The organism is Algoriphagus faecimaris (assembly GCF_900101705.1).
Classification (GTDB): Bacteria; Bacteroidota; Bacteroidia; order Cytophagales; family Cyclobacteriaceae; genus Algoriphagus; species Algoriphagus faecimaris.
Genome location: NZ_FNAC01000038.1, coordinates 1 through 50,877, shown reverse-complemented (window position 1 = coordinate 50,877; position 50,877 = coordinate 1). Strand labels below are relative to the sequence as shown.

Below are 50,877 nucleotides of genomic sequence, written 5' to 3'. Positions count from 1 at the left end.
TTTTGAGAAAAAAAGAAAAATCACCCTAAATAGCCTGGAAACCCACTATTTTCCAACTTCAAAAAGTTACTCGGATGACAGTAATTAAAAATTAAATAAAAACAGATTTGGCCAGGGTCTGAAACCACCCTTAACTAGTAAGTTAAATTTTAGTTATTTTAATTTTTTATCCTTCTATATTTATCTAAGCGGGGTTATTTTTTTTTTAATGGTTTTTTTTAACCAAAACCTATAAGGTTTAGTAACACCTATAGTCAAAACGAATACTATTTTTTTACAAAGCATTTTTCCCTACTTTTGCAGCCTCTTTGAAGAGGCAGGAGAATCCATGAAGAAAGTAGATTTTGAACATCTTATTCTGTTTGAAAACGAGGATTACCTGGTAATCAACAAACCGCCGTACCTATCAAGCTTAGACGATAGACACGAAGCGCAGAACATCTTAGACTTAGCCAAGGCACACACCCCCGATTCCCAACTGTGCCACAGATTGGATAAGGAGACTTCAGGATGTCTAGTGATTGCCAAAAATCCAGCGGCCTACAGGCATTTGGCTATGCAGTTTGAAAGCAGAAAAGTAAACAAAGTCTATCATGCCGTCGTCGATGGAATCCGCGAATACGATCAACAGCTCGTAGACCGCAACCTCATCGCATCGGCCAAAGGAGTTGCCAAAGTCGGCAAGGAAGGCAAGCCCGCCCAGACGGTGTTTCACACCATCAAAACCTATCGGGCACATTCGCTGATCGAGTGCAGACCCATTACCGGAAGACTGCATCAGATCCGAATACACTTGGCCTACCTACAGTCGCCGATATGCGGGGATGAACTTTACGGCGGAAAACCGCTCTATCTTTCTTCACTCAAGCGTCGCTTCAATTTGAAAAAAGAGACAGAAGAATTACCCATCATGCAGCGAGTTTCATTGCATGCCTTTTCGATTGGTTTTGAAGGACTGGACGGAAAAGAAATCACCGTACAGGCCCCCTATCCCAAGGATTTTCAGGTTTTGATCCAACAGCTGGAGAAAACAGCCTGATTTTCATCAAAAAAGACAAATGGAAATTTGGGTATTTTGAGGCTAATCCAATGAAAATTAGGAAGTAGTCTTGGAAATATTTTGCATGGAAAATAAAATACTTCTATCTTTGTGTCCCTTTTTGGGGGTCGAACATATTTAACAAGCTAAAAATTAAACAGTTACACAGTGGATACTTTAAGCTATAAGACCGTATCGGCTAACAACTCGACTGTAGAGAAGCAATGGGTGATTGTGGATGCCCAAGCTGCAGTTTTGGGTCGGTTGGCCAGTGAGGTAGCAAAAATCTTAAGGGGGAAAAATAAGCCTAGCTTTACCCCACACGTGGATTGCGGAGACAACGTCATCGTAATCAACGCAGACAAAGTCAGATTGACAGGTGACAAGTGGGACTCCAAAGTCTACGTACGTCATACCGGTTATCCGGGTGGTCAGCGAATTTCTACACCAAGAATATTGAAGCAAAAGTCTTCTTCTATTTTGGTGGAAAAAGCTGTCAGAGGCATGTTGCCTAAGAACAGATTAGGCAGAAAAATGTACGGTAACCTGTACGTATACGAAGGTGCTGAGCATCCTCATGCAGCGCAGCAGCCCAAAACCATCACTCTTTAATCGACATTATTCATGGAAATGATCAACAAAATCGGTAGAAGAAAAACCTCCGTAGCCCGTATTTACATGGCTCCCGGAAAAGGTAATATCACCGTAAACAATCAGGAACTGAACGTGTACTTCCCATTTGATCTACATCAGATCGTCGTGAAGCAACCTCTTGCTCTTGTAGGCGAGGACGGCAACTACGACATCAGCATCAATGTAGACGGAGGAGGTATCAAAGGACAAGCCGAGGCTGCCCGTATGGCGATCTCCAGAGCTTTGTGTGACTTCAACGAAGAGCACAGAGGTCCCCTGAAAAAAGAAGGATTCTTGACTCGTGACCCAAGAATGGTCGAGCGTAAGAAGCCAGGACGTAGAAAAGCAAGAAGAAGATTCCAGTTCTCCAAGCGTTAATCGGATCTATTCTTCAATCAATAGAAAACAATATTATTCATGTCAAAAATCGAATACAAAGACTTACTGGATGCTGGTGTTCACTTCGGACACTTAACGAGAAAGTGGGATCCCCGTATGTCTCCATATATTTTCATGGAGAAAAACGGTATCCACATTATCGACCTTAATAAAACGCTTGCCTGCCTCGATGAAGCATCCGCTGCAGTAAAGCAAATCGTACGCTCCGGCAAAAAAGTGATGTTTGTCGCTACTAAGAAACAAGCGAAAGACTTGGTAGCTGATGAAGCTCGTCGTCTTAACATGCCTTACGTAACCGAAAGATGGTTAGGTGGTATGTTGACCAACTTCGCTACGATCCGCAAATCCTTGAAAAAGATGTCTTCCCTTGAGAAAATGATGAAGGAAGATGCCTACAAGAATATGGCGAAGAAAGAACGATTGATGATCACTCGTCAAAAAGAGAAAATGGAAACTGTACTTGGCGGTATCGCTGACTTGAGCAGACTTCCTGCAGCTCTTTTTATTGTGGACATCAAAAGAGAACACATCGCAATCGCTGAAGCACAAAAGCTTGGTATCCCTGTTTTCGCATTGGTAGATACAAACTCCAACCCAAATGAGGTGGATTTCCCAATCCCAGCCAATGACGATGCATTCAAATCAGTAAACCTATTGGTAAAAGCTTTCGGAGCAGCCATCGAAGAAGGTCTTTCAGAGCGTAAGAAAGATAAAGACGAGGCTAAACTTTCTGAAGAGGAAGAAGCGAAGAGAGCCGTAGATGCTGACACCAAAGAGTAATACGCATCTATTTTAGATTTGAAATATAAAAAAATTGAACATCAGGCTCCGGTCGATGTTCAATTTTTTGTTTTATCTACTCTTCGGCGGACCTTTGAGTTCACCAAATTCAATAAGTACATATCGTTTAATTCAATAAACAGCTCATAAAATGGCAATTACTGCACAAGAAGTAAACAAGCTGCGCCAAATGACAGGTGCGGGAATGATGGATTGTAAAAAAGCATTGACCGAAGCAGAAGGTGATTTCGAAAAAGCAGTCGATATCCTTCGCAAAAAAGGTCAGAAAGTCTCCGCTTCCAGAGCAGACAGAGAAACCAAAGAGGGTGCTGTCGTGACTAAAGTAACCGAAAACGGAGCTAAAGGAACCCTCCTTTCTTTGACTTGCGAGACAGATTTCGTAGCTAAGAACGAAGAGTTTGTAGCGTTCGCAAATACCCTTCTCGATTTGGCAGTAGAAAAAGGAGCATCTTCTATCGAAGAAATTCTTGCTTTGCCTTTCGAAACCATCACCGTAGCAGAGAAAATTATCGAAATGACTGGTAAAATCGGTGAGAAAATCGAAATCTCTCATTACGAGGTAATCAATGCCGAGGCGGTAGTTCCTTACATCCACTCCAATGGCAAATTGGGTGTTTTGGTAGGATTGACCAATACTAGCGGTGCCGACGTAGAGGAAGCAGGAAAAGACGTAGCGATGCAAATCGCAGCGATGAATCCTGTCGCTCTAGACAAAGACGGTGTAGATGCTTCTACTGTAGAAAGAGAAATCGAAGTAGGAAAAGAGCAGGCAAGAGCAGAAGGCAAGCCAGAAGAAATGCTAGAAAAAATTGCTTTGGGTAAATTAAATAAGTTCTACAAGGAAAACACCCTTCTTAGCCAACAATTTGTCAAAGACAGCAGCAAAACGATCGCTCAGTACCTTGACAGCGTGAGCAAAGGATTAACCGCATCTGCATTCAAGAGAGTTTCCATTGGGTAACTGTAATCCCAAAATCATAAAAAAACCTTCCAAGATAATATAGGAAGGTTTTTTTTATGCAATTTTTTCAAATTAGGGCTCCAAGGCTGCTACACCCGGAAGTACTTTGCCTTCCATATGCTCCAGCAAGGCTCCCCCACCAGTAGATACGAAAGAGACCTGATCTCCATAGCCAAACTTATTGACCGCGGCAGCAGAATCTCCACCACCGATTAGGGAGTAAGCCCCGTTTCTTGTAGCCTCAGCCACCGCCTCAGCAATAGCCTTCGTTCCTTTGTCAAAGGATTCCATCTCAAATACACCCATGGGACCATTCCATAAAATTGTTTTGGATTTCAGCACCGTCTCAGCAAAAATGGTTCGGGTCTCAGGTCCGATATCCAAGCCCATCCAACCGTCAGGGATTTCCCCTTTTTTGGCCATTCCTTGCTCGGCATCATTGGCAAAAGCTTTAGAAATCACGGTGTCCACGGGAAGAATCAAGTTGACCCCTTTGGCTTTAGCCTTTTCCATCAATTCCAACACAAAATCTAACTTATCGGCCTCCAACAAGGAATCGCCAATGCTTCCGCCTTGCGCTTTGGCAAAGGTATAAGACATTCCACCACCAATAATTAGGTTATCTACTTTGTCCAAGAGCCTTTCGATAATTAGGATTTTATCAGAAATCTTAGCTCCTCCCATGATTGCGGTATAGGGACGCTCTGGATTGCCCAGCACTTTATCTGCATTTTTCAACTCAGAAAGCATCAAATACCCACAAACCCTAGTATCAAAATACTGCGCTATCACTGCAGTAGAAGCATGCGCTCGATGCGCGGTGCCAAAGGCATCATTCACATAAATATCTCCTAGGCTTGCCAGTTTTTTGGAAAATTCCTCATCACCCTTTTCCTCCTCTTTGTAAAAACGAAGGTTCTCGAGAAGCAAAACCTCGCCTGCCTTCAGGCCTTCAGCCAAGTTCTTTGCCTCACTCCCAATACAATCTGGAGCAAATTTCACTGACTTCCCAAGAGCCTTCTCTAAGGTAAGCACGATATGCTTGAGTGAAAATTTATCCTCCGGACCGGACTTGGGCCTTCCTAGGTGAGACATCAAAATGACTGACCCACCATCATTCAAGATTTTGGTAATCGTAGGAAGTGCCGCCTGAATACGGGTATCATCAGTAACATTAAAATGCTCATCAAGGGGAACATTAAAATCAACCCGGATCAGGGCTTTCATCCCATCAAAACTTAAATTGTCGACGTTTTTGATTCTTGGATTCATAAAATAGGTGTTATATAGATTTCAGAATATTCTAAATGGGACTTCAAGTTATTAAAAATTCAGGCAAAAATCTCCCCTAAAGAAAGGCTTCTGAGCTCTTAGCCAATTATTTTCCAGCAGATGCGCGCTTAAGCCGATCATTGATCGCCCTGCCAAGCCCTTCTTCAGGCATCAGTTCGCTTAGAATCACTTCTACCTTCATTTCATCCAATTCCCGCAAAGCAGAAAACAAATTTTTGGCGGCCTCCTTGAGATTGCCATTGCTGCTGAGTTTGATTTGAAGTCTATCAGAAAGTAGCAAAAAGTCACGCTGCAAACTCAACACGGCAAAGCTCACTCCTCTTGAATTATAATCTGGAATCAGTTTATCCAAGTCTCCTAAAATCAGAGGCTTTCGAGGAGCATAATGAGCCTCCAGAAGACCTGGGGCCGCGGGGTTACTACTGCTGTGAGTTTTGACTCGGACTTCCCCGACGATAGTCTCGATCTCAGCTATCTCCAGACCGCCCAGCCTATACACCACGACCTCTCCATCTTCTATACCCACTATGGTGCTCTCTAGCCCTACCTCACAACTACCCCCATCTAAGATATAGGGGATTTTAGCGCCCAACTGCTTCTCCACGTGCAGCGCTGATGTAGGACTGATGTATCCAAAGGGATTGGCGCTTGGGGCTGCTAGTGGAAAATCCAAATTAGCCAGTAGAGACTGGGTGAGCGAATGGTGTGGAACCCGAACAGCTACCCGCTCCAGCCCTGAGGTTACCAAATCAGGAATAATTGCTTTCCTCGGCAAAAGCAAAGTCAAAGGACCTGGCCAAAAAGCCTGAGCCAATTTTTTCAACTCCTCGGGAAATTCGGCCACAAAATCTCCCACACGATCCACCGAATGGGTATGAATGATCAATGGATCAAAGGAAGGCCTATTTTTGGTTTCAAAAATCGAAGCAACTGCATCCGGGTTCAATGCATTACCAGCCAGACCATATACGGTCTCGGTGGGAATGGCCACCAACTCCCCACGCTCTAGTAGCTCCTTGGCTTTAGCAATATCCTGACCCAGTTCAGCCATTAATCACAAAACTCATCAATCCAAGATTTGGCTTCTGTATACCCCAGATTTAGCGCCATTTTCAGGTCCACACAGCCTTCTTCTTTTTCTCCCAAAGCACTCATTCGGGTTACACCCAAAAGGTAATAGGCAGCGGCATTCTTCCCGTCAAGATTAACAGCATTGGTCAAGGATTCCATGGCTCCCAAAGGGTCATTATTCCCCAATTGGGCTTTTCCCTTGTTGAAGTGTACCAGTGCTTGATTGGGATTCACCTGAAGAGCCATATCAAAGTCCAAAAGCGCATCCTCATACTCTTCCAGTCCTAGTAAGGCAAGTCCTCGATTATAATAGATATCCGTTTGCTGCGGATCAAGGCCATTGGCCATGTTGTAATCTACCACTGCTTGTTTGAAATTTTCCAACTCTAAATTGGCATTTGCCCTATTAAACCAAGGCTTGTAGTTGGTAGAATCAACGGAGATAGCTGATGAAAAAACAGGAATAGCCTCTTGGTAATTTTTTTGTTGAAAAAGCGCCACCCCTTTTGCATTGAGTGCGGTGGATTGATTGGGGTTTTGAGCGATCACTCGATCAAAATAACTGATGGCTTCTTTCCAGTTTTGCTCGTCCATTTTCTGAATGCCCGCTTGCATCAATTCTTCCTCACTGGGACTACAGGCACTTATGATCAGGGTCAAGACCCCTATTATCCAAAGTTTTCTCACGGTAAATTAATTTGCCGCAAAGATAGGCATTCAGGCGGTCTTTTCAGGTATTTCCTCCAATTTAGACCGCTGAGTAGATGGAATGGAAACGGGCTTCATGCTTTTCATATCTACTGAGACCATCACGCATTGACTGCTGGCAAAAATCACTTCTTTCTCCTGCTGAGTATTTCCTACCAATACCTGCTCGAGCACAAAAGAGGAGTTTCCAATTTTAGCCACCTTTACTCCTACCCTGATTTGATCTTCCAGATGAATAGGTCGGATATAATTGATCTCAATCTTGGCTACTACCGTCCCGATCTCCATGATGTTCCATTCGCAGTGCCGGTAGAGAAAGTCTGCTCGGGCATGTTCAAAATAATTGAAATAGATCCCATTATTGACATGCATGTAGCCGTCGATATCAGAAAAGCGGACTTGGACTGGAGTAAAAAAACGATACTCCTTGATATTAATTTGATCCATTTGAAGCGTTAAAGGAGAATTTCTGATTTGCTGGTCTTCTCAAGCATGCGAAGAATGGAGGGATTATATCCTATCATATCCACCACTGAGTCAAAGGTAAACCAGGCCAAAGAAACACTTTCATTGCTTATAACAAGCTTCTCCTGAATATCCGCCTCGATCAAATAGCGTACATCGTAGTGAAAATGCTCCGGCACGTGGGGTCGCTCAGGGATGATATGCTTGTCCAAATCAAAAATAGAGGACTCCACCAAGCGTAAATTCTTCAATCCACTCTCTTCCTCAGCCTCTTTTAAAGCTACTTCAGCCAACTTTTCATTTCCGTCTGCGTGACCACCCAACTGCAGCCATCGGCCCAATTTCCGATGGAGCGTAAGCAAGGTATGTGTTCGCCCAGGATTGACTATCCATGCCGATGCGGTGAAGTGACCAGCCAAGCGCTCTCTTTTGAAAGCCAAATCATCCTCCGTCAACTCGATAAAACCATCAATAAATGCCGCCTCTTCTTCGTAAGGAGTACGGTATTTTTGAAGCTGTGCTTTTAATGTATGTCTGTTCATCATGCTGATTTGAATAAGCTATCCATCAATTGATCAAAAGGCTTGGCATTTTCATACAGCCGATCGGAATAGACAGTAACTACTAATTTGAGGTAACTCGGTTGATTATTAATACTAATTTTCTCTATGCTTACATTTCCAAACAGCTGAGAAATCTTCTGGTTTTCCTGTGGTGCCTGAAGCGGTGGCTTAAGGTAGAACTTTTCCGTGGTTTTCACCTGCTCATTTACTTCCTCTATCTTCCGGTCCAAACTCACCTGTTGATACCCCAAATCTAAAATCCGTCTGGAAAAAGCCAAAAATAGCTTGGAAAAAGTTTCGGGAGTCAGCGGATGATCATAGGTGACTGCAAAACCATTCGCGTAAGGAGATTCCAGCAAATGTACTTGTGGCGCATCATTAATCTGTGATTTTTTGAAATGGTAATTTTTATAAATCAGGTTAAATAGATTCTTGCCCTCGGTGGAATCCATCCATTGATCGATTTCCAAAAGATCAGAAGAACTAAGGCTGAAATTCTCTTTATGATTGACAGGGACCTTTTCCGAGCCTTTAAATACTTTCCCCAATAAGTCCTCTAGAAAATTACCCATGATTGTAGATTTTTACCATTCCCTCCTGATCGACACTTACCATTTCTTCCTCTGTCATTTTCCTCAACACACTCAAGGTAAATTCATTTAGCGGAAGACGCAAACTGTCAAATAATTCACCTTGTCTTAACTCTCCCGAATCGGCTAAAGTTTTTAAAATCCTTTCCCGAAGCTCCTTTTCCCTTTTTGCTGGATCTTTATTTTTCTTGGATTCTACGCACCAATCACATATTCCACAATTTTCATCGCTCTCTTCACCAAAATACTCCTGAATGAATTGTGTCTTACAAATAAGGTCCTGTTGGGCATAAGCCACCATACTTTTTGCCTTTTCTATGGTCAATTCTCTACGCTGTGCGATTCTCCCCGTATTCAGGGGAAGCTTTCCCGCATCGTATCTAGAGGTCAAAAAGGTAATCTGCGGCTTGTCCTTGCGTTTTTCATAGGCCATCACTTCCATTTGGGCGAGCTGCTCCAAAAATCGAATCAACTGACTTTCGGCAATATTCAAACCCTTGGCCAGTTTAGATTCATTGATGACCATGTATTCGGAGAAAAGATTACCCCCGTAGGTGCGTAGCAAGATTTTAATGACGGGATCAAGCTTAGCATGAGCGATCTGAATCTCATACAATTGTTGAGAGCTGACCGTAAAGTGGATTTTTGATGGGCTAAAAAAACTTTCATTCATCCCAATAAACCCCTCCTCTTCCAATACTTTCAAAGCATAAAATGTCTCCAACACTCCCAGATTATAGGTATTGGCAAATTCGCTCCACTCAAAATCAAAACTGCTGAGCATATTACTCCCTACTGCTATTCTGAAGTAGTTGGCGAGGCACTGATACACCTTTCGGACAAATTCTATCGGAGGATACACTAGCTCAGCTCTTCCTAGCACCATCTCAAAATCCTCTTCATTGCAAAGCAAAACTGCGTAGGATTTCATCAAATCTCTTCCTGCTCTTCCTGCTTCTTGGTAATAGTTTTCCAGGTTTTCGGGTAGATCAGAGTGGATGACTACTCTCACATCCGGCTTGTCAATTCCCATCCCAAAAGCATTGGTACTGACCATGACACGCACCTGATTATTCATCCATTCCTCTTGTCTTTTGACACGTTCGGCCATGGATAGCCCCGCATGATAGGCTCCGGATGAGATTCCGAGCTGCCGCAGTGCTTTGGCTATCTGATGGGTGGATTGTCTATTCCGGACATACCAAATCGCCGTGCCGGGTATGCGATCGAGGATTTCTTTCCCTTTTTCCAGCTTGTTTTCAACTATCCTGACACTGTAGCTCAGGTTTTTTCGTGCAAAGCTCTGCCTGAAAATGGCCGGAGACTTCATTTCCAACTTTTCCAAAATATCCCCTTGCACTTGGGGCGTCGCAGAAGCGGTCAGCGCCAGCACGTTGACTTTAGGATGCCATTTTCTGATTTCAGCAATTTCTAAATAGGGAGGACGAAAATCATACCCCCACTGTGAAATACAATGAGCCTCGTCTACCGCAATCAAATTCACATTCATCTGTCGAAAGCGCTCGATGAAGAGGTCTGACTTCAATCGCTCCGGCGAGACAAATAAAAATTTAAAATCCCCATAGACACAATTATCCAGAGTCCGATCAATCTCCCGATAACTCATCCCTGAGTAAATAGCTGCCGCTCTGACTCCTCTGCGACGGAGCTGATCCAGTTGATCCTTCATCAGCGCAATGAGCGGACTCACAACTAAGCAAATTCCTTCCTTGACCAACCCGGGAATCTGATAGCAAAGGGATTTCCCTCCGCCGGTTGGCAATAAGGCAAGGGAGTCTCTGCCTTCTAGTACGGCAGCGATCACATCTTTTTGCACCGGTCTGAAATCATCCCAGCCAAAGACCTGCTTTAAAATTTCCCTTGCTCTATTTTCCACTTACCAGCTGAGTGTTTCCTTGTTAAGAAATGTAGCTATTCCTTTCTTACAATCCTCATGGGAACGCGCTTTTGCGTTCACCGCGGCAGCATGTGCTAAGGCCTCCTTTCGGCGATCGGCGTTAATACTTCTGAGCAAAGCCTTGGTCTCCTTCATGGAGTTGCCCGAATTTTGACTCGCTAATTTGCTGGCAAAATCAAGAACTGACTTTTCTAAAAAATCCGAAGCCACTACTGAGGTGATCAAACCCAACTCGGCCGCCTTGGAGGCAGAAATCAGTTCTCCTGAGAGGAGAAGCTCCTGCGCTTTAGCGGCCCCGATTTGCTCATGCAAAAATACCGAAACCAAAGCCGGTATAAATCCTATCCTAACCTCTGTATAACCAAAAAGTGCCTCAGGAACGGAAAAAGCAAAGTCACATACCGTCACCAAACCACACCCTCCGGCTAAGGCATGCCCTTGAATCTGTGCAATGATTACTTTTGGAAACTGATAAATCCGATCAAACAAGCGCATCAGTTGCTGGCTGTCTTCCAAGTTTTCCTGTGGAGAAAAATCCTGCAAAGACTGCAAGTATCCCAAATCCGCACCTGCACAAAAAGCCTTTCCCTCCGCTCGGATTCGAATAATTTTAACATCCTCATCCAGCTCAAATTCATCTAAGATCTCCAACATGGAAACAACCAGCTCAGGACTCATCGCATTTCGTTTTTCGGGGCGATTGAGGGTGATTGTTCCTATTCGATTTTCAATGGATTTCAAAACAAAGTCTTTCATTTTTTGGGTTTTTTCTGAGCTTTCAAGTTAGCTGTAGAATCAGGTTCTGCCAAAACGTAACCTAAAAAATAATTCGAAAAGCAGCCCCTTGGACTTTCAGGCTATCCCTTGAATTTTCGTCCTGCCAGACTCCATTTTCCCATTTCTGAAGTTTTCCTTTATGAAGCAAAGGACCAAAAAATAAATTTTGATCGGCAAGTACTTCCAAGTCTACTTCAGGAAAGTAAATCTGAGAAGCAGCAGACTGGAACCCAATCAAAGGTTCGGGAAGTACGGCCCATTGATTCTGTATCCGATTAGGTTTGATGATAAAATCCAAGCTTTCATCCTTGACTTGATAGTTCCAGGATCGGAGTTTTTGATTTTCCCAAAAGTCCACAAACCAAGCAGAATCCGTAGCATAAAAAACAGCCTGTCGCGACGGTCGATGGAGTTCCTTCCAAAAATTAATTCCTCCCCAAGCAACTATTAAAATCAGAGCTAAGCGAATGATGACCTTCTTAGAAAATGAATCCCAGGCAGCCCAAAGCAATAGGAAAGCCCATATTAGCAGCATACTGTAAATCGAGATACTCAAAAAATCGATCGCAGTCCATGGCAAGAGCTTGAACCCATCGAGTATCCAAATCTCAAGCTCCAGCAAAAGCCCCAATACAAAGCCTAAAATCTTTCCCAAGGCAGGAATCCAACCTAAAATCATCAAGGGAATACCCAGCTGCATAATCACAAATGTCAAGGGAATCACGAGCATATTCGCCAATAAAAACCAGGTAGGAAAGGTGTGAAAATAAAACACAGATAGAGGAAAAGTGGCTAATTGAGCAGCGATACTCACAGCTGCAAGCTGCCATAAATATTCCAAAACAAGATTAGACGGAATCCAAAGTCTAGCGATCAAAGGCTGAATTAATACTATCCCGGCCACTGCCGTATAGGACAGCTGAAAGCCAACCTCGAAAATCACATCTGGATTAAACACTATCATCAAGATCGCTGAAAAAGCCAAAATATTGAATATGGAGGGCTTGCGCTCCCGAAGCTGTCCTAGGGTCAGCAAAGAAAACATCACTGAGGCACGAATGACCGACGGAGCCATTCCCGTCAACATAGCATAGGCCCATATAATCAGCAATACACCAATCAAATAGCCTTTTTTGGCTCTTTTGCTCAATCGCAGAGGCTTGATCAATAAAAGCAATACCCCCACTAAAATCCCCACATGCAGTCCTGAAACTGCCAAAACATGCATCACACCGGCTTCCGAATAGGCCTTTTTTGTATCTCTATCCAGCTGCTGTTTCTGCCCCAAAAGTAGAGCAAGCGCTATCTGCTGTGCTCTTTCTCCAGGAATAGTTTCTCGAAGCATGGTCGACATCTTTTGACGCCAATGTGCCATCCAAAATCTTAAACTATTACCTGAAGAAGAATCTATTCGCCTAAAGCCATTCCCTATAAATTGACGGTACCTTATATCCTTTTTGGCTAGGTATCCTCTGTAATCAAACTCATAAGGATTGATGGCTGCAGGGATTTCCTCAGGAGGATTCTGGATCCAAATCAGCTCTCCAGGCTCTAGCATGGTGTTAGATTGATGGTAAATAAGCACCTTTCCAGAAGCTGAAAGCCATTGACTGTCTGATTTGACAAATTTGATCTCGAGCAAATTTTCAAAAGAATTGGGCTTGATCAAATCATAGTTCTGCACCTCAGCGATATACTCTTTCTCTACAGGGGATTTAGACCAGTCAGGGCTAGACTGCAAGTGAAGGAGACTACAGAAAAATCCCAAAACCAACATTTGCAGGTAACCCAAACCCGAAAGCAGGGTAGGAGACTTGGATTTCAATGCCAAAAATCCATAAGAAAACATCAAAGCTAGCAGCAGGATAAGGGGCCATTGCCAGGGAATGATCCATCCAGTCTTTGAAAGAAAGACCCCAAGGAGTAAAAAGGGCAAATAGCGCAAAAAAGGAAAATCAGAAAACCGCATAATCAGAAAAAGACTAAACCTTAATTTACAAAATCTTAGACAAAAAAATAGCCCCGAAGCGGGGCTAAAAACTATTTAATCCAGAATCGGCTTTAAAAACGATAGCCTAAAGAAAAGCCTGCGTTGAGTTCTACTCGGGTAAATCGAGCCGTCACTTCATCACTGAAATTTCTGGCGATGCTCAAATGAGGGCCAAAGGCAAAGTTTTGAGACAACTCCCATTTATATCCACCTCCAATACCTATCATAAAGGCATTCATATTAGTAGTAATGATCGCTCCGTCAGATGGCTCCTCAAAATCCCCAAATCGGAGTTTTGCTAAAGGAAAAAGGTAAAAACGTCCATTGGGATTATTTCCAAAATAGAAATTCATGGCCGCTTGCACTGAATTGGTTTTGTAGTTCTTTCCGCTCCCCTGAGAATTGTACCCAAATCGATCATTGATATGAACCTGAAAGTCCAATGAATGATCTTCTGAAAGATATTTTTCATAACCCGCTTCTATTGAACCTAAAGCGATCAGGTTTAAGAAATTAAGCTTTACTTCATTACTGAAATCTCCACGATAGGTAGTCACAGTGCTTCCACTACTCGAAATCACCTGTTGGGCTTGAATCCACCCAAAACTTAAAATCAGGGCAAAAGTAAAAATGATCTTTTTCATAATCAGTTAGTTTATTTCAACGAATAATTTTTTAAAACTTATATACGCTCCATCTTGTAATGCAAGATATTGCACTCTTCAAAAATATCTCCAATTTTTTGAAATCCGAATTTAGAATAAAGCGGTACAGCTTGAAGTTGGGCATGCAGGTATTGCTTTTTTCCCTGAGCTTCAGGGTGCACCATGATATCCCTCAGGACAGCGGTGACAAGCGCCTGACCTACGCCTTTCCTTCTTGCTTCTTTTATAACTGCAAAACGCTCAAGTTTGATTCCATTTTCTGTAAATCTCCATCGTGCAGTACCCACAGGCTTCCCATTTATAGAGGCAAGAAAGTGATTCGACCCATCCTCAAATTGATCGTATTCTGCCTCTGGGTCTACGTTTTGCTCAAAGACAAAAACTTCCTCCCGAATCTTCAGGGCCAAATCAAGACCGGTCTTCCCGGTCACCTTTTCTACTAGAAGGCTCATGTTTTACTTGGGCTTTTTCTGCTTGATTTTTTTCGTAAGCTTCGATGATAGCTTTGACCAGTTTATGGCGAATGACATCCTTGCCACTTAGGTTGACGATGCCTATTCCTTTCACGTCTTTGAGAATTCTCAGTGCTTCAGAAAGCCCCGATCTTTGTCTCACAGGTAGGTCCACCTGAGTCTGATCTCCCGTGATGATCACTTTCGAATTGGGCCCCATACGGGTAAGAAACATTTTGATTTGCTCTGAAGTGGTATTTTGCGCCTCATCTAGCAAAACGAAAGCATCATGAAGCGTTCGTCCTCTCATGTAGGCCAAAGGAGCAATCTCAATCACTCGGGTTTCTTGATAATATTTGAGTTTTTCGGGCGGCACCATATCTTGAAGCGCATCGTAGATAGGCCGGAGATAGGGATCAAGTTTTTCTTGTAAATCCCCCGGTAAAAAACCCAAGTTCTCACCCGCTTCCACTGCAGGTCGAGTGATGATAATTCGCTTTACTTCTCTGTTTTTCAATGCCCGAACAGCCAAGGCAACAGCAATGTAGGTTTTGCCTGTTCCCGCAGGTCCAAGCGCAAAGACCAAGTCATTTTTGGCCGCTGCCTCTACGAGTTTGCGTTGATTGGGAGACTTAGGCTTGATGACTAGTCCTTTGTTTCCAAACACAATGACCTGATCCCGATTGGCTTCTTGAAAAGGAACCCCTTCCACATCAAGATAATCCTTGACATTATCTGGAGTCAGATGACCAAATCGATCCACGTGCTCGAGGAGCAAATTAATCAAATTATTAATCCTTAAAATTTCAGGAGCTCCCCCCTGAATACGAATCTCATTTCCTCGGGAAATGATTTTGCTTTGCGGAAATGCCTGCGCGACTTGTCGGATATTTTCATTGGCCGTACCAAGAAACTCCGTCAAGGGCACATTTTCCAGTGTGATTACTTTTTCTACCAAACTTTTTCTTTAATTAAATATGCTTGAAAGCGTACGGATAAAATTTCTATTTTTGTCCCTAGCCCCTACAAACAAAAGTACATAATTTTAATTGACTTGCTTCTATGGCATTGGTTACATTCCTCTCAGATTTTGGGGAAAAAGATTACTACGTACCTGCAGTGAAAGCCAAAATGTTGGCTATAAATCCGCAGTTGAATATCATCGATATCTCTCATCAAATTGAATCTTTCGATTTGGCGCATGCCGCCTTTATCCTGAGGTCTACCTTCAGAGACTTCCCCAAAGGCACGGTACACCTTGTTGCCATCAATACAACTGGATCCATGACTCAAGGTTATATCGGGGTAAAGCTAGAAGAGCATATTTTTATAGGCCCCAACAATGGAATCCTCAGTTTGCTCGCTGATCAGGAGCCCGGCATCATGGTGCAGTTTGCCGATATTCACCTCAAGGACACCTCATTTCCCACCAAGGATATTCTGGCCCCTATAGCCGCAAAAGTGGCCTCGGGTGCTGCCATACATGATTTTGGAGGTCCTTTGACCAACTTTAGAAAACTGATGCCTCGAAACCCAAAGGCCACTCGAGAGCAAATCATCGGTCATGTGGTACGCGTAGATTGTTATGGTAATCTGATTACCAATATCACCAAAGAATTATTTGAAAAACTAAATCCGGGGAAATTCAGCATTGAATTTGGAAGGGAGACCCTAGACAAACTCCATCAAAATTGCGATCAGGTGGAGCCGGGAGATTGTTTTGCCTTTTTCAACAGCCTAAATCTACTTGAGATAGGCATCAATCACGGTGAAGGGGGGAAATTGCTTGGGCTAAAATTTGATTCAGTCATCTACATCAACTTTACCGCCTAAGTGATGCTGATCAGAATCGTGAGAATGACATTTGTGGAAGAGCGTGTCCCTGATTTTCTGGAAAATTTCGAAGCAAATAAAGCCCACATCCGAAATTTCCCGGGCTGTCGGCATTTGGAACTTTGGCAAGATGAAAATCATAAAAATATTTTCATGACTTATTCGTATTGGGAGAGCGAAGAAGCACTGAATCAATACCGTGATTCTGAGCTTTTTAAAACGGTCTGGGCATTTACAAAGAGTCTTTTTGCTGAAAAACCACAAGCCTTCAGTTCAAAAAAAATACAGGAAGTGAATCCTTGAGTTTGTAGGAAAAAAAATTTGTACTCATATTTGCATCCCGTTCGGCAAGGAATGGGAAAGTTTAAGTTCAAAAACTTGTTAGAAATGCCCAGGTGGCGGAATTGGTAGACGCGTTGGTCTCAAACACCAATGAGGTTACACTCGTGCCGGTTCGACTCCGGCCCTGGGTACAAAGGCTCACAGAAATGTGGGCCTTTTTTTGTGCCCATTGCCGTAGGAGAAGTCTATCCCGATGAAGCGTAGCGGATATCGGGAACTCCGGCCCTACCTTCGGTAGACAGGTCTGTGTACATTATAAAGCTCATTCTCAAAAAGAAGGGCCTTTTTTTGTTTTTACTTATTTTTAAAAATGATTGAATACTTTGTCTACGCTATCAAAAGCCTTGAAAAGAATTATATCTATGTAGGTATGACTGATAATCCAAATAGGCGTTTGCAGCAACATAACTCTGGAAAAGGCAAAGCTACTAAGCCTTTTGCTCCATTTCGGATGATTTATTTAGAAATAATTAGAACTAGAGAACAAGCTAGAAAAAGGAAGACATACCTAAAAAGTGGTGTTGAAAAAGAATTCTTGAAAAAGATTAAATAACACCTAGGGTAGAATTGACAGACGCGTTGGTCTCAAACACCAATGAGGATACACTCGTGCCGGCCTGCATGCCGAAGGCATATTCGACTCCGGCCCTACCTTCGGTAGACAGGCCTGGGTGCAAAGGCTCACAGAAATGTGGGCCTTTTTTTGTGCCCATTGCCGGAGGAGAAGTCTATCCCGATGAAGCGTAGCGAATGGATGAAAACCAAACCTTAGACAGGTATAGGAATATAAATACTCGCTGAAAGGACGGTTTTTTGCCAAAAAATGGCTGAAGAAAATTTTTCCTCCTCCAATCTTTCCGATCACCTATTTTAAAGCTAAAAACCATGCAATTTGAAAGTTAAACTTTCAAATTGCATGGTTTTTGGTTATTTTTTATGTAATTTGAAAGTCATTCCAATATCAATATGATCCGCCGAACACTTGAAAATAAGCTGATACAATCTCTGAAGTCAATACCAGTCGTCGTCATCTTAGGTCCACGACAAGTAGGAAAAACTACCTTAGCGCTCGAATTTGCCAGACCTCTTTTGGAAAAGCCAGTCCACTACTTAGACCTTGAGCTAGATTCAGACCTAGCCAAACTCGATGATCCGGAAAGCTACCTTCAAAGGTTCAACAATCAATTGTTGGTAATCGATGAGGTTCAGCGAAAGGCTGATTTATTCCGAATTATCCGAAGTTTGGTTGATATCCGAAAAAGAAATGGAGAAAAGGCTGGACACTTTCTTTTATTAGGGTCTGCATCAAAAGATCTACTTCAACAATCTTCAGAAACCTTAGCTGGAAGGATTCGCTACTTAGAACTCCCCCCCTTTACTTTTCAAGAGCTTTACCAAGATGACCATTGGGGTTTCAATCCAGAGAAATTGTGGTTTCGAGGAGGTTTCCCTGATAGCTACTTGGCAGAATCCGATCAGGAAAGCTGGAATTGGAGACATGACTTTATCACCACCTATGTGGAAAAAGACATCCCCTTGTTTGGTCCACAAGTATCAGCCACTCGAATGAAGCGATTTTGGACCATGCTGGCGCATTTTCATAGTCAGCAAGCTAATCTTAGCGATATTGGAAAAAGCTTAGAGGTCAGTCATACTACTGCCAGGACTTATCTTGATATCCTTCAGGATTTCTTCATGATTAGGCAGTTGCAGCCTTGGGCCGGTAATACAAAAAAAAGACTCGTCAAATCCCCCAAAATTTATATCCGAGATTCTGGTTTACTACATAATCTACTGCGTATTCACAATTTTGAGCAATTATTTGGTCACCCTATACTAGGGGCGAGCTGGGAAGGCTTTGTGGCGGAAAACATCCTCAACTCGATTTCTAATCAATGGACAGCTAGTTTCTACCGATCCAGCAACCAAACTGAAATCGATTTGATTTTAGAAAAAGGACATCGAGAAGTTTGGGCAATTGAGATTAAAAGATCAATCGCTCCATCAATTTCCTCTGGCTTTCACAAAGCCTGTGAAGATATAGCAGCTACCCGAAAATTTGTCATTTACTCAGGGACAGAAAGGTTTCAAATCAAAGGAATGACAGAGGTGATTGGGCTCAAGGATTTTTTGGCATTGCTTGAAAATGAAAACAACTGATGGTTTTTAAGAAAACACTAGAGTTCCTTCAACTATTCAATGCATGGGCAATACTCCTTAAGTTCACAGCCTTCAGGGTTGCCCGTGCAAAAATCAAAATGTTGGAAGCCATATTTCCCTACTAACACCGACCGATCTAAGATCCCCAACATTAATTCATACGCTCTCTCCGGCGGAAAATTCTTGGGCAAATCTATTTCCAAATTCCAGGATCTCATCATTTGTTGGAATTCAATGTTTACTTTTTGAAGCTCTTTTAGATCATAATAATCCGAGGGGGGAAACATCTCTTTTTTCAACCCACAATAACTTGAAAAATTAGGTTCCGCTTCTAGGTTTAAATACCGGTCCACTTCTGCAAAATGCTCATCTAATTCATCCTCCTCACTTATTACACTTGATTCTGCTTTTTCGAAGTAATCGGCTGGACGATGCGCATTTCTGATGTCATCTAATAAATGTTGTACGTATTTTTTCATTGTGGATAATTTAAGAAGCTCTGTCATCAGAAAAAATCACACTTTCTCCTACCCCACAAAATATTCCTCCAACTCCCGCATCATCTCGGCTTTTTCGCGGAGATCTCGGATGATTTTTCCTTTTTCCAGCAAGACAATCCGGTCGCAGATTTCTGTCACATGATTCAAGTCATGGGAGGAAATCAAAAAGGTGATTTGAGAGCTTTCTTTTTCCCGTAGGATTAATTTTTTCAGACGCACCTGCGAGCTAGGGTCTAAGTTTTCGAAAGGCTCGTCCAGAAATACCACCTCAGGATTTCCCATCAGGGCTGCGGCTATGCCTACTTTCTTTAGGTTCCCTTTTGAGAGGTCACGGATATATTTTTTCTTTCCCACGATCTCATCATTAAACAATTCAGTAAATCGGTCAAGATGTGCCTGCAAATCCGCCTCCGAAAGCCCATAAATTTTGCGAAGCGTCTCAAAATACTCATCTGCTGTCAAATAGCTTAGTAGCATGTGCTCGTCGAGATAAGCTCCGGTGGTCTTCTTCCATTCTTCTGATTTGCTGACATCAGTACCACTGATCTCGACATTGCCGGAAGTAGCCCGAACCAAATCTAACATAATGCGAAAAAGTGTCGTTTTTCCAGCCCCGTTGTTTCCCACCAAACCAAAACATTCTGATTTGGGGATTTCCAAACTCTCCACATCCAACACGACGGTTTCCTTGTATTGCTTTTTTAAATTTTTTACACTGATCATAGCTCCTGTCTAAAAGATGATGAAATTTCGTATTGATTTTTATATACTCGTTCGATATTGATTTTACTGAGCGGTTTGTAAGCCACTATCCCGATAAGGCCTACCACTGACAAGGCAATCAGTCCCGCATAATCACTGATCAAAAGGGAAAATGGCAAATAAATCAGATAAGGCAAAACCATCATCGGGATGACCATCAGCCACTGGGCAGCACCCACTCCTTCATAATTAAACATCGCTCCCTTATCCAAATCCATGGGTTTCGGTTTCCAGAGTGCCAAATAAATAATCACATGAATCAGAAATCCTACATTGAAAAGAAAGGTAGCTAAGTGAACCATCAAAATCTGCCAACCAAAATAAACATAGGGCACGGAAGCCAAGAAGCAAATCACAGAAACTGAAATGAAGAGGAGGTATTTCCCTCTAATCAAAGCTTCCACTCCCCCTTTTTTATTCAGGAAAAAATCAAAACTCGATGAATTCCAACTCAAAAAAAGCTGTCCATACTGAATCATGAAAATCCCGGTAATAAAGACTCCCACAAATATAAAAATCGTAGAAATCCCTGTCTCTGAAGCATAAGCAGGATTGGTGTAAAAGATCAGACCATAAAGCAAAAAGAAAGCGGATAGCATCAAATACGTCCGGCTTTTCTTATGTCGGACGATCAGTTTCCATTCTAAATTTGCCATTTCTCCTGCCAGTCCAAACCGTGCAAAAAAGCCAATCGTCTGACCTGAAGTACGGACTTCCTCCTGCCCTCCAGCCAAATCTTCCAAATAGGCATTTTGCACATGATATTGATAACACAACCAATAGCTCACCCCTAAAAGCACCACCAAGCCAATCAATGGCAGCGGACTTTGAATGGAATAATCAAAAACAGGCTTCATGATCTCCCCAAGATTAAACCAACCCAAATAATTGGATCCCGCTCCTAGCAGCAATACCGCAATCACTACAAGTAGCCCGATAGTACTGTCCTCAAACCGCTGCTTAAACCAAAGCATAAACCAATGCAGAATCCAGCTGCTAAGCACAATCGCTCCTAGCCAGCCCCACATGGCTATTCCGCCAAATTCAGATAAAATCACCTGAACAGCAAAAGGAGTAAATAACAGCAATGCGATCAGGTTAATCGGAGAAATAAAGCTCCTCAGCAATAAGACGTGAATGATACGACGCTTTCCAATCGGCAAATGGAGTAGGCTCTCCAAGTCGACCACAGGCAGGCTCTGAAGAAAATATCGATACATAAACTCCGTGAGGAAGAAAAAAATCAAATAGCCATTTAGGATCTCAAGGGGATCCACCTCACCGGATAATGCTTTGATGATTTCCTGGAGAAAGAGCCCCGCAATCACCACGTAGCTCAACAAGAGAAGGATAATGAAGCCCAAGAAAATATTCGTTAGAATACTTTTTGCCCTGGAGGTGGACCGAAAACTTTTAAGAATTTGCAGCCGGATTAATTCAAAAAACATAGCGCTTTAGTTGATAGAACAAGTTTTTATTTGCGTGAAAATAAGGATAAAGCTTACATTTGACTTTAGCCTATCCAAAAAAAAATCGGATAAATGCAGGAACTGAGACAGGAATTAGGATTTTTTGATGTAGTCGAGCAGCGAAGGTCGGTGAGGATCTTTGATCAGGAGGAGCCTTTTGACCATGATTTGGTAGAAAAATGCCTTCGGTCCGCTATCCTCTCCCCTAACAGCTCCAACCTTCAGCTGTATCAATTGATCCGGATTCCCGAGTCTTCCCCGCTCAAAGATCCCCTCGCACAGCTTTGCATGCGACAGAAGGCAGCGACTACTGCTCGGGAACTCGTCGTGGTCATTACCCGCAGGGACCTCTGGAAATCACGAGCCGAGGCCAACTATCAATACCTTTCCTCAAGCACTCAAAACCAAACCGAGAAAAAAGTCCGTCAGGCCAAAAATTATTACAAAAACCTCATCCCAAAGCTTTATTCTAAGTTTCCCGGCTGGTCTTGGATCAAAAAACTCATTGCCTGGTGGGTGGGACTTCGGAGGCCTATGGTCCGTGAGGTCGGCGAAACGGAGGTTCGGATTTCGGTACATAAAAGTGCATCCCTAGCAGCGATGACATTTATGCTGGGGATGAAAGCTGTAGGTTACGATACCTGCCCCATGGAAGGTTTCGATTCTATAAGGGTCAAAAAACTGCTCGACCTACCCCAAGGGGCAGAAATTGCGATGATTATCGGCTGTGGAAAGGGGCTCCCAGAAGGAATCTATGGGGAGCGTTTTCGGGTAAATTCTTCCGAATTGATCATTCAAAAGTAATCTAACAAAAGAAACTTATGGAAATCCTCCGTCTATCCAAAGGCTATTTGCAGTAATGATGGCTTTTTGTAATTTGTTGACAACATTTACCTCAAACCCAAAAACCTATGAACCAATTTAATCGAAGAGACTTTTTAAAGGGCTCCTCAGCGATGATGACCTTGGCGAGCTTTGGCTTGCTTGGCATGAATTTCAAAGACCAAGAAGGTCCCATTCGCGTAGCGCTAATAGGAGCCGGATGGTATGGAAAATCGGATCTATTTCGTCTGATCCAAGTAGCAGATGTAGAAGTAGTCGGACTGGCTGACCCAGATAAAAATATGCTGGAAGCTGCCGGCCAACTGGTCTCTGAGCGACAAAAATCAGGAAAAGTCCCTGCACTCTATGAAAATTATCAGGACCTCCTAGCCGAAGAAAAGCCGGAATTTGTCTTAATCGGTTCCCCGGATCACTGGCATGCTTTGCAGGCGATAGATGCGCTAAAGGCTGGTGCTCATGTCTACCTGCAAAAGCCCATTTCTGTAGATGTAGTCGAAGGAGAAGCGATTTTGGCAGCAGCCAGAAAATACGATCGTGTGGTACAAATAGGAACCCAGCGCAAGTCAACTCCGCACTTGATCACAGCCAAAAAGGAAATCATTGACACCGGACTTTTGGGTAAAATCTCCCATGCAGAACTCTGCTGCTATTTTCACATGCGCGCCAATGGTACTCCTCCTGTGGAGCCCGTTCCAGACTTCTTCAATTACGAACTATGGACAGGGCCTGCCCCTCTAAGACCTTATGACGGATTGCCCCATACTCGCTGGTGGCGGACATTTATGGAATATGGTAACGGCATCACAGGGGATATGTGTGTGCACATGCTCGATACCGTGCGATGGATGCTCAAATTAGGATGGCCTACACAAGTCACAGCTACAGGTGGGATTTTTGTGCAGAAGGAAGGCAAATCCAATATCGCAGATACACAGACTGCGATTTTCGAATTTCCCGAACTCAATGTCGTCTGGCAGCACAGAACTTGGGGAAATCCTACCGATCCCGAATACCCATGGGCATTTAAAATCTATGGAGAAAATGGAATGCTCGCGGGCAGCACCATGCAAGCCGATTTTTTTCCTTATGAGGAAAGCGCAGAGCCCAAGCATTACGATGTGGTCTATGAGCGAGAAGAATATCCGGAAGACCTCACAGAAGATCGAATTGAGCTGAATGCCGCTCCGGCCACTAGACTTCACATGAAGGATTGGCTAAAAGCAGTCGATAAAAACTCCCGACCGATTGCAGATATTGAAGAAGGTCATATTTCGACAGCATCTTGCATTTTAGCCAATATCTCTATGGAACTCGGAGGAAGACCACTCAAATATGATCCCAAGACCATGACAGTAATTGGAGACTTGGAAGCCACCGCCAAACTGAGAAGGCCCTATAGAGCTCCTTATCAGCATCCGGAGCCTGATCAAGTATAATTAAAGAAAAACAGGGCTGTCCAAGTTGAAAAATGGACAGCTCTTTTTTATTCAGCAGGTACTTGGTTAATTACCCCTTTGGTAAGCTGAACAGGATTACCCTGAGCATCTACTCCCGATAGGGAAAATGTCCCGCTCACCGTAGGTCCAATAGCTGTGATTTTAAGCGTTCCACTTGAGGCGCTAGCACCACCCGTTCCACTTGCTCGGAAATACTGAAAACTAGCATCTCCGGCGGCCCAGTTTTGATCAACAAAGGGATAATCCCCCGTACTGCTACCATAAAAGTCTATCTCAATGTTTTCGTAGGCGGTCCCCGAGCCATTTTCATAATAGATGCGTGTACGCTGTCCATTGATATCGTACCAAACTGCATCTACCTCCACTTCGGAGCCATTTAGCTCAAAACAAACTTTACCCACAGGGCATCCGTCGGCAGAAGGATTCTGATCATCCTCCTCTTGGCAGGAAAAAAACAACAATGAGAGCATCCCTACAACTAGTAGATAATTAAGCTTTTCCATTTCTTTTTTCTTCAAAAATGGCTTGAAAACAAGAGCTTTTCTATGCGACAAATGCCCTAAAATCAAGACAACATTTCCTAAATATTAACAGAATTCTGCTTGAGACCGATAGAATTAAAACAAGCTTAACGCCTTAATCCCTGTCACAGAAAGGCTTTTGCCTAATTTTGAATCGTACAGCAAAACTTTTTAACTCCTTGCATTACATTTTTAGCCCCGACTTTTGTCGGGGCCATTTTGCAAGAAAATATCACTTGTGTTTTTCTTGGCTTCTCGTACCTTAGTTGGGAAATTTTACTGCTATGCACCAAGTCAATTCTGAGCCCAAAAGCCTTCACTTTGATCGAAAAAATTTATCAGATGCCACCTTGCTTCGACTCTATGAGTCGCTCCTTCTCCCTCGTCGGATAGAAGAGAAAATGCTCATCCTCCTTCGACAGGGCCGCATCTCCAAGTGGTTTAGCGGATGGGGGCAAGAAGCCATATCCATCGGCGCAGTAGAAGCCTTGGAAGCAGATGAATTTATCCTGCCCATGCATAGAAATTTGGGGATTTTCACCGGAAGAAATATCCCTCTGGAAAAACTTTTTGCTCAGTTTCAAGGGAAAAAGTCAGGCTTTACCAAAGGTCGCGACCGCTCCTTTCACTTCGGGTCCATAGCACATCATATCGTGGGGATGATTTCTCACCTCGGCCCTCAGCTCGCTATTGCTGATGGTATTGCTTTAGCCCATAAGCTTGCCCAAGAAGAAAAAGTGAGCTTGGTCTTTTCGGGTGATGGTGCTAGTTCTGAAGGGGATTTTCATGAGGGACTCAATGTGGCCGCAGTGTGGAAGCTTCCGGTGATTTTTGTTATCGAGCACAATGGCTACGGACTTTCTACGCCAAGTGAGGAGCAGTTTGCCTTCAAAAACTTCACGGAAAAAGGCCCGGGATACGGAATGGAAACCCTGCGAATCCAAGGAAACAATGTCCTGGAAGTCTATCAGGCCATTTTAGAATTGGCAGCAGATATTCGAAAAAACCCGAGACCTGTCCTTGTAGAAGCCATCACTTTCAGAATGCGGGGTCATGAAGAGGCTTCAGGAACTAAGTACGTACCTAAGCAACTCATGGAAGATTGGGCGAAGCTTGACCCTGTGGATAACTACGAAGTTTACCTGGAGTCGATTGGTCTTTTGGACGAAAAAACCAAATCTCAGATCAATACTAAAATTAAAAAAGCAATCAATGAGGGATTGGAAAAAGCCTTTGCCGAAGAGTCCATTTCTCCAGATACTGAGGAAGAATTAAGGGATGTTTATTTTCCTTTTGAGCAAGAAATCGTATCACCAAAATCAGAAAAATCCACAGAAAAGCGCATGGTCGATGCCATCAGTGATGGCCTGAGGCAATCCATGGAAAAATTCCCAAACCTCGTGCTGATGGGACAGGACATCGGCGAATATGGAGGCGTTTTTAAAGTGACTGACGGGTTCAAAAAGACCTTTGGTGGAGATCGGGTAAGGAACACCCCCCTTTGCGAAAGCGCCATCATCGGTGCTGGGCTGGGACTGTCTATCAAAGGTTACAAAGCCATGGTGGAAATGCAATTTGCAGACTTTGTCTCGGTAGGCTTCAATCAAATTGTCAACAATCTGGCGAAAATCCATTATCGATGGGGGCAAAAGGCCGATGTGGTGGTGCGTATGCCCACCGGTGCGGGAATGGCTGCTGGTCCCTTTCACTCTCAATCCAATGAAGCCTGGTTTTTCCACACCCCTGGGCTGAAAATAGTCTATCCTTCTAACCCTTACGATGCCAAAGGCCTATTAAATGCAGCTTTGGAAGATCCGAATCCTTACCTCTATTTTGAACATAAAGGGCTCTACCGATCTATCAGCTCCGAGATTCCTGATGAGTACTATACCCTAGAGATTGGAAAAGCCAAGTTAGTAGAGGAAGGAGAACAGGTGTCCATTATTACTTATGGGATGGGGGTTCATTGGGCTAAAAAGGCTGTGAAAGAATTGGGGATTTCAGCCGATATTTTGGATTTGCGGACACTCTTACCTTGGGACAAAGAAGCCGTCCGGGCAACCGTCAAGAAAACCGGAAGAGTGATTTTTCTTCAAGAGGACTGCTTGACAGGTGGAATCGGAGCAGAAATCTGCGCTTGGATTTCCGAGCATTGCTTCGAATACCTAGATGCGCCCGTGATGCGGGAGGGTAGCTTGGATACGCCGGTGCCTTTTGCGCCGAATTTGGAGAAGCAGTTTTTGCCTGAAAACAGATTTAAAATTAAACTACAAAACCTAATCGAATATTAAACTCTTATTTTTATGAAAAAAATTACATTTGGGCTATCTATTTTACTGCTTTGCCTTGTAGGTAAAATGAACGCTCAAAGTTTTGTAGGAGGTAAAATCAGTGAATACTCTGGGATTTTTGGTGTGATAGAAAATCCTGCTTTAGCAAGGGATAATGCCTATAATCTGGACATCAATTTGTTTTCAGTCAGCGGCTTTACAGGAAACGATTATGTTGGGGTCAATTTAAATGATATAAGTCAAATACGAGACGGGTTTAATTTTGATACCGATGCCTCCCGAAATCCAAATCCGCAAAACAAGTTTTTTGGAAATGTAGATATCTTGGGCCCATCCGCCCTTTTTCAATTAAACCCAAAGAGTGGTTTAGCCATCACTACCAGATTTAGAACTTTTTTCAACCTCTACAACCTTGATGGAGAGGTTTATGACCTCGCATCCTCGGTCGATATTAACTCGGACTTTGGCGTCAGAATGGAGGAGCTTTCCGGAACAGGTCATGCTTGGGGAGAAATTGGACTTAGCTACGCTAGAAGCCTGATCAATTCCGATAAATTAGAGTTGACTGGAGGTGTGACGGTGAAATACTTACTTGGTGCAGGTGGTGTCTTTGGTTACAGTCAAAGCCTACAGGCTAATTATGCTTCTTTCAATAAGTCTTTGGCAACAACAGGTTCATTGGATTATGCCTACACCGAAGGCTTTGCGAATGAATCTTTCAACCTATCATCCTCAGGCATAGGTGCTGACCTGGGTATTTCTTTCAAAATTCCTACTCCAAGTAATTCCCCTCTCCCTTATAAAATGAGAGGCGGGGTTTCCATAACAGACCTAGGAAAAGTCTCTTATGACAACAGCTCATATTTCAATTATGACTTGAATGCGACTTTAAACTCAGAGGAGTTTCAGAATAAAAGCCTAGATGAAGTTTTGGCAGACAACTATCCGGGAACAGAGGGGCTAAGAACCTTAGATTTCCAGTTACCGACAGCACTCAGGGCGTTTGTAGATGTCCCTGTGACTTCAGGGCTTTTTGTCAGCCTTCAAACCGCCGTGAGTTTACGGGAATCTGGTGAAAATCCAAGCTCGAATTTAATCAATACCTTCACCGTCAATCCCCGTTACGAAAAAAGGTGGTTCGCCATCTATTCCCCGCTCAGTTTTAGACAATACCAAGACGGTGTGGCCTGGGGACTGGGATTCAGAGCCGGCCCTTTACTCTTTGGTTCAGGATCGATTTTGACTAACCTTTTATCAGACGAATCTTACTCCACCGACGTCTATTTAGGCCTGAGAGTACCTATCTTCAAAAAGTAATTCGATATATCCTGAACTTTAGGTCTACCTAGAAAAACCAAAGTGTTTCGTTTTCGTAGCATGTTTAAAAGCAGAGAAATGAAAAAAATATTTTTTGTTTTAGGTTTAATTTTAGTGTCCACCTCGGCCTCTTGCCAATTCTTCCTAGCAGGTGGCCACTTCAACGGATCTGTTCCGGTAGGACAACTCAAGCAGGAAACAGGCTCCCTATTTTTCCCTACACTCTCAGGGATTCTACTCTATGAATTTCGAACTGCCCCTCTTCAAGTAGGTTTAGAATTAGGATATGGGATTTACGGTTCTAAGCTCGAAAAAAGAACGGATCTCTATCCGGGCTTTACCGATGAGCTCCGACTCAGAAGAAACAACAACTTGGGTACCGGTATGGTAGTGATCCGCTATTTGCCTGCGGTAAATACTAAGTTGACTCCATTTATAGAAGCACAAATGGGAGCTAACTTCCTCTACACCCGATATAAAATACGGGAAACCATTCTCTCCGAGGAAGCCATAGAAACTGGAATGGATTACAGTGATTGGACCATAGGCTATCGTATTGGAGCGGGACTTCAAATACCTCTAGGACTCAATGACAATTTGAGATTAGAATTCAGGGGTACTTTCCAAGACGGAAACAGTGCCCGATTCCTTCAAAAAGGAGATGTGAGTTACCTGCCGGACGAGGGTATTTTTGATTACAATTTCCGACGAAGTCCGCTTCAGTACATGACTTTTTCGGTCGGGATCATCGGCTATGATGTTTTTCGTTAGGTCACTCCATCCAACCTTTTAAAAAAACTTCATACTCCTCACCAAAACTCGGGTTCAACATACTGATTACTTTTCCATCTTGGACATTGAGTACTATTCCGCTCATATTCCCCTCCAAGTTTCTCTTCCGAAAAGAATCCTCCGGATCAAAGACCACAGGAAAAGAAAATTCTTTTTCTTTCATCCATTCTATCAGTTTCGACTCGCTTTTACCTCCATAGTAAAAAGTAATGTCAATTTGGGGAAATTTCTCAGAAACCTCCTTCCAATCCAAATTAAAGGTAGCCAGATCCCAAGTCAAATTACGGCTATAAACGATCACTTGAAACTCTCCATCCTCAGCCAAATAAGGTGCACTTGCAGCCGAATCTAAAGACAACCATTTACAGTCCAAGCAATGCTGAATGACTTTACCTGTATTCCCCTGTTTTTCCTTTTTATTGACCCAAAAAATCAATCCGGCAATTAAAATCAGCAAGGCGATCAAGGCACTATTTCTCCAGCCTGCCATATAAAATCACCGGGTTAGAATCTTCTTCCAAAACTTTTAACTGCTCACGGACTTCCTCGGTCACGTTCAGTTGATCTAGTCGCTGAATCAGCGCAGGGGCATAAGCCACAAATAAAACACGATCTCCTTCTAAGGCAAAAGGGGAGTAATACTCTGGGAAGTGTTCTTGGGTAATTTCTATTTTTCGGCTTTCTCGATTTATCCGATCAAGGATTAAAAGCTCCTTTTTATAATCCCGCTCACGCTGCAAAACCAAATCAGCGATAAAATATTTCTCATTTTCATAAAATGAATAGACATCCGCAAACCCGTTTTTATTCAGCCGCTCAAAAAGCTCAAAAGGGTCTTCTATCTCCCAGATTTCATCAGGGATAGAATAACTCCCAAAATCAACTCTGTAGGCCAACTTTAAAGTATCTGCTAGCACCTCGTAAATCTCCGGAAATAGCGGCTCTCGAAACAAAAGCCTACCTTCTCCTCTAAAAAATGACTTTTCAGTAAAAGGAATCAAGGCATCACTGAAGTCATTAAACAGTCTTTTTTCAAGAATTTTACCGTCCGGATCGACACGCTGAAGCCGATAATCCCCCACTGCTTTGTTTAGCCCTGAATACAACCAAAAGCTTCCATCCTCATTGGGATAAAAAGAAAAGGCAGAAGCCTCTGTTTCTATGGTCTTGATGAGGGTATGATCAGGAATGGAAAAGAAATTCAAATCGATATGATCTCCCTTCCCTGTATTCAAAATCAAGGTATCTCCTTTGACCCAAAACTCCTCGAAGCGCAAAACCTGCCCTGGGGCTTCTCCTACATCCACGATTCGTCCGAGATGCTCCCCCTCGAGAGAAAAGTGATGTATCGCCTTTGGCCCGTTGTAATTGGAGACAAAAAATCCATGTTTTGAAAATACTGTCCTCAATTCACTTCCCAGCAATTCTAGACTATCCGAACCCAGCAAAATCGCCTGATCGATCAGCAGTTTGTTTTTTTGAATGGGTATTTCATCCAAAACAATTAATTCAGCTTCCTCAGCATCGTTCTTCTCGGAAGTGCAGGCAAAAAACCCAAGAACTAAAAGCAAAGAATTAAAATACCTCATCATTTTTTTGAATTCATATTTACCGATAAAAAGGGAGGGGGATTACTCCACCTTTTTCCTTTTCCAAAACTTCCAGCTTCTACTCCCGCGCACCTTCTTTTCCTTGACTTCGACTTCAGTAGCTACAGCTACTTTTTCTTTCTTCCATAGAAAAACAGGTAAAGCCCAAAATACCCCGACCATACTAAAAATCAAACCTCCGATAGTACCGATAGCTAAAGAGAACCAGAAAATTTCATTTTGACCTTCCATGATGAAAGGGATCAAACCAAAACAGGTAGACAGAATAGTTAGCAATATTGGAATAGCTTTACCGGCTACTGATTTCAGTACATTTCTATTATAGGCTCCTGTACTGCGATTGTTCAAGTCGTTGACTATAAAAATCCCGGCATTCACTGCCAATCCGCCCAGCATGACAAAGGCGGCATAGCCTCCCTGATCGAAGTAGAAATCAAACAGGGAAAAGATCAGAAACAGCCCAATGAAACTAATCGGAATGATGGCAATGATGTAAACAGGCTGCTTGAGATTCTCAAAGAGTACCGCACAAATCATAAAAATCCCTAAGATCAAAAATGCCAAAAGGGAGTATTGCCGTTTGGCTTTTTCATAGCTGAAAGACCGGGATTGCTTATCCGCTGTATAGCCTATCGGCATGATTTGCTTCATTTCATCCAGGACCTCATTCAGGTATTCATTTCCGAATTTGGCCGAACCCATGTACTCGAAAGCCACTGCTCGAATATATTGTCGGTCCTCTTTATTCAGGGCATTGGTAGTCGTCTCTTTGGTCAAGGTGCCAAAGTCAGAGATTTTAAATATCCGCTCTGATCCTCCAACTAGACCTTTCTGTTCGAGATCAAACTTGCTAAAATCATTAGAACGCGCCTCTCGAATGACCATGCCGTAGTTTTTCTCTTCCAATGTGAGCGAGCCTGTCGCTCCTTGAGGCTTGCTGAGGTCCAGCATGGTATTGATCAGCTGAAACTGATTGGTCTGACCCAGTGCAATTTGATTTTGATCCAAGCGTAGGACGTACTCCTCTGTTTTTTGCTCATTCCAGTTCAGTCGCTCATTGGTATTGACCTCCTGTATTCGCTTATGCTTCAAAAGCTTCTCTGCCAAAATCTCCGACTGACGCTCCAATTCGTCAAAATTGTAACCCTTCATCGTCACCCTGAAAGAGGGTATTCCTTCTCCTCCTGCCCCGGTATAAAATCCCTGCCCCACACCGTAAATATTCCATTGAGCACCACTCCAGTCAGTGGATTTTACAGAAAGCTTTCCTTTGAGCTGATAGGGCAAAGCCGAGTTTTCATAAGCTTCTTTAAAAGTAATCTCTATCTGAGCCCGCTGTCCGGAAATCACATTAGTCACAAACTTATCAATCCCCTCCACATCCTTTAGGTAGGACTCAAATTCCCGCATGATAAAATCCATCTGATCCAGCGTATTGCCAAAAGGTAAACGGGCAGAAACATAAAGCCTCGTTTTTGCTGCCTCTCTATACGAACTTTTCTCAAATACACCCCTCACAAACATCCGCAAGGACCCGCCAAGCGCCTTGTCTAAATAGGGCCGAACTTCCTCTTGATAGAAGGTATTGCCTACGGTTTTATTGTACCATTCCTGCCCTTCCCACTTCGCCGGTAGGTAGAAAATCGGAATGCCAAAAAGCAAAATAATCAGGGTAACAAAGACTTTGCGATAGCGAGCGGTCCAAGCTACTGCGCCTTCATAGCGACGCAGAGAATTGGCTCTTTTTCTTAATTGTGGAATGCTGAGTTTACGCCCCTTTTTGGCAGATTCTTTGAATAAAACCTCATAAAATGCCGGGGTAAAAAACAAGGCAATAATCAAAGAAATACCCAACATCACAGAGACCACGATAGAAAATTCCGTTAGGTTCTTTTGATCCTCCTCAGGGAGAAAGAAAACAATCATCAAGGCTGCAATAGTCGTCATTGAAGCTGCTAAGAGTGCTAAAAACACCCTACGATTCCGATGCTTGTGCAGGTGGTCAATCATGATGATGGCATTGTCCACGATCAGCCCAAAACTAATGGTCAAGCCTGCCAAGGAATACAAGTGAATGTCTACCTTGAGGAAATAAAGCACGATGGCACAGAGGCTGAGATTGATCAAAATCCCAAGAAAAAGTACCGAAAGGTATTTCAAATTACGATTGATCAAAAAGATAAATACGATCAAAATCAAAATAGAAAGTCCTGATCGCTTGTAGATTTTATTCAGTTCTTTATCGAGGAATTCGGTATCATCCCGTTCCATCCGCACTTCAAAACCGGCCGGAAGCAAAACTTTGGTCCCTTCTACAGCAGCCTTTAGATTTTGCGCCAAGAGGACCTTATTCACTCCATCTCGATTGTAAATACTCAGCGTAACCGAATTATTACCATTGATGCGGTAGTAGCTGGAAGGCTCGGCTTCTTCCAAGGTCAATTTGGCCACGTCCCGTAGCAGGACATCCTGACCTCGGATTTGGGCGACGCGGAGGTTTTCGAGCTGATCCATATCCCGAAGGGATCGATCCACCTGCACAAAAATTGTTTTTCCTTCATTATTCAACACCGAACCCGGAAAATTCCGACCAAAAGCCTCATTGATCCGATTATTGAGTAGGGAGCGAGTCAGCCCGTAGGCTTGAAGTTTTTGGATGTCAAAGGTGATGTAAAGCTGTAAATCAGTAGCTCCGCGTACCGACACTTCCTCTACCTCAGCATAGCGAGTCAAGGCAGGCTTGATGATGTCCTCGGCGATTTTTTTGATCTCAAAAGCTGCAAAAGGACCATTGACCGAATAGGTCAAAATCGGTGTCTTGACATCTGTCCTCGCCTGATCGCTTTGGGATACCGTAGGATAGGAAAGTCTGGAGTCCAACTGAGGGTAAATCTGCCTTATGAGCGACAAAACCTCAAATCGCTTCAGTTCCATATCGGATTTTTTATCGAAGCGAAGGGTAACCTGCCCCCTGTCATAATTGGAGATGGAAGTGATTTTTTTCAGCTCTGAGATTTGAGAAAAAGCACCTTCCAAGGGGGAAGTGGCTAGTTTTTCGATAATCTCTGGAGAGCTCCTAGGGATTCCATACCCTACTGTCAGGACGGGCTCTTTTTCCCTTGGATTGAGATCTACCGATAACAAAGGGATAGCTGCAATCCCCAAAATGGCCAATACTACAAATGCAACTAATACCCGAAATGGTGTCATCTTATCCCTCCTTCAATTTTTTCTTTGACACAAAAAACCAATACGCCAAAGGCACGAAGTACAAGGCCGTCAAGGTACCGATAGTCAGACCTCCTAGCACCGAGTACACCAAGGGACGCTGCAAATCCGCTCCCAATCCCGAACTGAAAATAATGGGAATCAAGGCCAAAATCGTCGTGATCGAAGTCATCAAAATCGGCTTCAGACGAATCTGACCAGCCCGATGAATCGCCATTTCCAAGGCTTCATTGGCAGAAACTTCTGGACTCTCCACATATTCCTTACGAAGGCGATTGATCGTGTCGATTTTCAGAATCGCATCATTCACCATGATCCCTAACATAACGACCAAACCTATGGCAGACATCACATTAAGCGAGGAACCGGCCAATAGCAGCACCAAAAATGCGCCTCCAATCCCCAAGGGCAAAGTCAAAACCACGATCAGCGGCTGAATAAAGCTCTCAAACTGCGCTGCCAGAATAAAATAAAGCAATAGAATAGAGATCAACAGAATCCCGATCAACTGCCGGATATTTTCCTGATCTTTAAAGTACTGTCCCACCATGCTCACCCCAAGGTTGCGATCGGCACCCCACCGGATAAAATCGGCATTATACTGATCTGGATTAAGCGTGGTGACGAAGACAGATTGGAAAATCCCTCCCTTGTCAGCAGTGACATATTTATAGTGGTCCTCGTAGCGATAATCCACAAACTCACCCAAAGTATAATAAGTGGAATCTGAAGTCCCTATCTGCGTAGTACGCAGCAAATCCTCAAACCGGCTATCTGATTCCTTCAAGCGAATCGGTGTCACCTCCCCAAATCGCCGGATATCCGAAATCGTAAAGGTGCCAAAAAGTCGAGAAAGTTGTTCTTGGACTTGATCAACAGCGATCTGATAGGTAGCCAATCGATCCGCACGGAGGCTAAATACCACCGAGGCCTCCTTCTGCAATCCTGGCCCTCGCTCCCAGTCAGGGACAGGAAACTGACTGAGCCAAGGGTCCATTTTCTCTTCCGATACGGGTTCTTTTGAGGTGAGATCTTTCCATCGAACCTCATAATAGGGCAAGGCAGAGTTAAATAATTGATCGAAAGCATTGGGTGCATCCCCCAAGGTGTAATTGGCCTCAGGATAATTTTCATCCAGATAGCTTCCCAAATTGGCCAGCATTTGATCTTTCTCCTCCACAGTCGCGAAAAGAAAATAAAGCAAAGATTGCTGAATGGAATTTTCACCATCAAAGAGTAAAAATTGTCTGACGCCTACATCCGCTTCTGCTTTTTGATACTGTCCGCTGAGCGCTTTCATCAAGACCGTGACACGATCTCTGTTTTCGGTTGCTGAGATGGGCTCATTCCAATCCACCTCCAAGGTGGCATCTAATTTTTCGATTTGCGGTAAGCCTTCTGAGTCCAAAATCAAACTAATACCCAATCCCAAAGGAATCAAAATTGCAAAAATCCCTATGGCTAGTTTCCGATGACCAAAAATGAGTGCATAACCTTTCTCGTAGAGGCCCATAATCTTTTGGAAGAATGCCCCCTCCTGACCATCATCGACCTTTTTGCTTCTGCTGAAGAAAATAAAATAAAGCATCGGCAGCAGAATAAAAGCTACCGCCAAAGAAACCGAGAGAATGGCTGCCACTGCCACCGCCTGATCGAAAAACAAAGCCCCGGATATTCCGCTCAAAAATACCAAAGGCACAAATACCGATAATGTAGTCAACACCGAGCTAATCAATGCACTCATCACCTCATCTACTCCAGCCACGCAGGACTCGAAGAGCGAAAGTCCTGCTTCACGTTTACGGGTAATATTGTCCAAGACGATAATGGAATTATCAATCAACATTCCTATGCCCAAGGCCAATCCTGAAAGGGAAATGATATTGATAGAAATATCGAAAAAGTAAAAGACCAAGAAAGAAATCAATAAGGAAGAAGGCAAACTCACCCCGATGATCAGCGGCAAGCGGTAATTTTTCATAAATAAAAAGAGCACTCCAAAGGCGAAGATTCCTCCGAAGAGAAGGGAAGTTTGCAAATTGGAAATGGCTGCATTGAGTAAGTTGGACTGATCCTGTGTCAGGTCAAAATCTACTTGCGGATAATCCTCCCGGAAAAGCTCGATCGCTGCCTTCAATTCAGGGATAAGCTCGTTCATTTTAGCCGCAGCTTGCTTGTGTACTGTGATGACCAAGGCCTCGTTTTCACCAAACAAATGATAGCCAAGCATCTCTTTGGCCTGATAGGAAACTTTCGCCAATCTTCCCAAAGGAACTATCGCTCCGGAAGGGGCTGATACAGGAAGGGATTCGATATCCCTAGGGGTATCCACTCGAGTGGCCAAGCGCAGGTAATAGCGAAATTGACCGTCTTTCACAGAGACTCCCGGAAGTTCGGAATTACCTGCCTGAATCGCAGCGATTACATTCTGCTGACTCATTCCAAGGGCTCGGATGGCGGATTCATTAGGCTCCACTGTGATGATCCGCTCTTTTTTCCCATTGATATCGACTAGCGAAACCCCTGGTAATTGCTCAATTCTTTTCTTCAGTACATTTTCCGCGAGAAGGCTCACTTCGATCTCATCTACCCCTTCTTTTGGGATGACCTGCACGCGGGCCACGGGAATGTCCGAGGTATTGATCCGGATCACTTCTGGGCGAGTGAGTCCTTCGGGTAGGGAATTGGTGATGCGGTCGATTTTCTCATTGACATCGATGTATGCAAGTTCCATCTGGGTAGCGTAGTCAAAAGTGAGTCGAATCGTCCCGACTTCCGAACCAGCCTTAGAGTCCATTTCCTCCAGTCCGTTGAGGGTAATTAGTTCTTCTCTGATATTACTTAGCACATTTTGTTCGATGGCCTCAGGGGAAGCGTTGGGGTAGTTGACTTTAACTACAATCTGCGGCACATCGATAGGAGGAAGCAGAGAAATCGGCAACATCCGCAAAACGATGAAGGAAAAGACCATCAAGGCCAAAAAAGTCATAAATACCGCAATGGGACGGGCTAGTAAAAATCGAACCATAATTTATTCTGTTACGATTTGTACCGGTGCTTGATGGGCGAGCTGTAGGTTATTGGTCGTAATGACCGTACTGCCTGCAGTAATCCCATCCAAAATCTCAATCTCCTCCCCATTGTCCTTACCTACTTCCACATAATTCCAGCGGGACTCGTTGTTTTCTATGGTAAAGACCACTGCCCTTCCGGAACGGTAGACTACAGCGTCCTTGGGCACGACGAGGGAATTGGACTGTGGTGCTCGAATGATCGCCCGAGCATTCATTCCTGGGAGTAAGTTTGCACTGGAAGTAAGACGAATCACTACCTCTACTAAGCCGCCTTCATCTACTCTAGGATTGATCCCTAGGACTCTCCCCTCCAGAGCAGTTTGAGAGTTGGACACGGGATAAACTTCCGCCTTCTGATTGATAGAAATCAGACCGATATCGGATTCGAGCACTTTGACCCGGAGCTCGAGGCTATTCGTACTCAGAATCTCACAGAGTTCTGCATTGCTGCTGATCAAGCTTCCTTGCTTAAATTTCAAATCGGCGATTTTTCCTGAAATCGGGGCCTTGACCTCGGTTCGGTCCAGATTAAATTCTGCTTCCTTGAGCTCGATTTCGGCTAAAAACACCCCATTCCTAGCTTTGAGCTGCTCTTCGAGAAATTTCTTTCGCTCCTCATCGCCCGATTCAAAATCTTTGGAAAAACCCAACTTATCATTTTCATAAGCTGCCAGCGCATTTCGTAAGGCGATTTTGGCCTTCTCCAATCGAATCTCAGCCTCCTCAGGATTCAATCGTGCAATCACCTGCCCTTTGCTGACGGTCTGCCCCTCTCTAATCGGCAAGTCAATTAAGTAGCCTGCCTGCTCGATCACAGCCTTGACCTGTGAGGCAGCTTCAAGCTTCCCGGTAGCATTGATCAGGTAGTCAAAACTTTTGTTCTCGGCAGTTGCCACTCTAACTTCAGTGGACGCGACTTCATTACGAAAGGATTCGGCGGGAATTTCTTCCTGTTTTTCGCTGTCTTCCTGACAAGAAAAACTCAAACCCATCAAAAAGATCAGGGCAAAATATAGGCTATGTTTCATCTAAATAATCGTTAGAACCCTAATAAACTAATTTATTGAATTGAATCAAAAAAAGCCTAAAAAAAAGCTGTTAAAAAAAGTGAAATTTAAATATTAGAAAGATTTTGTATCAAATATCCACGGGAAAAACTGCAGTAGTGAATTTCGAGAAGTCTTTATTCATTAAAGAAAGGCCTCATCTCCTCATGGATTTCTTCTCGGAGAGTTTTGAGCTTTTTGGCGTATTCCTGCAATTTAATTTCCTGAGGAGTCTGAGGAATCCAAGGCTTAACTTTTTGGGGATCTCCCTGTTCATCGACAGAGACAAAGATGATAATGCAGTGGGTCTTTTTTTGAAATTCCTTTTGAGAAAAATCCCTCGAGTACACCTCCACCATGATGTGGATGCTAGAGTGTCCGGTATAAATCACCGCCGCATCGATCTTGACCACTTCACCGATATTGATGGGCTTATAAAATCGGATTCCCCCTACATAGACGGTCACACAGTAGGTTTCCGACCAAGTGCGGGCGCAGGTGTAGGCCGCCTGATCGATCCACTTCATCACGACACCTCCATGAACTTTCCCTCCAAAATTCACATCGGAAGGTTCACTGATAAACTGAAAGGAGGTTTTATGTAGAGTGGTCATAGGAAAGATAGATGGGCAATATAGTCAATAGTCAAAACGGAACCTTATGAATAGCTTCAAAATTTTCTTAAAAAGCAATCAGTTAATCCAACTATCAAAATATCCACACGAACAATTAGAGTTCACTAGATAAAATTGAAAATGTATAAGGACTCACTTAACCGAGGTCAATTCATCAACACTCATTACTTTCATTTGAGTTTTTCCTGATTCATTAGAATTAAGAATATCATAGAGCCAAACCTGATCTTGCAAAGCACCTAAAAATTGAAATTCATTATAATCAAAGGAAAAAGTTTTCAATTCTTCGGTACTTAAATCGATTAAAGAAAGAAAATAATGGGAAGAAAATGGCGCTTCATTTGGATCATCATAGATTAAATCTTTGGATGGCTGGTACAGAATAAACACATATTTTTCTGATGATTTAATGAATTGTAACTCAAAATTATAATCTAAAGCCTTACTAATTTCAGAAGATCCAAAATTATTCTTAACAAAATACTCAATTACTTGGTCACTTTTCGGAAGAGTTAAGTCCCATAAATTAGTTAAGGTAAATTCCTTTTTTTTTAAATCGAATTTATACTCATACAAATATTTAAAAGGATTAAACATGACATAATATCTGTCATTCGCTTCATTATATGTGAAGTGAAACTTAAATCGTTCATATGTTTTATTCAAACTTAAATTTTCTGGAAATTTAAGCGAATAATCATAATCCTCATTATTTATGGATTTTATTCTTACAAAATATTTCTGACTTAAATCATCTGGATTAATTGAATTACCTAACTCCTTCAATGGAAAGCAAGGATTTCCGTTTTGAGAAATAATTACGCTATCTTTTCCAGACACTTTAAAAAAAATCTCATAAAACATGGCATCAAAAGAATCACAATTTTCAAAAGTATCATCTATTTTTTCATTAAAGGAGTTAGTTTTAAAATTAAACTTTTTTATAATGGAGTTTGATGCTATAAATAATTCATCGCTGGTAGAAGCCAACCCCACTCCTTCAACAATCTGTCCTTGAATTTTATTCGGGCCATCACCAAGAGGATCAATTGTTCTTTCGTCACCCTTAAAAAACTGTTTGATTTTTCTATCTCCAAAATCAAAAATAACAATTGATGAATCTCTCGAAAAAACTGAAATAGGTAAAATCAGGGGAGTATCAAAATCTATTGAGTTTCCAAATGATTTGGTTTTATCTAGTGTTATTTCTGAAAATTCTATGTTAGGTACTACTTTATTTCTAAAAATAAATTCTTTCTCATTTTCACTACAAGCAAATAGAATTATAACAAAAATAATAAAATTAATTAGGCTTTCTCTCATCTTATTTATTGAAAAAGAACCTGCCATTTGTATCTAAAGGGCAGGAAAAATAAAATTAATTAAATCATTATTGTTCAGGACATGGATCAACAATTGCATAACATTCACGTGAAGCATTGTCCAGAACACAAACTTTTGTCCCATTAATTTTAATATTATAGCCAGATTGGATATAACCACAATTCTGAGCATTTAAGAGTAAAGGGGAAACACTCAATGCCAAGAAGGACACCCCATATAAAACGAATTGAATCTTTTTCATTTTTTTTAAAATTTAAGTTGATGAGCCCTAAAACCCGGCAGGGCTGCTTAACCGGTTGAAAAATACATTCGATTGGCCAATACCTTGATCTTTTGTCGATGAAACTAGGACTTGATTACTAAACATGCAAGTGAATTTCAAAAAAAAAAAAAAACGATTTTTCTATAAACTATTGATTATCAGAGATAAAAAATTAATCAGAAGAAGAGTAAATAGTTAGTAAAACTTACTACCCTTTCACTATCAAGCACTTACCAAGTCGACCAAGACCAGGAAATGGCTCTTTTCTTCGGTAAATTAGCCTCTTCGTAGCGCCAGATGCGCATTGTACCAGGGGCATTTCCTTCCATCTGATCATAGAGGCTGTTCATCTCCTGAATAGTCCCAAGCTCCAGTTCCACCCGAGCGACCCCGACCGTCCGCATATTCAAAACGGTAGCTGCACTACGGGGAAAGATCGATGATCCTTAGCGAACTCATAGGCAAGCGATCATTGATCCGTACCCAACCCGTATTCTAGCCTTACCAGAATGAGGTCCTCTTTTGTAGGGTGGTTAGAAACAAGAGTCAGAAAGTTGACTATATCCCAGATAAATAATCGTTAGAACCTTAACAGCCTAATAATTGACGTGAAATAAAAAAGTAATTTTTTCTGTACTCTCATTTTTCAGGAGATATTACCTTCATCTCACCGTATCAGTTCCAGAATTGGGTCACTTCATGGAATTTGAATTGATCAGTTTGACTATCAAAGGTATAGACTTTTTTATTCGCTAGATCAAAATCGAAGGAAGTGAAAAAATCTTTAAATACCAGTTTAGAAATAGGATTCCCATCCCAATCAAAAATAAGGATTTCAGGAAGAGACTTTCGCTCGGTAGCAAAATCCTGCTCCAGTTCATTTAGGTGCAAAAGCGCAAAGAAATCGTCATATACCCTTACATCTGAAAATCGATAATTTCGCTCAGGTTGAGGTACTTTTTCAAGTAAATTCAGATCATCAAGCGTAGGTTCTATGGCAATCGTTTTCTTCAATGAACCATCCAAAGAGTATAGATTGAAATAATTCAGCCTAAAATACATCTCCAAGATTTTATCACGATCAGGACTAATCCTTGTCATGGATGCCATCAAAGACATATTCAGCATTCCATTGGAGACTTCAGCCCGGTTTAGCTGATCAAGAAGAGAGTTACTGGACAATTGACCTTGAAAGAGTAAATACCGGTTTTGTTTTGTCTCTTGATTTTCCGGCTGTCTTAGATAATAATGATCTTGCCCCAGAATCAAAAAATCAAAAAGGAATGGAGGCAAATCATCCTCAACTTGTTCAAGGCTATCTTGTCCTAATTTAATAGACTGATTTAGATTAAATTTAATAAGTTCACCTTTTGTAAATTCATAAATCAAGGCAGTTATATCATTCCCTTCAGATCGAAAAAGAACCTTATCACCCACACTTGGAGATTTAAAAAATTGTTTTGGGCCCTCACCCAGAGATAAAAAACTTCCTAAATGATCAAAATCCGGAAGATTATAAACCTGCCATAAACCTCGGCTATTCATAGTAGCTGTAACAATTAAACTATCTATAATTTCAAAATTCCATAATCCAATTATTTCAATTTTAACATCTTGACCTTTTTCAACAGCATGGAATTTTGGAAACCTATTGACCACATGAATAGAGTCGAAGGTCATGTAATTGGAGGTTTGAGGTACAGCCTGCACAAAAACCTTTTCATCGGGTTTTTGGGAACATGCTATGAGCATAGTCCATGTTAAAAATAATAATTGGTTGAGTGTGTATTTAATTTTCATTCATTTAGTTTTTGATAGGCACACCTTCCAAGGAAAGTGTGCCCTGCTTTTAATTTTAACCTATACCCGGACATTGGTAACAAAGGCCTGTATCTGTTCCTAACCCATACTGTCATCGATGTAGGTACAAGTTCCACAGTACATGGCCGGCCATCCATACCTTACAGTAATAGTTTTCCAACATCCCGCAGGCGTGCAGTCATTTGGGGGTTCCACAGAAGTTTGAGCATTTGCTTTTGGAGGAATTGCATAAAACGAAATCGAGAGAAATATTCCTAAAATTCCAAATTTTAAAATTGTCTTCCTCATTTTCTAAGAATTTAATTTGTCAAGCCCTAAAATCCGGCAGGGCTGCTTAACCGGTTGAAAAATTCATTCGATTGGCCAATACCTTGATCTCTCTTCGATGAAACTAGGACTCGATTACTAAACATGCAAGTGAATTTCGAAAAAAAAAAAAACGATTTTTACATAAACTATTGATTATCGGAGATAAAAAATTAATCAGAAGAAGAGTAAATAGTTAGTAAAACTTACTGCCCTTTCACTATCAAGTACTTACCAAATCGACCAAGACTAGGAAATGGCTCTTCTCTTCGGCAAAATGGCCTCTTCGTAGCGCCGAATTCGGATCCAGCAAAAGATACCTAGTTCCTTGTTGTCCAAAATTTATTCCTTTTATCAGTTAATGTCTCCTAACAGATCACTTAAACCACTTATTCCTGCTTAGAATAGTTGAAGCGCTATGTGCTAGATTCCTAATACAATAAAAAGAAAAACTGAAAGATGATTTGGACTAAGTTTCGGATAAATACATTCTAATCAGAAATCTCCTCAAAAATGGAAACAAACTTTTCCACCTCCTCTTTTTCCTTATCAAACAACCAATAATAAAGCTTTCCTTCTTTCTCCAAGACCAAGCCATCACCTATTCCTTTTGAAAGGGGAGATCCAGAATAGTCGTAACTTTCAGTCTTTTTGGTCAAAGGTGAATATTTAAGAATCTCAAATCGTAAGTTTTCCAATGCCAGAAAATATTCATTTAGATTTTTTACCGGAATAGAATTCGATTCCGATAAATATGAAACAGTTCTATATAAATGTCCCTCTGATTCAAGGAGCGATGAATATTCACCACCCATCTTGGAATTTATCATATTCAGAATTTGATCATTCTCCACTCCTGGATTTGATGTATCTACATTTTGGGACTGAAAAGGAAATATTTCCTGTAAATTTAAGGCCAAATCATATTTATAGATTTCGTGGGATTTGGCTAGGTTCAGATAAATGTAATTATCAGCAACCAAAAAAGTCTTGGATAAGAAATTCGAACTATACGTGTCTCCATGGAACTTTTCCGGGAAGTTCAACAGCGAGGAAAAATCAGAAGCAGCGAGATCAAAAACACCATAAATTGGCACCTGAGACACATAATCCTCATCTGAAGTACTCTTAAAATATGAAAGTGGGAAACGAATGGACTCCCCATCAAAATGCACGGATTTATCCGTGATATTTCCAAAACCAAAGCGACCATCGGGAAATTTAAAGCGTTTTACTTGACCATTTTGATAGTTTATTAGTTGAAAAGACGCCAAACCAGCCAAAGGATGAAAGGCAATAGAATCATTTAAAATCACGAAGCCACCCTGTTTTAATAACCCTTCGGGGCCTTCCATGGGAAAGAAATTACTCGTCCAATCTCGGGAATCTAGATCATTAAAATATAACCCCATGGAATCTCTAAAAAAATACGTGTAGTAAAACTTATCCTGATAATTTCCGGATGAACTATATTCATTAGGAAGGGGTAAGCCTCCGAAGTCTACAGTAAGCGTATCCAAAAAAGTAGATTCCGCTGAATTTTCAATTTTTATCTGTTCAGAATTACATCCAAACCAGAAAACTATTATTAAAACTAGAATTACATGTGTTTTCATTTGTAGAAAAGTAATCTGAGCCAACGAAAGTTGACCCAGATTTAATTAAACCGTTTTTAAGGCTGAATAAGTGATAAAATTGACGATATATCAGACCTATGTACCGAACCAGGCATATTACATGCTGAGCCAGGTATATTAGAACATTTTGTCACAAGATAAAGGCCTGAACTAGTTACCTGAGTTGAATCTTCAATCTCATACCAAATTTATGGTGATGTCTGAGCTTTCGCTGTCAATCCACCTAAAGATGATGATCCAAGTATACACAAACCAGCCACTCCAAGTTTTAAAATTGTCTTCCTCATTTTCTAAGAATTTAATTTGTCAAGCCTTAAAATCCGGCAGGGCTGCTTAACCGGTTGAAAAATACATTCGATTGGCCAATACCTTGATCTTTCGTCGATTAAACTAGGACTTGATTACTAAACATGCAAGTCAATTTCGAAAAAAAAAAAAAACGATTTTTATATAAACTATTGATTTTCAGAGATAAAAAATTAATCAGAAGAAGAGTAAATAGTTAGTAAAACTTACTGCCCTTTCACTATCAAGCACTTACCAAATCGACCAAGACCAGGAAATGGTTCTTTTCTTTGGCAAAATGGCCTCTTCATAGCGCCGAATTCGGATCGTTCCCGGTGCTTGACCATCAAACTTTTCATAAAGACGATTCATCTCACTAATCTTCTCCAGCTCCAGCTTCACCCGGGAGATTCCCACAGTCCGCATATCCAATTCGGTAGCAGCTCGCCGGGACAAATCGATGATACGAAGCGAACTTTTCGGCAAGCGATCATTGATCCGCACCCAAACCGTATCTCCTGTATCCAGTCGAGTCACCTTGACCCGCGTATCAAAAGGCAAATATTTATGCGCCGCCGTCAGACTGTCCATGTGAAAAATCTCCCCATTGGCAGTCCGTCGCAAATGAAAGCGCTTGCCATAAAAACTTGCCCACCCCGTCTGAATCTGTACCGAATCCGCTCCCTGAGCCCTGCTACCTTGGCACAGCCCAAAAATCAAAAACAGCAGAAAAAGAAATGAGATTTTTTTCATCAGCAGGGCAAAGTCAACAAAAATGCCAATTCCTGTCGGAAACCAAAAATGGTTTGGACATCGCAGCATCAGAAAGTATCTTCGGTAATTAAGAACAAAACAATCTTTAACCAAACCCTCCGCTTTTAAATCTACCTTTTTACCCCATGCTCAAAATCCTTCATACCGCAGACTGGCACTTGGGAAAACGACTGCAGGAATTTCCCCGAATCGAAGAACAAAAACTGGTGCTAGATGAAATCTGCCAAATCGCAGACCAAAAGGCAGTCGATTTGGTGCTGCTGGCAGGAGATATTTTTGACAGCTTCAATCCCTCACATGAAGCTATCGAACTGCTCTACAAGACACTTCACCGACTTTCAAAAAACGGTCAACGTCCGATTATTGCCATCTCCGGCAATCACGACAGCAGCCAGTTCGTTGAAGCACCAGATCCCCTCGCCCGGGAAATGGGTATATTTTTTTACAGCCGCTATGACAGCCAAATCGTAACAGGCAAACTCGATTCCGGTATCGAAATTCTACGCTCGGAAAGTGGGTTTGTAGAGTTAAAAATACCTAAGTGTGACTTTCCCATCCGCTTGATTCTCGCTCCATACGCCAATGAAGTCAGTCTTAAAACATACCTCGGGGAGGAAAACCGAGAAGAGGAATTTCGCACAATTCTCTCTGAGAAATGGCAAAAACTCGCCGACCAATATTGTGATCCATCGGGTGTAAATTTATTTTTAGGCCACTTTTATTTCTCAAAAAAAGGAGAACCGCTCGAAGCCGAACCCGAGTCCGAACGGCCTATCCTTCACGTAGGCGGGACGCAGGCACTCTTTACCGAGAATCTTCCACAACAAATCCAATATGCAGCCCTAGGCCACCTTCACCGCTATCATGCCGTGGACAAAAATCCCTGTCCCATAGTGTATTCCAGCAGTCCTTTGGGGTATTCCTTTTCAGAAGCCGATCAGCAAAAACAAGTGATAGTGATTGAGGCAAAACCAGCCCAAGCTGTCGACTACCAAGCCATTCCCCTAAAACAAGGAAAAGCACTGCACCGCAAGACCTTTGACTCCTTAGCAGAAACCCTAAACTGGCTCGAGTCCAATCCCTATTGCTTTGTGGAGTTGACCTATCAGACCGAGCACTCCATCGATGCCGCTACACGCAGAGCCATCCACCAAGCCCATGATGGAATCGTCAACCTAATCCCACAGATTAAAAATCCAATCGGTCAGGAGGAGTTAAAACTTACGGCAGCTGATCTGGAAAAAGATATGCTCAGCTTATTTCAGCTTTATTTCAAAAACGAACGAGGCCAAGAAGCTCACCAAGAGCTATTGGAAATTTTTAAAGAAGTCATCAGTCAAGATTCAAGCATATGATTCCCATTTCCCTAGAAATCCAAGGATTATACTCCTACCGTGAAAAACAAACCATTCACTTTGATCAGTTGACCGCAGCCGGCCTTTTTGGTATTTTCGGCGCTGTAGGAAGTGGTAAATCTTCTATTTTGGAGGCAATTTTACTCGCTCTATACGGCAGTACAGAGCGACTATCAGACCGGGGCGAAAAAAACTCCATGCTCAACTTGCAGAGTGATCAAGTGCTGATTCGATTTATATTTCAATCAGGTAAAAACAACAGCCAATTGTACTTGGCGCGATACGAAGCCAAGCGTAGCAAAAAAGACCCCGAGAAAGTCGACCCTGCCTCTCATTTTTTTTATCAGCAAGTAGAGGGCGACTGGGAACCCATCGAGCAAAGAGCAGAAGAAATCGTAGGGATGAAAAAGGAGCATTTTAAACAGACGGTGATCATTCCTCAGGGTAAATTTCGGGAATTTATAGACCTCACACCCGGTCCTCGGGCAGAAATGATGAAAGAACTCTTTGGATTGGAGCGCTTTGACTTGGCAGCCAAAACAGGCAGCCTTCTGCGTGAGGTGAAGGATGAAAAAATCAGACTGGAAACCAAAATTCAAAACTTGGAGGATTTTACAGCCAATTCCCTTCAACAGTATGGCGAACAACTAAGTCAGTTTCAAGAAGATCAAAAACAAACCGATCAAAAACTTAGGAAGCTGGAGGAATCCGTAAAAAGCCAAGAAAAATACCAAGAAAAACACCATGCCTGGAGGGAATTTGGTAAAATGAAAACCGAGCTTCTCAACCAAAAACCCCAAATCGAAAAACAGCGACAGCTTCATCAGGATTTTATCACTGCCAAATCCTACTTGCGACCCGTTTGGAATCAACTCCGTGAGCTTCAAATCGACCAAGAGAAATTCCAGGTCAGCATCATCGATTGTGAGCGCTTTGCAGTGGAATTTGAAAAAGAAATCTCCCAACTGAAAGAAGAGGAAAGAGATCTTCAGGAAAAAAACCAACGCAGACCCATCCGGGAAAGTAAAGTTCGCGACCTCAAAAAGGTGGTAGAACTCAAGGCGCTTGCTCAAAAACTACAAGCCGCACAAGATGGTCTTACTGAGCTTTTACCCACTATCGATCAGTTAACTTCCGAGAAAAAAGAAGCAGAAAAGGGTTTAAAGGAAAATGAAACCCAACTTCAGCAATATCAAGCCACTGATACCAATTTTCTCGCACAGCTGAAAAACAGCCTCCACTCTTGGACCGATCTTAATGAGCAGTTGAACAAAACGCAGCAGCTGGCCCAGCAATTCGAATCCGAAAAGGAAAAAATAAGTCAGCGAATCGAGCATCTTCAGCAGCGCATCCCAAGCGAATTTCCAAGCTTGGAAGACTGGCATCAATTCCAACTTGACAGGATCAGTTCATTGGAAAATCAAAGAGAACAACTCCTGCGAACCTCCGGTCTTCATACCCACGCTCACCTTCTGGAATCAGGTAAGCCCTGCCCACTCTGTGGCTCAGAGGAGCATCCGCTACCCTTGGAAAAAGGGCGACAAGACCAAGCCTTAAAAGACTTGGAAGCAAAACTAAGCTCCGCTAAAGAAAATCGGGAACAACTACTCTTGATCAAACAACAACTCAAAGAAGCAGAGATCCACCTGCAAAGCCATCAGGATAATAAAACCCGCAAAAACGAAGAAATCGCTGAGCTATCCTCAAAATTGGGGGCCTTGAAAGAATTTCTTCAAAGCCACCAACTAGCCGACTCTTCCCAACTACAAAACCGGATCCAAGAACTCGAGCGTCTATCTGAGACTCGGGAAAAACTATTTCAAAGCGTGCAGCAAAAGCGCAAAGAAATCGACAGCATCCGCCAATCTCTGGAGCAATCGCAGCAAAAACTTCAGCAAGCCCAACTCAAAAAAGAGCAACTTAATACCGCTTATCAAACCAAGCAGGAAGAAATCAAAGACCAGGCTTTTTGCCAGCCTTTTTTTGAAAAGTCGCAAGAGGAAATCCAAAAGGGGATTGATAAAGTAGAAAAAGACATTCAAGATGCTGCCTTGGCTTTGGAAAGCAAGCAGAAATACCTGCAAGAAGTGCAAAGGAAAGCCACCACTAACCTAGCCGATCTGAAAAACTTCAAAAACGCTAACCAAGCCGCCTTGGAGAAAATCAAGGCCCTCAGTGAAGAGTTTGATTCCCTCAAAAAGGCATATGGTTTTGAGGATGAGGAGGCTTTGATTCGTTTGTTTGAACATTCGCTCGACGCGGAAAAAGTAGCCAAAGAAATTCAGCAATTTGACAATCAACTGAGGCTCGCCCAAAGTAGAATTGAAGAATTGGAAAAAGAACCTGAAGTGGTTCACTTTGATGAGGAGGCCTTTGTCAGGATCACGGCCCAACTGCAATTGACCAAGGGTATCGCTCAAGAACTCCAAGATAAAATTCTACTCCTTCAGGAAAATATAAAGACTACCAAACAGAAACTGGCCGAGAAGGAAAAAGTTAATCAGGAAAAGCTAGCAATCGAAAAGCGGGAAAGTTATCTCCGGGAATTAGAAAAACTATTCAAAGGAAGTGGTTTTGTCAAATACGTGAGCTCGATTTACCTCAAGGAGCTTTGTCATACCGCGAATCAGCGTTTTATGAAATTGAGCAAAAACAGCCTTTCGCTGGAGATCGATGAGGACAATACATTTTGGGTGATTGATTACCTCAATGGTGGAAAAAAACGACTACTCAAAACGCTATCCGGTGGACAGACCTTTCAAGCCTCGCTTTGTTTAGCCTTGGCTTTAGCCGAAAAAGTCAAAGCACTGAATCAAGCCGATCAAAGCTTTTTCTTCTTGGACGAAGGCTTTGGAGCTTTGGACCGGAATTCCTTGCGGGTCGTGTTTGAGACGCTTAAATCTCTCCGTCACGAAAACCGAATTGTGGGAATCATCAGCCATGTGGAAGAGCTACAGCAAGAAATCGGCGTCTATGCCCAAGTCGAGCTTGATCCTGAAACCGGCTCAAAAGTAACCTACTCCTATTAATCGATTTCCTACTCCTATGAAAAACCAATTGATTGAAATTTCCTAAAAACTAGGTTCAAGTCTTCTTGGTTTTTCAGACTTGGACCTGAGTGATGAAACTCAACTTTTCATTTTTTAGAGGTAACTCAGGAATCAAAGGCCTTAGCCTATGTTTCCTATGATCCTATTTGGTTTCAAAAATCAAGGATGTAATCCAAGTCTCCATTATTGCCATGCGTAATGACACTCACAGAGGCAGGTGTAAAGGATAAAGTCTAAAAAATCTCATAGACAGAAACATTTGTTTCAATCCAATAATCAGAACCACATAGACTGATCGCGACTTCTTGGTTCAAATCTTCAGACTTGGACCACCTTTAAACTTTTGGCCTAAGGCCTTCAGATTTACTTGTCGAAGCCAAGCTTTGACCACTCAAGTCTTCTTGGTTTTTCAGACTTGGACCTGAGTGATGAAACTCAACTTTTCATTTTTTAGAGGTAACTCAGGAATCAAAGGCCTTAGCCTATGTTTCCTATGATCCTATGTGGTTTCAAAAATCAAGGATGTAATCCAAGTCTCAATTATTGCCATGCGTAATGACACTCACAGAGGCAGGTGTAAAGGATAAAGTCTAAAAAATCTCATAGACAGAAACATTTGGTTTAAGTCTATAATCAGAACCACATAGATCGTGACTTCTTGGTTCAAGTCTTTAGACTTGGACCACCTTTAAACTTTTGGCCTAAGGCCTTCAGATTTACCTGCCGAAGCCAAGCTTGGACCACTCAAAGTTTTTAGCCTGAGTGAGACACTCATGCGAGCAAAATCTCGGACTTCTTGGTTCAATGTATCCCGACTTGGACTGTCCCTAATAAAAAAAGTCCATCGGCAAGACCGACAGACTTTTCGAATTAAGAAAACCAATTCATTTATCTAAATATATGTTTATTTACCCATTCGACCTCCTCTTGACGAATGGTATGTTCCCCATCGTCAAAAAGTTGAACTTTCACCTCGGCATTCATCCTTTTAAGCAGGGTGGCAGATTCCTGAATTCTGGCTGCAGGCACATGAAAATCTCGCTCACTACTTCCGATAAAAATCGGAGTAGATTGAAAATCTCCAGAATAAACCTCTTCTTTCAACTTATCTCCGATCAAACCTCCTGTGAAGGCAATTATCCCTCCGAATTTTTGCGCATTTCGGGCGGCAAAATCTAAGCTAAGACAAGCCCCTTGTGAAAAACCAATAAAATAAACCTGTGAAGCAGCTATCCCATTTTGGATAATTAGGTCAAAAGCTTCCTGAACAACCGACAAAGAGTTCTGAAGCGCTTTTACGTTGCTTTGGTCTGGCGCCATAAAGCTATAGGGATACCAAGTGTTTCCGTCGGCTTGGGGAGCCACAAGGGCAAAACCTTCGAGATTCAAATACTCTTTTAAAGAAAGTATGCTCTGGGCAGTAGCCCCTCTTCCATGCAGTAAAATAGCTGCTTTTTTCGCCTCTGAAAGTGGCACTCCAGCTTCGATTATATTATTCATAATTTTCAATATGATTATCCGCAATCATGCCAGTATGGGTAAATTGAAGCAATAATGAGTCTGTCAAAGAGTTTTTGACCGAAGTATCTTCTGTTTAGCTTGTAACAAAACTCATCCAGATAGTTCTGCATCATTCGTTCGCTGATCATATGGTATGTCTGCAGGTGTTTCTTTAAGTTACTGATGGCAATATGAACCCATTTGAGGTTAAAATTGCCTTCTTGTGTACCAGAGATTTCTCTGACATGAACATCAATACAATCACTCAGGTCTGAGAAGGTGGTACTTTTATCTGTTTGAAGCACAGCGTTTGAATCAATGTAATCCTTGATTAAATG

Annotated in this window: 47 protein-coding genes and 1 tRNA gene; 17 read left to right on the top strand and 31 right to left on the bottom strand. The window is 42.4% G+C overall.

The window, feature by feature from the left end; genetic code table 11:
* Nucleotides 1-328: 328 nt before the first annotated feature.
* From BLQ57_RS16665 to tsf, 5 genes are all read left to right on the top strand, one after another.
* Nucleotides 329-1,039, top strand: coding sequence for an RluA family pseudouridine synthase (locus BLQ57_RS16665; RefSeq protein ID WP_087940693.1), 711 nt, complete (start codon nucleotides 329-331; stop codon nucleotides 1,037-1,039).
* A 168-nt stretch (nucleotides 1,040-1,207) separates the two neighbouring features.
* Complete coding sequence (rplM, locus tag BLQ57_RS16660) at nucleotides 1,208-1,651, top strand: 50S ribosomal protein L13 (protein ID WP_087940692.1); 444 nt, start codon at nucleotides 1,208-1,210, stop codon at nucleotides 1,649-1,651.
* A gap of 12 nt (nucleotides 1,652-1,663) precedes the next feature.
* Nucleotides 1,664-2,050, top strand: a complete 387-nt coding sequence (rpsI, locus tag BLQ57_RS16655; RefSeq protein WP_087940691.1) for a 30S ribosomal protein S9 — start codon at nucleotides 1,664-1,666, stop codon at nucleotides 2,048-2,050.
* Nucleotides 2,051-2,089: 39 nt separating this feature from the next.
* Nucleotides 2,090-2,851 (top strand): 30S ribosomal protein S2, encoded by a 762-nt coding sequence (gene rpsB / locus BLQ57_RS16650; RefSeq protein ID WP_087940690.1) that lies wholly within the window; start codon nucleotides 2,090-2,092, stop codon nucleotides 2,849-2,851.
* 151 nt (nucleotides 2,852-3,002) lie between these two features.
* On the top strand, nucleotides 3,003-3,833 hold the full coding sequence (gene tsf / locus BLQ57_RS16645; protein ID WP_087940689.1) for a translation elongation factor Ts: 831 nt from the start codon (nucleotides 3,003-3,005) through the stop codon (nucleotides 3,831-3,833).
* Between the two features lie 72 nt (nucleotides 3,834-3,905).
* On the opposite strand, the gene BLQ57_RS16640 is transcribed toward tsf, so the two are convergent.
* From BLQ57_RS16640 to BLQ57_RS16585, 12 genes are all read right to left on the bottom strand, one after another.
* Nucleotides 3,906-5,105: a phosphoglycerate kinase gene (locus tag BLQ57_RS16640; protein WP_087940688.1), complete on the bottom strand. Its 1,200-nt coding sequence runs from the start codon at nucleotides 5,103-5,105 to the stop codon at nucleotides 3,906-3,908.
* Nucleotides 5,106-5,211: 106 nt separating this feature from the next.
* A complete protein-coding gene (locus BLQ57_RS16635; protein WP_087940687.1) occupies nucleotides 5,212-6,177 on the bottom strand; it encodes an L-threonylcarbamoyladenylate synthase in 966 nt (321 codons plus the stop codon).
* Nucleotides 6,177-6,884: a tetratricopeptide repeat protein gene (locus tag BLQ57_RS16630; protein WP_394331277.1), complete on the bottom strand. Its 708-nt coding sequence runs from the start codon at nucleotides 6,882-6,884 to the stop codon at nucleotides 6,177-6,179. The genes BLQ57_RS16635 and BLQ57_RS16630 overlap by 1 nt, the downstream gene beginning before the upstream one ends.
* A 30-nt stretch (nucleotides 6,885-6,914) precedes the next feature.
* Nucleotides 6,915-7,352, bottom strand: coding sequence for an acyl-CoA thioesterase (locus BLQ57_RS16625; protein WP_087940686.1), 438 nt, complete (start codon nucleotides 7,350-7,352; stop codon nucleotides 6,915-6,917).
* Nucleotides 7,353-7,360: 8 nt separating this feature from the next.
* Nucleotides 7,361-7,912, bottom strand: a complete 552-nt coding sequence (locus BLQ57_RS16620; protein WP_087940685.1) for an NUDIX hydrolase — start codon at nucleotides 7,910-7,912, stop codon at nucleotides 7,361-7,363.
* Nucleotides 7,912-8,505, bottom strand: coding sequence for a hypothetical protein (locus BLQ57_RS16615; RefSeq protein ID WP_087940684.1), 594 nt, complete (start codon nucleotides 8,503-8,505; stop codon nucleotides 7,912-7,914). The genes BLQ57_RS16620 and BLQ57_RS16615 overlap by 1 nt, the downstream gene beginning before the upstream one ends.
* Entirely contained in the window at nucleotides 8,498-10,420 is a 1,923-nt protein-coding gene (locus BLQ57_RS16610) for a RecQ family ATP-dependent DNA helicase (protein ID WP_087940683.1), read from the bottom strand. Before BLQ57_RS16610 ends, BLQ57_RS16615 begins: the two co-directional genes overlap by 8 nt.
* Nucleotides 10,421-11,197, bottom strand: coding sequence for an enoyl-CoA hydratase/isomerase family protein (locus tag BLQ57_RS16605; RefSeq protein WP_087940682.1), 777 nt, complete (start codon nucleotides 11,195-11,197; stop codon nucleotides 10,421-10,423). It abuts the gene before it with no gap.
* Nucleotides 11,198-11,258: 61 nt separating this feature from the next.
* A complete protein-coding gene (locus BLQ57_RS16600) occupies nucleotides 11,259-13,187 on the bottom strand; it encodes a ComEC/Rec2 family competence protein (RefSeq protein ID WP_087940681.1) in 1,929 nt (642 codons plus the stop codon).
* A gap of 92 nt (nucleotides 13,188-13,279) precedes the next feature.
* Nucleotides 13,280-13,852 carry a DUF3575 domain-containing protein gene (locus BLQ57_RS16595; RefSeq protein WP_087940680.1) on the bottom strand — a complete coding sequence of 191 codons (573 nt, stop codon included), beginning with the start codon at nucleotides 13,850-13,852 and terminating at the stop codon, nucleotides 13,280-13,282.
* A gap of 38 nt (nucleotides 13,853-13,890) precedes the next feature.
* Nucleotides 13,891-14,325, bottom strand: a complete 435-nt coding sequence (locus tag BLQ57_RS16590; protein WP_087940679.1) for a GNAT family N-acetyltransferase — start codon at nucleotides 14,323-14,325, stop codon at nucleotides 13,891-13,893.
* Nucleotides 14,282-15,283, bottom strand: a complete 1,002-nt coding sequence (locus BLQ57_RS16585; protein ID WP_087940678.1) for a PhoH family protein — start codon at nucleotides 15,281-15,283, stop codon at nucleotides 14,282-14,284. The genes BLQ57_RS16590 and BLQ57_RS16585 overlap by 44 nt, the downstream gene beginning before the upstream one ends.
* Before the next feature lie 104 nt (nucleotides 15,284-15,387).
* On the opposite strand from BLQ57_RS16585, the gene BLQ57_RS16580 reads away from it, so the two are divergent.
* The 5 genes from BLQ57_RS16580 (at nucleotide 15,388) to BLQ57_RS16560 (ending at nucleotide 18,660) form a co-directional block, all read left to right on the top strand.
* Nucleotides 15,388-16,158: an SAM hydrolase/SAM-dependent halogenase family protein gene (locus BLQ57_RS16580; protein ID WP_087940677.1), complete on the top strand. Its 771-nt coding sequence runs from the start codon at nucleotides 15,388-15,390 to the stop codon at nucleotides 16,156-16,158.
* Between the two features lie 3 nt (nucleotides 16,159-16,161).
* Nucleotides 16,162-16,461 carry a putative quinol monooxygenase gene (locus BLQ57_RS16575; RefSeq protein WP_087940676.1) on the top strand — a complete coding sequence of 100 codons (300 nt, stop codon included), beginning with the start codon at nucleotides 16,162-16,164 and terminating at the stop codon, nucleotides 16,459-16,461.
* An 86-nt stretch (nucleotides 16,462-16,547) separates the two neighbouring features.
* A tRNA-Leu gene (locus BLQ57_RS16570) sits at nucleotides 16,548-16,631 on the top strand.
* Between the two features lie 179 nt (nucleotides 16,632-16,810).
* On the top strand, nucleotides 16,811-17,053 hold the full coding sequence (locus tag BLQ57_RS16565) for a GIY-YIG nuclease family protein (RefSeq protein ID WP_087940675.1): 243 nt from the start codon (nucleotides 16,811-16,813) through the stop codon (nucleotides 17,051-17,053).
* A gap of 413 nt (nucleotides 17,054-17,466) precedes the next feature.
* Nucleotides 17,467-18,660, top strand: coding sequence for an ATP-binding protein (locus BLQ57_RS16560; protein ID WP_087940674.1), 1,194 nt, complete (start codon nucleotides 17,467-17,469; stop codon nucleotides 18,658-18,660).
* Nucleotides 18,661-18,692: 32 nt separating this feature from the next.
* Here the strand turns inward: BLQ57_RS16560 and BLQ57_RS16555 are convergent, their stop codons facing one another.
* From BLQ57_RS16555 to BLQ57_RS16545, 3 genes are read right to left on the bottom strand one after another with little or no spacing between them, the layout of a single operon-like run.
* Entirely contained in the window at nucleotides 18,693-19,139 is a 447-nt protein-coding gene (locus tag BLQ57_RS16555) for a hypothetical protein (RefSeq protein ID WP_139162774.1), read from the bottom strand.
* Between the two features lie 48 nt (nucleotides 19,140-19,187).
* Nucleotides 19,188-19,883: an ABC transporter ATP-binding protein gene (locus BLQ57_RS16550; RefSeq protein ID WP_087940672.1), complete on the bottom strand. Its 696-nt coding sequence runs from the start codon at nucleotides 19,881-19,883 to the stop codon at nucleotides 19,188-19,190.
* The gene (locus BLQ57_RS16545) at nucleotides 19,880-21,370 is read right to left on the bottom strand and encodes a DUF5687 family protein (protein ID WP_087940671.1); all 1,491 of its coding nucleotides are present in this window, start codon (nucleotides 21,368-21,370) and stop codon (nucleotides 19,880-19,882) included. The genes BLQ57_RS16550 and BLQ57_RS16545 overlap by 4 nt, the downstream gene beginning before the upstream one ends.
* A gap of 93 nt (nucleotides 21,371-21,463) precedes the next feature.
* On the opposite strand from BLQ57_RS16545, the gene BLQ57_RS16540 reads away from it, so the two are divergent.
* Both BLQ57_RS16540 and BLQ57_RS16535 read left to right on the top strand, forming a co-directional pair.
* A complete protein-coding gene (locus BLQ57_RS16540) occupies nucleotides 21,464-22,195 on the top strand; it encodes a nitroreductase family protein (protein ID WP_087940670.1) in 732 nt (243 codons plus the stop codon).
* Nucleotides 22,196-22,302: 107 nt separating this feature from the next.
* Nucleotides 22,303-23,670, top strand: a complete 1,368-nt coding sequence (locus BLQ57_RS16535) for a Gfo/Idh/MocA family protein (protein WP_087940669.1) — start codon at nucleotides 22,303-22,305, stop codon at nucleotides 23,668-23,670.
* Nucleotides 23,671-23,717: 47 nt separating this feature from the next.
* Here the strand turns inward: BLQ57_RS16535 and BLQ57_RS16530 are convergent, their stop codons facing one another.
* Nucleotides 23,718-24,194 (bottom strand): DUF6252 domain-containing protein, encoded by a 477-nt coding sequence (locus BLQ57_RS16530; RefSeq protein WP_139162773.1) that lies wholly within the window; start codon nucleotides 24,192-24,194, stop codon nucleotides 23,718-23,720.
* 302 nt (nucleotides 24,195-24,496) lie between these two features.
* Here BLQ57_RS16530 and BLQ57_RS16525 point away from each other — a divergent pair, with 302 nt between their 5' ends.
* From BLQ57_RS16525 to BLQ57_RS16515, 3 genes are all read left to right on the top strand, one after another.
* Entirely contained in the window at nucleotides 24,497-26,503 is a 2,007-nt protein-coding gene (locus BLQ57_RS16525; RefSeq protein WP_087940667.1) for an alpha-ketoacid dehydrogenase subunit alpha/beta, read from the top strand.
* A 12-nt stretch (nucleotides 26,504-26,515) separates the two neighbouring features.
* A complete protein-coding gene (locus tag BLQ57_RS16520) occupies nucleotides 26,516-27,820 on the top strand; it encodes a DUF5723 family protein (protein ID WP_139162772.1) in 1,305 nt (434 codons plus the stop codon).
* Nucleotides 27,821-27,898: 78 nt separating this feature from the next.
* The gene (locus tag BLQ57_RS16515; RefSeq protein WP_139162771.1) at nucleotides 27,899-28,591 is read left to right on the top strand and encodes a hypothetical protein; all 693 of its coding nucleotides are present in this window, start codon (nucleotides 27,899-27,901) and stop codon (nucleotides 28,589-28,591) included.
* Between the two features lies 1 nt (nucleotide 28,592).
* On the opposite strand, the gene BLQ57_RS16510 is transcribed toward BLQ57_RS16515, so the two are convergent.
* The 13 genes from BLQ57_RS16510 to BLQ57_RS16460 all read right to left on the bottom strand — a co-directional run bounded on the left by BLQ57_RS16510 (nucleotide 28,593) and on the right by BLQ57_RS16460 (nucleotide 44,613).
* Nucleotides 28,593-29,102: a hypothetical protein gene (locus tag BLQ57_RS16510; protein WP_087940664.1), complete on the bottom strand. Its 510-nt coding sequence runs from the start codon at nucleotides 29,100-29,102 to the stop codon at nucleotides 28,593-28,595.
* A complete protein-coding gene (locus BLQ57_RS16505; protein ID WP_087940663.1) occupies nucleotides 29,083-30,204 on the bottom strand; it encodes a 6-bladed beta-propeller in 1,122 nt (373 codons plus the stop codon). The genes BLQ57_RS16510 and BLQ57_RS16505 overlap by 20 nt, the downstream gene beginning before the upstream one ends.
* Nucleotides 30,205-30,243: 39 nt before the next feature.
* Entirely contained in the window at nucleotides 30,244-33,432 is a 3,189-nt protein-coding gene (locus BLQ57_RS16500; RefSeq protein WP_087940662.1) for an efflux RND transporter permease subunit, read from the bottom strand.
* Between the two features lies 1 nt (nucleotide 33,433).
* Complete coding sequence (locus BLQ57_RS16495; protein ID WP_087940661.1) at nucleotides 33,434-36,478, bottom strand: efflux RND transporter permease subunit; 3,045 nt, start codon at nucleotides 36,476-36,478, stop codon at nucleotides 33,434-33,436.
* 3 nt (nucleotides 36,479-36,481) lie between these two features.
* A complete protein-coding gene (locus tag BLQ57_RS16490) occupies nucleotides 36,482-37,552 on the bottom strand; it encodes an efflux RND transporter periplasmic adaptor subunit (RefSeq protein WP_087940660.1) in 1,071 nt (356 codons plus the stop codon).
* 155 nt (nucleotides 37,553-37,707) lie between these two features.
* Entirely contained in the window at nucleotides 37,708-38,184 is a 477-nt protein-coding gene (locus BLQ57_RS16485; protein ID WP_087940659.1) for an acyl-CoA thioesterase, read from the bottom strand.
* A gap of 153 nt (nucleotides 38,185-38,337) precedes the next feature.
* Nucleotides 38,338-39,528: a hypothetical protein gene (locus BLQ57_RS16480; protein WP_139162770.1), complete on the bottom strand. Its 1,191-nt coding sequence runs from the start codon at nucleotides 39,526-39,528 to the stop codon at nucleotides 38,338-38,340.
* A 67-nt stretch (nucleotides 39,529-39,595) separates the two neighbouring features.
* Nucleotides 39,596-39,790: a hypothetical protein gene (locus BLQ57_RS20950; RefSeq protein WP_139162769.1), complete on the bottom strand. Its 195-nt coding sequence runs from the start codon at nucleotides 39,788-39,790 to the stop codon at nucleotides 39,596-39,598.
* A 251-nt stretch (nucleotides 39,791-40,041) separates the two neighbouring features.
* On the bottom strand, nucleotides 40,042-40,215 hold the full coding sequence (locus BLQ57_RS21225) for a hypothetical protein (protein WP_169712782.1): 174 nt from the start codon (nucleotides 40,213-40,215) through the stop codon (nucleotides 40,042-40,044).
* A 271-nt stretch (nucleotides 40,216-40,486) separates the two neighbouring features.
* Nucleotides 40,487-41,611: a TolB-like 6-bladed beta-propeller domain-containing protein gene (locus BLQ57_RS16475; protein WP_139162768.1), complete on the bottom strand. Its 1,125-nt coding sequence runs from the start codon at nucleotides 41,609-41,611 to the stop codon at nucleotides 40,487-40,489.
* A 99-nt stretch (nucleotides 41,612-41,710) separates the two neighbouring features.
* Nucleotides 41,711-41,920, bottom strand: coding sequence for a hypothetical protein (locus BLQ57_RS16470; RefSeq protein WP_087940656.1), 210 nt, complete (start codon nucleotides 41,918-41,920; stop codon nucleotides 41,711-41,713).
* Between the two features lie 509 nt (nucleotides 41,921-42,429).
* Nucleotides 42,430-43,554, bottom strand: coding sequence for a hypothetical protein (locus tag BLQ57_RS16465; protein ID WP_087940655.1), 1,125 nt, complete (start codon nucleotides 43,552-43,554; stop codon nucleotides 42,430-42,432).
* 558 nt (nucleotides 43,555-44,112) lie between these two features.
* The gene (locus BLQ57_RS16460; protein ID WP_087940695.1) at nucleotides 44,113-44,613 is read right to left on the bottom strand and encodes a septal ring lytic transglycosylase RlpA family protein; all 501 of its coding nucleotides are present in this window, start codon (nucleotides 44,611-44,613) and stop codon (nucleotides 44,113-44,115) included.
* 146 nt (nucleotides 44,614-44,759) lie between these two features.
* On the opposite strand from BLQ57_RS16460, the gene BLQ57_RS16455 reads away from it, so the two are divergent.
* Nucleotides 44,760-45,989 (top strand): metallophosphoesterase family protein, encoded by a 1,230-nt coding sequence (locus BLQ57_RS16455; RefSeq protein ID WP_087940654.1) that lies wholly within the window; start codon nucleotides 44,760-44,762, stop codon nucleotides 45,987-45,989.
* Nucleotides 45,986-49,018: an SbcC/MukB-like Walker B domain-containing protein gene (locus BLQ57_RS16450; RefSeq protein ID WP_087940653.1), complete on the top strand. Its 3,033-nt coding sequence runs from the start codon at nucleotides 45,986-45,988 to the stop codon at nucleotides 49,016-49,018. Before BLQ57_RS16455 ends, BLQ57_RS16450 begins: the two co-directional genes overlap by 4 nt.
* Before the next feature lie 909 nt (nucleotides 49,019-49,927).
* Here the strand turns inward: BLQ57_RS16450 and BLQ57_RS16445 are convergent.
* A complete protein-coding gene (locus BLQ57_RS16445; RefSeq protein WP_087940694.1) occupies nucleotides 49,928-50,539 on the bottom strand; it encodes an alpha/beta hydrolase in 612 nt (203 codons plus the stop codon).
* A 14-nt stretch (nucleotides 50,540-50,553) separates the two neighbouring features.
* The coding region (locus BLQ57_RS16440; protein WP_139162762.1) for a transposase at nucleotides 50,554-50,877 on the bottom strand (324 nt) is incomplete at its 5' end.

Excerpts from the sequence above, each read along its gene's own strand:
- BLQ57_RS16665 (WP_087940693.1), top strand. The coding sequence starts at position 329 with ATGAAGAAAGTAGATTTTGAACATCTTATTCTGTTTGAAAACGAGGAT.
- rpsI (WP_087940691.1), top strand. The coding sequence starts at position 1,664 with ATGGAAATGATCAACAAAATCGGTAGAAGAAAAACCTCCGTAGCCCGT.
- rpsB (WP_087940690.1), top strand. The coding sequence starts at position 2,090 with ATGTCAAAAATCGAATACAAAGACTTACTGGATGCTGGTGTTCACTTC.
- tsf (WP_087940689.1), top strand. The coding sequence starts at position 3,003 with ATGGCAATTACTGCACAAGAAGTAAACAAGCTGCGCCAAATGACAGGT.
- BLQ57_RS16640 (WP_087940688.1), bottom strand. The coding sequence starts at position 5,105 with ATGAATCCAAGAATCAAAAACGTCGACAATTTAAGTTTTGATGGGATG.
- BLQ57_RS16635 (WP_087940687.1), bottom strand. The coding sequence starts at position 6,177 with ATGGCTGAACTGGGTCAGGATATTGCTAAAGCCAAGGAGCTACTAGAG.
- BLQ57_RS16625 (WP_087940686.1), bottom strand. The coding sequence starts at position 7,352 with ATGGATCAAATTAATATCAAGGAGTATCGTTTTTTTACTCCAGTCCAA.
- BLQ57_RS16620 (WP_087940685.1), bottom strand. The coding sequence starts at position 7,912 with ATGAACAGACATACATTAAAAGCACAGCTTCAAAAATACCGTACTCCT.
- BLQ57_RS16615 (WP_087940684.1), bottom strand. The coding sequence starts at position 8,505 with ATGGGTAATTTTCTAGAGGACTTATTGGGGAAAGTATTTAAAGGCTCG.
- BLQ57_RS16605 (WP_087940682.1), bottom strand. The coding sequence starts at position 11,197 with ATGAAAGACTTTGTTTTGAAATCCATTGAAAATCGAATAGGAACAATC.
- BLQ57_RS16600 (WP_087940681.1), bottom strand. The coding sequence starts at position 13,187 with ATGCGGTTTTCTGATTTTCCTTTTTTGCGCTATTTGCCCTTTTTACTC.
- BLQ57_RS16595 (WP_087940680.1), bottom strand. The coding sequence starts at position 13,852 with ATGAAAAAGATCATTTTTACTTTTGCCCTGATTTTAAGTTTTGGGTGG.
- BLQ57_RS16590 (WP_087940679.1), bottom strand. The coding sequence starts at position 14,325 with ATGAGCCTTCTAGTAGAAAAGGTGACCGGGAAGACCGGTCTTGATTTG.
- BLQ57_RS16580 (WP_087940677.1), top strand. The coding sequence starts at position 15,388 with ATGGCATTGGTTACATTCCTCTCAGATTTTGGGGAAAAAGATTACTAC.
- BLQ57_RS16575 (WP_087940676.1), top strand. The coding sequence starts at position 16,162 with ATGCTGATCAGAATCGTGAGAATGACATTTGTGGAAGAGCGTGTCCCT.
- BLQ57_RS16565 (WP_087940675.1), top strand. The coding sequence starts at position 16,811 with ATGATTGAATACTTTGTCTACGCTATCAAAAGCCTTGAAAAGAATTAT.
- BLQ57_RS16560 (WP_087940674.1), top strand. The coding sequence starts at position 17,467 with ATGATCCGCCGAACACTTGAAAATAAGCTGATACAATCTCTGAAGTCA.
- BLQ57_RS16555 (WP_139162774.1), bottom strand. The coding sequence starts at position 19,139 with ATGAAAAAATACGTACAACATTTATTAGATGACATCAGAAATGCGCAT.
- BLQ57_RS16550 (WP_087940672.1), bottom strand. The coding sequence starts at position 19,883 with ATGATCAGTGTAAAAAATTTAAAAAAGCAATACAAGGAAACCGTCGTG.
- BLQ57_RS16545 (WP_087940671.1), bottom strand. The coding sequence starts at position 21,370 with ATGTTTTTTGAATTAATCCGGCTGCAAATTCTTAAAAGTTTTCGGTCC.
- BLQ57_RS16540 (WP_087940670.1), top strand. The coding sequence starts at position 21,464 with ATGCAGGAACTGAGACAGGAATTAGGATTTTTTGATGTAGTCGAGCAG.
- BLQ57_RS16535 (WP_087940669.1), top strand. The coding sequence starts at position 22,303 with ATGAACCAATTTAATCGAAGAGACTTTTTAAAGGGCTCCTCAGCGATG.
- BLQ57_RS16530 (WP_139162773.1), bottom strand. The coding sequence starts at position 24,194 with ATGGAAAAGCTTAATTATCTACTAGTTGTAGGGATGCTCTCATTGTTG.
- BLQ57_RS16525 (WP_087940667.1), top strand. The coding sequence starts at position 24,497 with ATGCACCAAGTCAATTCTGAGCCCAAAAGCCTTCACTTTGATCGAAAA.
- BLQ57_RS16520 (WP_139162772.1), top strand. The coding sequence starts at position 26,516 with ATGAAAAAAATTACATTTGGGCTATCTATTTTACTGCTTTGCCTTGTA.
- BLQ57_RS16515 (WP_139162771.1), top strand. The coding sequence starts at position 27,899 with ATGAAAAAAATATTTTTTGTTTTAGGTTTAATTTTAGTGTCCACCTCG.
- BLQ57_RS16510 (WP_087940664.1), bottom strand. The coding sequence starts at position 29,102 with ATGGCAGGCTGGAGAAATAGTGCCTTGATCGCCTTGCTGATTTTAATT.
- BLQ57_RS16505 (WP_087940663.1), bottom strand. The coding sequence starts at position 30,204 with ATGATGAGGTATTTTAATTCTTTGCTTTTAGTTCTTGGGTTTTTTGCC.
- BLQ57_RS16500 (WP_087940662.1), bottom strand. The coding sequence starts at position 33,432 with ATGACACCATTTCGGGTATTAGTTGCATTTGTAGTATTGGCCATTTTG.
- BLQ57_RS16495 (WP_087940661.1), bottom strand. The coding sequence starts at position 36,478 with ATGGTTCGATTTTTACTAGCCCGTCCCATTGCGGTATTTATGACTTTT.
- BLQ57_RS16490 (WP_087940660.1), bottom strand. The coding sequence starts at position 37,552 with ATGAAACATAGCCTATATTTTGCCCTGATCTTTTTGATGGGTTTGAGT.
- BLQ57_RS16485 (WP_087940659.1), bottom strand. The coding sequence starts at position 38,184 with ATGACCACTCTACATAAAACCTCCTTTCAGTTTATCAGTGAACCTTCC.
- BLQ57_RS16480 (WP_139162770.1), bottom strand. The coding sequence starts at position 39,528 with ATGAGAGAAAGCCTAATTAATTTTATTATTTTTGTTATAATTCTATTT.
- BLQ57_RS20950 (WP_139162769.1), bottom strand. The coding sequence starts at position 39,790 with ATGAAAAAGATTCAATTCGTTTTATATGGGGTGTCCTTCTTGGCATTG.
- BLQ57_RS21225 (WP_169712782.1), bottom strand. The coding sequence starts at position 40,215 with ATGCGGACGGTCGGGGTCGCTCGGGTGGAACTGGAGCTTGGGACTATT.
- BLQ57_RS16475 (WP_139162768.1), bottom strand. The coding sequence starts at position 41,611 with ATGAAAATTAAATACACACTCAACCAATTATTATTTTTAACATGGACT.
- BLQ57_RS16470 (WP_087940656.1), bottom strand. The coding sequence starts at position 41,920 with ATGAGGAAGACAATTTTAAAATTTGGAATTTTAGGAATATTTCTCTCG.
- BLQ57_RS16465 (WP_087940655.1), bottom strand. The coding sequence starts at position 43,554 with ATGAAAACACATGTAATTCTAGTTTTAATAATAGTTTTCTGGTTTGGA.
- BLQ57_RS16460 (WP_087940695.1), bottom strand. The coding sequence starts at position 44,613 with ATGAAAAAAATCTCATTTCTTTTTCTGCTGTTTTTGATTTTTGGGCTG.
- BLQ57_RS16455 (WP_087940654.1), top strand. The coding sequence starts at position 44,760 with ATGCTCAAAATCCTTCATACCGCAGACTGGCACTTGGGAAAACGACTG.
- BLQ57_RS16450 (WP_087940653.1), top strand. The coding sequence starts at position 45,986 with ATGATTCCCATTTCCCTAGAAATCCAAGGATTATACTCCTACCGTGAA.
- BLQ57_RS16445 (WP_087940694.1), bottom strand. The coding sequence starts at position 50,539 with ATGAATAATATAATCGAAGCTGGAGTGCCACTTTCAGAGGCGAAAAAA.